This is a genomic window from Nonomuraea salmonea (assembly GCF_042428605.1).
In the GTDB taxonomy this organism is placed as follows: Bacteria; Actinomycetota; Actinomycetes; order Streptosporangiales; family Streptosporangiaceae; genus Nonomuraea; species Nonomuraea salmonea.
The window spans coordinates 57,672-114,646 of the sequence record NZ_JBHMCF010000014.1 but is presented as its reverse complement, the minus strand read 5'-3'; the positions used below and the strand labels follow the sequence as shown (position 1 = coordinate 114,646).

Annotated in this window: 50 protein-coding genes (2 of these 50 cut by a window edge); 25 read left to right on the top strand and 25 right to left on the bottom strand. The window is 71.5% G+C overall.

Annotation, left to right across the window (positions count from 1 at the left end; all coding sequences use genetic code 11):
- The 5 genes from ACFFR3_RS19535 to ACFFR3_RS19515 all read right to left on the bottom strand — a co-directional run.
- On the bottom strand, positions 1–1,106 hold the 5' portion of the coding sequence (locus tag ACFFR3_RS19535; RefSeq protein WP_379483580.1) for a Kelch repeat-containing protein. It extends 64 nt beyond the left edge of the window; only the first 1,106 of its 1,170 coding nucleotides appear in the window; the start codon lies at positions 1,104–1,106; its stop codon lies off the left edge, out of view.
- A 29-nt stretch (positions 1,107–1,135) separates the two neighbouring features.
- Positions 1,136–5,701 carry a DUF6603 domain-containing protein gene (locus ACFFR3_RS19530; RefSeq protein WP_345408696.1) on the bottom strand — a complete coding sequence of 1,522 codons (4,566 nt, stop codon included), beginning with the start codon at positions 5,699–5,701 and terminating at the stop codon, positions 1,136–1,138.
- On the bottom strand, positions 5,698–7,200 hold the full coding sequence (locus ACFFR3_RS19525) for a hypothetical protein (protein WP_364382299.1): 1,503 nt from the start codon (positions 7,198–7,200) through the stop codon (positions 5,698–5,700). The genes ACFFR3_RS19530 and ACFFR3_RS19525 overlap by 4 nt, the downstream gene beginning before the upstream one ends.
- Entirely contained in the window at positions 7,197–9,275 is a 2,079-nt protein-coding gene (locus ACFFR3_RS19520) for a chymotrypsin family serine protease (protein ID WP_379483579.1), read from the bottom strand. Before ACFFR3_RS19520 ends, ACFFR3_RS19525 begins: the two co-directional genes overlap by 4 nt.
- Positions 9,276–9,704: 429 nt before the next feature.
- A complete protein-coding gene (locus ACFFR3_RS19515) occupies positions 9,705–10,112 on the bottom strand; it encodes a VOC family protein (RefSeq protein WP_379483578.1) in 408 nt (135 codons plus the stop codon).
- Positions 10,113–10,307: 195 nt separating this feature from the next.
- Between ACFFR3_RS19515 and ACFFR3_RS19510 the strand changes: the two genes are divergently transcribed.
- Positions 10,308–11,738 carry a M20/M25/M40 family metallo-hydrolase gene (locus tag ACFFR3_RS19510; protein WP_379483577.1) on the top strand — a complete coding sequence of 477 codons (1,431 nt, stop codon included), beginning with the start codon at positions 10,308–10,310 and terminating at the stop codon, positions 11,736–11,738.
- A gap of 140 nt (positions 11,739–11,878) precedes the next feature.
- Here the strand turns inward: ACFFR3_RS19510 and ACFFR3_RS19505 are convergent, their stop codons facing one another.
- Together ACFFR3_RS19505 and ACFFR3_RS19500 are read right to left on the bottom strand one after the other, a co-directional pair.
- The gene (locus ACFFR3_RS19505; RefSeq protein WP_379483576.1) at positions 11,879–12,751 is read right to left on the bottom strand and encodes a VOC family protein; all 873 of its coding nucleotides are present in this window, start codon (positions 12,749–12,751) and stop codon (positions 11,879–11,881) included.
- A gap of 27 nt (positions 12,752–12,778) precedes the next feature.
- Positions 12,779–13,219, bottom strand: a complete 441-nt coding sequence (locus ACFFR3_RS19500; RefSeq protein ID WP_345408682.1) for a DoxX family protein — start codon at positions 13,217–13,219, stop codon at positions 12,779–12,781.
- Between the two features lie 93 nt (positions 13,220–13,312).
- On the opposite strand from ACFFR3_RS19500, the gene ACFFR3_RS19495 reads away from it, so the two are divergent.
- From ACFFR3_RS19495 to ACFFR3_RS19460, 8 genes are all read left to right on the top strand, one after another.
- On the top strand, positions 13,313–13,876 hold the full coding sequence (locus tag ACFFR3_RS19495; RefSeq protein WP_364382284.1) for a TetR/AcrR family transcriptional regulator: 564 nt from the start codon (positions 13,313–13,315) through the stop codon (positions 13,874–13,876).
- A gap of 217 nt (positions 13,877–14,093) precedes the next feature.
- Positions 14,094–14,321 (top strand): hypothetical protein, encoded by a 228-nt coding sequence (locus ACFFR3_RS19490; protein WP_345408676.1) that lies wholly within the window; start codon positions 14,094–14,096, stop codon positions 14,319–14,321.
- Between the two features lie 220 nt (positions 14,322–14,541).
- On the top strand, positions 14,542–15,696 hold the full coding sequence (locus tag ACFFR3_RS19485) for an ABC transporter ATP-binding protein/permease (protein WP_379483575.1): 1,155 nt from the start codon (positions 14,542–14,544) through the stop codon (positions 15,694–15,696).
- Positions 15,693–17,351 carry an ABC transporter ATP-binding protein gene (locus tag ACFFR3_RS19480; protein ID WP_379483574.1) on the top strand — a complete coding sequence of 553 codons (1,659 nt, stop codon included), beginning with the start codon at positions 15,693–15,695 and terminating at the stop codon, positions 17,349–17,351. The genes ACFFR3_RS19485 and ACFFR3_RS19480 overlap by 4 nt, the downstream gene beginning before the upstream one ends.
- A gap of 471 nt (positions 17,352–17,822) precedes the next feature.
- Positions 17,823–18,938, top strand: a complete 1,116-nt coding sequence (locus tag ACFFR3_RS19475; protein ID WP_379483594.1) for a FecCD family ABC transporter permease — start codon at positions 17,823–17,825, stop codon at positions 18,936–18,938.
- Positions 18,938–19,735, top strand: a complete 798-nt coding sequence (locus tag ACFFR3_RS19470) for an ABC transporter ATP-binding protein (protein ID WP_364382272.1) — start codon at positions 18,938–18,940, stop codon at positions 19,733–19,735. The genes ACFFR3_RS19475 and ACFFR3_RS19470 overlap by 1 nt, the downstream gene beginning before the upstream one ends.
- Positions 19,732–20,727: an ABC transporter substrate-binding protein gene (locus tag ACFFR3_RS19465; RefSeq protein WP_364382269.1), complete on the top strand. Its 996-nt coding sequence runs from the start codon at positions 19,732–19,734 to the stop codon at positions 20,725–20,727. The genes ACFFR3_RS19470 and ACFFR3_RS19465 overlap by 4 nt, the downstream gene beginning before the upstream one ends.
- 72 nt (positions 20,728–20,799) lie before the next feature.
- Positions 20,800–22,041 (top strand): MFS transporter, encoded by a 1,242-nt coding sequence (locus ACFFR3_RS19460; protein WP_379483573.1) that lies wholly within the window; start codon positions 20,800–20,802, stop codon positions 22,039–22,041.
- Positions 22,042–22,104: 63 nt separating this feature from the next.
- Here the strand turns inward: ACFFR3_RS19460 and ACFFR3_RS19455 are convergent, their stop codons facing one another.
- From ACFFR3_RS19455 to ACFFR3_RS19445, 3 genes are read right to left on the bottom strand one after another with little or no spacing between them, the layout of a single operon-like run.
- Positions 22,105–22,524 (bottom strand): SRPBCC family protein, encoded by a 420-nt coding sequence (locus tag ACFFR3_RS19455; RefSeq protein ID WP_345408668.1) that lies wholly within the window; start codon positions 22,522–22,524, stop codon positions 22,105–22,107.
- Positions 22,521–22,994 (bottom strand): MarR family winged helix-turn-helix transcriptional regulator, encoded by a 474-nt coding sequence (locus ACFFR3_RS19450; RefSeq protein WP_345408666.1) that lies wholly within the window; start codon positions 22,992–22,994, stop codon positions 22,521–22,523. Before ACFFR3_RS19450 ends, ACFFR3_RS19455 begins: the two co-directional genes overlap by 4 nt.
- On the bottom strand, positions 22,981–23,871 hold the full coding sequence (locus tag ACFFR3_RS19445; RefSeq protein ID WP_345408664.1) for an N-acyl homoserine lactonase family protein: 891 nt from the start codon (positions 23,869–23,871) through the stop codon (positions 22,981–22,983). Before ACFFR3_RS19445 ends, ACFFR3_RS19450 begins: the two co-directional genes overlap by 14 nt.
- Before the next feature lie 179 nt (positions 23,872–24,050).
- On the opposite strand from ACFFR3_RS19445, the gene ACFFR3_RS19440 reads away from it, so the two are divergent.
- Complete coding sequence (locus ACFFR3_RS19440; RefSeq protein ID WP_345408662.1) at positions 24,051–24,302, top strand: hypothetical protein; 252 nt, start codon at positions 24,051–24,053, stop codon at positions 24,300–24,302.
- A 35-nt stretch (positions 24,303–24,337) separates the two neighbouring features.
- Here the strand turns inward: ACFFR3_RS19440 and ACFFR3_RS19435 are convergent, their stop codons facing one another.
- From ACFFR3_RS19435 to ACFFR3_RS19410, 6 genes are all read right to left on the bottom strand, one after another.
- Entirely contained in the window at positions 24,338–25,294 is a 957-nt protein-coding gene (locus ACFFR3_RS19435; RefSeq protein ID WP_364382264.1) for an ABC transporter substrate-binding protein, read from the bottom strand.
- 50 nt (positions 25,295–25,344) lie between these two features.
- Entirely contained in the window at positions 25,345–26,163 is an 819-nt protein-coding gene (locus ACFFR3_RS19430; protein ID WP_345408656.1) for an ABC transporter ATP-binding protein, read from the bottom strand.
- Positions 26,160–27,179: a FecCD family ABC transporter permease gene (locus tag ACFFR3_RS19425; protein ID WP_364382260.1), complete on the bottom strand. Its 1,020-nt coding sequence runs from the start codon at positions 27,177–27,179 to the stop codon at positions 26,160–26,162. Before ACFFR3_RS19425 ends, ACFFR3_RS19430 begins: the two co-directional genes overlap by 4 nt.
- A 237-nt stretch (positions 27,180–27,416) precedes the next feature.
- Positions 27,417–28,154 (bottom strand): class I SAM-dependent methyltransferase, encoded by a 738-nt coding sequence (locus ACFFR3_RS19420; protein WP_364382257.1) that lies wholly within the window; start codon positions 28,152–28,154, stop codon positions 27,417–27,419.
- Positions 28,151–29,170, bottom strand: coding sequence for a GTP-binding protein (locus ACFFR3_RS19415; RefSeq protein ID WP_364382254.1), 1,020 nt, complete (start codon positions 29,168–29,170; stop codon positions 28,151–28,153). The genes ACFFR3_RS19420 and ACFFR3_RS19415 overlap by 4 nt, the downstream gene beginning before the upstream one ends.
- 16 nt (positions 29,171–29,186) lie before the next feature.
- Entirely contained in the window at positions 29,187–29,453 is a 267-nt protein-coding gene (locus tag ACFFR3_RS19410; RefSeq protein ID WP_379483593.1) for a hypothetical protein, read from the bottom strand.
- Here ACFFR3_RS19410 and rpmG point away from each other — a divergent pair.
- The 5 genes from rpmG to rpmF are packed head-to-tail and all read left to right on the top strand — an operon-like array spanning position 29,442 to position 30,553.
- Positions 29,442–29,606 (top strand): 50S ribosomal protein L33, encoded by a 165-nt coding sequence (gene rpmG, locus ACFFR3_RS19405; protein ID WP_364382251.1) that lies wholly within the window; start codon positions 29,442–29,444, stop codon positions 29,604–29,606. The two genes, ACFFR3_RS19410 and rpmG, sit on opposite strands and share 12 nt — an antisense overlap.
- Complete coding sequence (locus ACFFR3_RS19400) at positions 29,603–29,848, top strand: type B 50S ribosomal protein L31 (protein WP_364382248.1); 246 nt, start codon at positions 29,603–29,605, stop codon at positions 29,846–29,848. Before rpmG ends, ACFFR3_RS19400 begins: the two co-directional genes overlap by 4 nt.
- Positions 29,848–30,084, top strand: coding sequence for a 50S ribosomal protein L28 (gene rpmB / locus ACFFR3_RS19395; RefSeq protein WP_132611730.1), 237 nt, complete (start codon positions 29,848–29,850; stop codon positions 30,082–30,084). The genes ACFFR3_RS19400 and rpmB overlap by 1 nt, the downstream gene beginning before the upstream one ends.
- On the top strand, positions 30,084–30,383 hold the full coding sequence (gene rpsN / locus ACFFR3_RS19390) for a 30S ribosomal protein S14 (protein ID WP_345408646.1): 300 nt from the start codon (positions 30,084–30,086) through the stop codon (positions 30,381–30,383). Before rpmB ends, rpsN begins: the two co-directional genes overlap by 1 nt.
- Before the next feature lie 2 nt (positions 30,384–30,385).
- Positions 30,386–30,553 carry a 50S ribosomal protein L32 gene (gene rpmF / locus ACFFR3_RS19385; protein WP_345408644.1) on the top strand — a complete coding sequence of 56 codons (168 nt, stop codon included), beginning with the start codon at positions 30,386–30,388 and terminating at the stop codon, positions 30,551–30,553.
- A 258-nt stretch (positions 30,554–30,811) separates the two neighbouring features.
- Here rpmF and ACFFR3_RS19380 read toward each other — a convergent pair whose 3' ends face one another.
- Genes ACFFR3_RS19380 through ACFFR3_RS19360 form a run of 5 tightly spaced genes read right to left on the bottom strand, consistent with a single transcriptional unit; the run spans position 30,812 to position 36,618 of the window.
- Complete coding sequence (locus tag ACFFR3_RS19380; RefSeq protein ID WP_345408640.1) at positions 30,812–31,627, bottom strand: carbohydrate ABC transporter permease; 816 nt, start codon at positions 31,625–31,627, stop codon at positions 30,812–30,814.
- Positions 31,620–32,498 carry a carbohydrate ABC transporter permease gene (locus ACFFR3_RS19375; RefSeq protein ID WP_379483572.1) on the bottom strand — a complete coding sequence of 293 codons (879 nt, stop codon included), beginning with the start codon at positions 32,496–32,498 and terminating at the stop codon, positions 31,620–31,622. Before ACFFR3_RS19375 ends, ACFFR3_RS19380 begins: the two co-directional genes overlap by 8 nt.
- A gap of 4 nt (positions 32,499–32,502) precedes the next feature.
- Complete coding sequence (locus tag ACFFR3_RS19370) at positions 32,503–33,747, bottom strand: ABC transporter substrate-binding protein (RefSeq protein WP_364382215.1); 1,245 nt, start codon at positions 33,745–33,747, stop codon at positions 32,503–32,505.
- 25 nt (positions 33,748–33,772) lie between these two features.
- A complete protein-coding gene (locus ACFFR3_RS19365) occupies positions 33,773–35,377 on the bottom strand; it encodes a beta-N-acetylhexosaminidase (protein ID WP_379483571.1) in 1,605 nt (534 codons plus the stop codon).
- On the bottom strand, positions 35,374–36,618 hold the full coding sequence (locus ACFFR3_RS19360) for a Gfo/Idh/MocA family protein (protein ID WP_345408633.1): 1,245 nt from the start codon (positions 36,616–36,618) through the stop codon (positions 35,374–35,376). The genes ACFFR3_RS19365 and ACFFR3_RS19360 overlap by 4 nt, the downstream gene beginning before the upstream one ends.
- A 158-nt stretch (positions 36,619–36,776) precedes the next feature.
- Here ACFFR3_RS19360 and ACFFR3_RS19355 point away from each other — a divergent pair, with 158 nt between their 5' ends.
- Together ACFFR3_RS19355 and ACFFR3_RS19350 are read left to right on the top strand one after the other, a co-directional pair.
- Positions 36,777–37,943, top strand: coding sequence for an ROK family protein (locus tag ACFFR3_RS19355; RefSeq protein ID WP_345408631.1), 1,167 nt, complete (start codon positions 36,777–36,779; stop codon positions 37,941–37,943).
- Positions 37,944–37,992: 49 nt separating this feature from the next.
- Positions 37,993–39,777: an endonuclease/exonuclease/phosphatase family protein gene (locus ACFFR3_RS19350; protein ID WP_364382206.1), complete on the top strand. Its 1,785-nt coding sequence runs from the start codon at positions 37,993–37,995 to the stop codon at positions 39,775–39,777.
- 164 nt (positions 39,778–39,941) lie between these two features.
- Here the strand turns inward: ACFFR3_RS19350 and ACFFR3_RS19345 are convergent, their stop codons facing one another.
- Both ACFFR3_RS19345 and ACFFR3_RS19340 read right to left on the bottom strand, forming a co-directional pair.
- Entirely contained in the window at positions 39,942–40,382 is a 441-nt protein-coding gene (locus ACFFR3_RS19345; RefSeq protein ID WP_345408625.1) for an acyl-CoA thioesterase, read from the bottom strand.
- 2 nt (positions 40,383–40,384) lie between these two features.
- Positions 40,385–41,017 (bottom strand): TetR/AcrR family transcriptional regulator, encoded by a 633-nt coding sequence (locus ACFFR3_RS19340; protein WP_379483570.1) that lies wholly within the window; start codon positions 41,015–41,017, stop codon positions 40,385–40,387.
- Positions 41,018–41,183: 166 nt separating this feature from the next.
- Between ACFFR3_RS19340 and ACFFR3_RS19335 the strand changes: the two genes are divergently transcribed.
- The 5 genes from ACFFR3_RS19335 to ACFFR3_RS19315 all read left to right on the top strand — a co-directional run bounded on the left by ACFFR3_RS19335 (position 41,184) and on the right by ACFFR3_RS19315 (position 47,371).
- On the top strand, positions 41,184–42,608 hold the full coding sequence (locus ACFFR3_RS19335) for a serine hydrolase domain-containing protein (protein ID WP_379483569.1): 1,425 nt from the start codon (positions 41,184–41,186) through the stop codon (positions 42,606–42,608).
- A gap of 42 nt (positions 42,609–42,650) precedes the next feature.
- A complete protein-coding gene (locus ACFFR3_RS19330) occupies positions 42,651–43,388 on the top strand; it encodes a MerR family transcriptional regulator (protein ID WP_345408615.1) in 738 nt (245 codons plus the stop codon).
- Positions 43,389–43,680: 292 nt separating this feature from the next.
- Positions 43,681–46,392: a helix-turn-helix transcriptional regulator gene (locus ACFFR3_RS19325; RefSeq protein ID WP_379483568.1), complete on the top strand. Its 2,712-nt coding sequence runs from the start codon at positions 43,681–43,683 to the stop codon at positions 46,390–46,392.
- 161 nt (positions 46,393–46,553) lie between these two features.
- Positions 46,554–47,093, top strand: coding sequence for a hypothetical protein (locus ACFFR3_RS19320; RefSeq protein ID WP_364385335.1), 540 nt, complete (start codon positions 46,554–46,556; stop codon positions 47,091–47,093).
- Between the two features lie 5 nt (positions 47,094–47,098).
- The gene (locus ACFFR3_RS19315) at positions 47,099–47,371 is read left to right on the top strand and encodes a hypothetical protein (protein WP_379483567.1); all 273 of its coding nucleotides are present in this window, start codon (positions 47,099–47,101) and stop codon (positions 47,369–47,371) included.
- A 199-nt stretch (positions 47,372–47,570) separates the two neighbouring features.
- Here ACFFR3_RS19315 and ACFFR3_RS19310 read toward each other — a convergent pair whose 3' ends face one another.
- On the bottom strand, positions 47,571–54,416 hold the full coding sequence (locus ACFFR3_RS19310) for a DUF2341 domain-containing protein (RefSeq protein WP_379483566.1): 6,846 nt from the start codon (positions 54,414–54,416) through the stop codon (positions 47,571–47,573).
- A 144-nt stretch (positions 54,417–54,560) separates the two neighbouring features.
- Between ACFFR3_RS19310 and ACFFR3_RS19305 the strand changes: the two genes are divergently transcribed.
- Complete coding sequence (locus ACFFR3_RS19305) at positions 54,561–54,968, top strand: helix-turn-helix domain-containing protein (RefSeq protein ID WP_364385343.1); 408 nt, start codon at positions 54,561–54,563, stop codon at positions 54,966–54,968.
- 286 nt (positions 54,969–55,254) lie between these two features.
- Positions 55,255–55,548, top strand: a complete 294-nt coding sequence (locus ACFFR3_RS19300) for an aldehyde dehydrogenase family protein (protein WP_364385388.1) — start codon at positions 55,255–55,257, stop codon at positions 55,546–55,548.
- On the opposite strand, the gene ACFFR3_RS19295 is transcribed toward ACFFR3_RS19300, so the two are convergent.
- Positions 55,470–56,036 carry a TetR/AcrR family transcriptional regulator gene (locus ACFFR3_RS19295; protein ID WP_364385346.1) on the bottom strand — a complete coding sequence of 189 codons (567 nt, stop codon included), beginning with the start codon at positions 56,034–56,036 and terminating at the stop codon, positions 55,470–55,472. The two genes, ACFFR3_RS19300 and ACFFR3_RS19295, sit on opposite strands and share 79 nt — an antisense overlap.
- 192 nt (positions 56,037–56,228) lie before the next feature.
- Here ACFFR3_RS19295 and ACFFR3_RS19290 point away from each other — a divergent pair, with 192 nt between their 5' ends.
- Positions 56,229–56,975, top strand: partial view of an MFS transporter gene (locus tag ACFFR3_RS19290; RefSeq protein ID WP_345408601.1) — the 5' portion only. It continues 426 nt past the right edge of the window; only the first 747 of its 1,173 coding nucleotides appear in the window; its start codon is at positions 56,229–56,231; its stop codon lies beyond the right edge, outside the window.

The following is a 56,975-nucleotide window of genomic DNA, read 5'->3' as shown; positions in this document are numbered from 1 at the left end:
GCGGCGGCGATCCCGGACCGGACGACTCCGCCGGCCACCAGCACGAGCGTGCCGGACAGCGGTGCCGCCGCGAACGCCCACCGGCCCGTCGCCAGCCCGCCCGCCGGCGACCAGCTGCGGGTGGCGGCGTCGTAGACGGCGGCGCTGGCGAAGCCGACGTCGTTCTGGGCGTTGTCGCCGCCGCCGACCACCAGCACCTTGCCCGAGCCGAGCGGGACCGCGCGGTGCAGCGCGCGCCCGCCCGGCAGGTCCTGCACGGGGGTCCATGTCCCGGTGTCCTGGACGTACAGCTCGGCGCCCGCCCGGCTGAACGGGTCGAACGTGCCGTCGCCCGGCCCGCCCGGCGCGCGCCCGCCGGTGACCAGCACGCTCGCGCCGCCGGACAGCGCCGTGGCCTGGTGCCAGGCGCGGGGCGCGAGCAGCGCGCCGGTCGGCGTCCAGGTCTCGTCGGCCGGGTTGTAGAGCTCGCAGTAGGACAGGGCGGCGTCCTCGTCGCGGGCGATCGGCACGGTGCCCCCGGCGATCAGGACCCGGCCGTTCGCGAGGACCACCGCCGGGTGCCCGCTGCGGGCGTCGGTCATGTCGGTGGTCTCGGTCCAGGTTCCCTCGTCCGGGTCGTACAGCTCGGCCGTGCGCAGCGCCCTCACCGACTGCCCAGAACGGAGCGTCGTGCCGCCGGCGACCAGGACCTTGCCGTCGACCAGGACGGCGCTGTGGCCCCATCGGGCGCCCTTCATCGCTCCGGTGCTGGTCCACTCCCCGGACTCCGGGTCGTAGATCTCCGCTGCGGCCAGGCCGGGCGCGGGGAACTGCGCCGACCCGCTGATGCCTCCGGCGACCAGCACCTTGCCGTCGGGCAGCTGGGTCGTGGTGTGCAGCCGCCGGGGTGTGCGCAGGGATCCGGTGGCCGACCAGGTGCCGTCCTCGGGGTCGTAGAGCGCGGCCTGCCCGAGGGCGGCGGACGCGCCGTCCGCGCCGCCCGCGACGAGGACCTTGCCGGTGCCGAGCACGATCGCGCCGTCGTGCTGGCCGTACCATGCGGCGGCGGCCGGCAGCGCGCCGGTGTCGCGCCATTTCCCGGTGGCCGCCAAGATTGTGCTGGTCATGGCTGGCAGACCCTTCGTCGTCGGTGCGTTCATGGGGTGAAGATCTCGGCCGTGGGCGTCAGGACGTCCTGGCCTTCCGGTGCCGCCGCGCCCGCCCGTACGCGGCCGCCCGCGGCGAGGACGCGCCCGTCGGTGAGGAGCAGCGCGGCGAAGTCCCAGCGGCCTGCGGCCAGGGCGCCGGTGCCCGTCCAGGTGTCGGTGGCGGGGTCGTAGGTGGCGGCGTTGCGGAAACCGGCGGCGAAGCGCGGGCCGCTCGTGCCGCCGAGGACCAGCACCTTGCCGGTCGGCAGCAGGACCGCGCGGTGGCGGCTGCGCCCGCCCGGCATGGGCGCGACCGGTGTCCACCTGTCGGTGGCGGGGTTGTAGAGCTCCGCGCTGTCCAGGCTGCCCGCCCTGTACGTGGTCCCGTGCCGTCCTGCGAGGCTGTCGCCGCCGGTGACGAGGACCGTGCCGTTCGGCAGCAGGGTCGCCTGGTGGCCGGCGCGCGGGGTGGCGAGGCTGCCGGCCGGTGTCCAGGTGCCGGTGGCCGGGGCGTAGATCTCGCAGTAGGCGAGCGCGGCGCGGCCGGAGCCGGTGAGCAGCGCGCCGCCGATGACGAGGATCCGGCCGTCGCGCAGCCGGACGGCCTGATGCCCGGTACGGGCGTCGGTCATCGGCGCGGTGTCCTGCCAGGTGCCCGTGGCGGGGTCGAACAGGTGGGCGGAGTCCAGGACGGCAGGTTCGCCGTCACGGCGTCCCGTGCCTCCGGTGACCAGGACCTTCTGTGCGGCCAGCAGGGTGGCGGTGTGCCCGTGGCGGGCGATCGGCGTGAACGTCCCCGCCGGGACGGTCGTCCAGCGTTCGGCGATCGGGTCGTACACCTCGGCGGCGGCCAGGGCGGAGCCGTCCTCTGCCGTTCCGCCGAAGGCCAGCACTCGCCCGTCGGAGAGCCGGGTCAGGGAGTGCAGGTGGCGGGCGGTCGTGAGTAGGCCGGTCGGCGTCCACGTACCGGCCACGGGATCGAAGACCGTACTGGTGGTGAGCGGTGTTCCTGTCGCGTCCGCGCCGCCCGCGAGCAGCACGCGGCCGCCGGACAGCAGGACCTCGGTGTCCGTGGCGGCGGCGGCCGGCAGCGCCGCGCCGTCGCTCCAGCCGCCGGGGACGGGCGCGGTGCCCGCGGCCTCCGACGAAGGGATCACGTGCAGGGCGCCGGCCAGGCTCGGTTCGGCCTCCACCCACGCGGCGAGTGCCTCGGCCGCCGTGGTCCTGCTGCGGAAGCTCGACGCGCCGGCGGCGATCGGCGGGAACGCCTGCTGGTTGTTGCGTTTGTGGGCGACGACGTAGCGCTGCCCGGTTACTTGGAGGGTGTCCTCGGCGGCATAAGGCTGGCGGAGTGCCGCCTCGTGCCGGGACAGCGGGGAGCGGCTGGTGCTGGCGCCGTCGAGCAGCGGCTGGAACACCGCGGGGCTGACGCTGTAGAGCCGCTTCGTGCGGGTTGGCGCGGTGTCCGGCAGCGGCGCCGTACGCGCGGCCCGCAGCTCGGTCGCGCCGCGAGCCTTGCTGTCGATCACCATGAGCTCGTAGCGGGCGCTGCGGCGCACCGCGCGCGCCGAGGCGAGCGTCCCTTGCAGGGCGGTGAGTTCGAGGCCGGCGTCCTGGTCCTCGTACGGGGCCATGGTCAGCTTGGCGGCGTCGTCCACGTCCTGGAACTGCGCCATGGCGAACTTGTCGTCCTGGACCGACACCTGCACCAGGCCGCTGTCGGGCGCCGGCGCGATGCTGAACCGCTTGCCGTCGCGCGGCCGCTGCGCGCCGACCCGGTCGATGCGCACGTTGAGCGGGATCAGCCGCTGGTGGACGAAGAGCGTGCCGAGCGGGTGCAGCACGAGCTGATCGGTCTCCGGCAGCGTGCGCAGGTTGACCAGCGCCTGGGTGGCGCCGTTCGGCAGCCTGGTCGCCCAGCCCTCCACCTTGCCGATCTCGTCGCAGAGCAGCGGCAGGACGTCGATCGGCGGCAGCGTCGGATTGTCGCTCTCGCCCCAGGTCAGCTCGAAGTCCGCGGAGATCTCGAAGAACAGCAGCGAGATCGACCCGCGCCCGCGCGCCCGCCACGGGGCCGGGCCCTCCAGCTGGAACCTGAGGTGGATGCTGAACAAGCCGACGCCGAAGGCCTTGAGCGACACGTGCGCCGCGATGTCGATGACGAACGCGAAGGGCGAGAACCGGAACAGCGCGTCGAAGCTGAGGTGGCCCTGCAGGCCGAAGTCCTCGAAGCCCAGCACCAGCTCGGCGCTCGCCCCGAACTGCACGGTGTTGCTGGTGACGGCGAAGTAGCCGGACACGCGGATGCGGGCGAACGGCTGGTTGATGATGTCCACCGAGATGCGCGGCGGCACCGGGAACGGCAGCGGCGGCGGTTTGAACGAGGGATGGAAGCCGCCCACCGACAGCACGAGGTCGCCCTCGCCCCAGCCGACGAGCAGGCCCATGCCGCCCTCGATCGTCATGAACAGGATGCGCGACTCGAACAGCTGGGCGTAGAACCACAGCCGCTGCTTGTCGAACTCCAGCGCGCCGATGAAGGCGACCTGCAGCACCAGCAGCGGCAGCTCCTTGGCGGGCAGGACGCAGCGCAGGACGCCGATGATCGCGATGTTGCCCGGGATCTCGACGATGACGCCGACCGAGACACTGATCAGGGTCGGGGTGCCCCAGCCGAGCTTCACCATGGGGCCGACCAGGAAGGTGTCCTGCTCGGGCGGGAAGAAGGCCCGCAGGTCGCTGAGGATGCGCGGCGCGTTGGCGACCACGTCCTTGGGGAACATGACCGACTCGACGCCGCCGGTGCGCACCCCTTCGGCCAGCGCCCCGAGGTTCATGCCGCGGTTGAGTCCGAGCAGGCCGCCGACGGCGAGCAGGGTGAACCCGTACCCCAGTTGCAGGCCGATCCCGCCGAACTCGGCCGTCAGGATGATCAGCAGTGAGAAGCCCTGCGTGCCGTCCGGCATGCGGGTGGAGATCAGCCCGATCGCCTTCACGTCGATGAACCCGGCCAGCCGGAAGGCCAGGGCGCCCGCGTACTCGCCGCGGTCGGGGTCGAAGAAGAGGAACCCGCCGCCGCTGACGATGCCGAGGTCCATGGACAGCCCGACACCCGTCGGCGGTTTCGGGCGGGGCCGCACGTCGACCGGCCCGAGGCTGCCCTTGCCGTCAGGCGTCAAGGCGAACGGGATCTCGATGCCCAGCCCCTGGACGGCGCCCGTGATCGGCCCGAGAGCGGCCTTCAGATCCGTGGTGAGGCCGAGGGTGAACGCGCCGTCCTTGATGCCCACCCGCAGCGTGAGCGCCGACAGGTCGACGGGGCCGAGGGCGGCGTGGGAGGCGAGCCGCACCTCCAGGCCGCCGCTGCCGTCGAAGCGCAGGCCGTCGGCCAGGCCGAAGCGGGCGCCCAGCTCGAAGCCGCTCTCGATCCGTACGTCACTGAGCAGCTTCGCGATGAACCCGTCACCGCCGCCCAGGGTGATGAGGACCTTGCCGCGTTGCAGCAGCGCCCCCAGCTGCACCTCCAGCCGCCCGTCCGGCTCGGCGCGCAGCCGCAGCGTCACGTCCACCTGCTCCACCGAGATGCGGCTGCCGCCGGGCAGCGACAGCAGGACCACCGGGTCGGCGGTATCGCGGCGGTAGCTGTGGGTCACCTCGGCCGTTCCCGCGACGGTGGTGCCGGGCGGCGGCTCGACCTTGGCTCCGCCGGGCTGGAACACCAGTGCCGTGTCCACCGGGATGTCGGCGTCCAGGCGCAGCGTGAAGGTCCATGCCTCGCCCCTGCGCTCGACCGATCCCGTGCTCAGCCCTTGCGGCAGCTCCAGCGCGATGCCCGGCGGGTCGAGGTCGGCGCGCGGGACGAACGAGGCGAAGATCAGGTCCAGGGTGGGCGGTGTGGCGCTCTGGTCGAAGAGCGACGGCAGTCCCGCGTACGCGGCGATCCGGTCGAGCACGGAGAGGAGCTTGGTGCCGTCGAAGCCCGGCGCGTTCCAGTCGTACAGGGCGGCCAGTTGGGCGTTCGGCTCGCGCAGCCAGCCGCCGATGCGGTCGAAGTGGAAGTCGTTCTCGGTGTGGAACGGCTTCTGCGGGTCGAACAGGCCGACGTTGCGGTCCGTACGCACCAGGACGCCCAGAAACTCCAGCAGCTCGTTGACGCCCTGCTGCCGGCCCAGGTAGTCGGCGAGCAGCAGGTTGAACACCCGCTGCGGGAACGTCGCCAGGATCGGCTCCGCGCCGGGCAGGTTCAGGCCCGCCAGCGCGGTCTTCAGGCCGTCGAAGCCGGAGATGACCGCGCTGACCTGGCCGCCGGCGCGCGCGATCCGGCGCAGGACCTCGTCCCACTGCTCGGCCTCTGCCGCTTCCTCGATCTCGCGCAGCAACTCGAGGAGGAAGCCGACGGATCCGGTGGTGGCGTTGAGCGCCGGCGCGATGGTGGTGGCCTGCGCGTCCGTCAGCGGCAGCCCGACGCCGGCGAAGAACTCGCGCGCCCCGGCCGGGGAGAGGCCGGTCAGCGGGGACAGCAGCGTGGACAGCTGGCCGAGCAGCCCGTCGAGGCTGCCCCGCTCACCGGTCACGACCGCGCTCGCGGGCGGGCGAGCGCGGCGGGGACGTCCTGCATCGTCTCGACCGGCAGCAGCGCGTCGATGAGTTTCTGCCCGTAGCGTTCGAGGTCGCGGCGGAGCGCGGGCCCGGCGTGCTGGAGCAGCAGGGAGAGCATGGTGCCGGCCAGCCGGGCGCGGCTCACGCCGTTGATCACCGTCGGGATCGGGTGCCCGGGAGTGCGGACGCCCCGCACGCAGTGATGGTAGAAGGCCGCCCCCTGCAGGGCCTGCCAGGCGGCGGCGATGTGGCGTTCCGACCTGAGCAACTCCCGCACCTCCCTCCGGTGCTGTCCGATCTTGCCCAGCAGCAGCCGCCCGAGCAGGCTGGTACGCAGCTGGTCACGGAGCTCCGCCACCCCGCGCCGCCGGGCCAGCTCGGCCGCGGACGGAGGCCGGCCCACGACGAGGTGCACCGCGGCGCCCGCGCTGGGAGCGGCGCCCGACCAGCCGTCCTCGACGGCGGGGATCTCCACCTGGAGCCGCTCCAGGACCTTGCCGATGGGCGTTGCGACGCCGAGATTGCCGACGTTCGCGAACTCGGGCGCGGACCGGTCGAGCTTGAAGAACTTGTCGATCGGGCTCGCTCGGATGATGATCGCTATGACGCGGTTCTCGTGATTGATCACCACGCTGCCCGAGTCGCCGCCTTCGAAGGTCAGCTCCTCACCGTTGCGGTAGCTGTCCTCCAGCGACTGCCCGGGGATCGGGCTGGGCCTCGGCAGGATCATGAACTGATTGACGTTGGTCATGGACCCGGCCTTATGGTCACTGGGATCGGACATCCCCACCCGCATGATGATGCGGTCGGGATCGGAGACGTCGGGCTCGGTGAGCGTGTTGCTCAGCATGGTGCCGTACTTCAGCCGCCCGTTGACGGCGTTGTAGACCCGCACATACTGCTCGTGGCTCGGCAACGTTCCCAGGACCGGGCCCTTGCCGATGCCGAGACCGTCGGTGACCGCCCCCTTGATCGGGATCGTGGTCACCGTGCCACCGAGGTCGACCTGCCAGACGTTGCGGAACATGACACCGGGGTCGAGCCGGGCCATCGCGCAGTCGGTCTCGCTGGCGTGGCCGTTCACCACCGTTCCCAGCACCCGGACCTTGGCCGGGATCCAGTTGAAGCCGCCCGTCCACTGCCCTTCGCGGTAGCCGCCCACCCACTCGCCGCCCTCGATGGGCTGGGCCTTCTGGTTCGGGTCGTAGACGGGACGGCCGATCCGTACGCCGCCCGAGCAGCAGGAGCTGTAGTCGGGGGAGTGGACGGCCATGTCGCCGATGACCTTGAACCCGGGGAACAGGACGTGGGAACAGCTCAGCAGAACGGGATGGCCGCTGCTGTCGCGGGCGAAACAGCCCAGCGAACCGGGCCCTTTGCCGTGATTGGTCTCGATGCTCGCGCCGGCCGAGACGAACGGCGGAGCGGCCGCCGCCATCGGGAGTGGCGCCCCGAGATTCTCCACCGTGCTCATGGCGACTCCTCCCGGCCCGCTCCCACGGGTTCGGCCGATCCGACCGGTGTCACACCGAGGCGGTCCAGCACCGGTGCGATGGGGCAGGCGACGCCGTCGCCGCCCGCGGTGGCTCCCCAGAGCAGCCCGACGAGGCGGCGCCGCTCGTCCAGCAGCGCCGCGCCCGAGTCGCCCGACGTCGAGAAGGCCCGCCCTGGATCGCGCGGCCCGACCAGCAGCTGCCCCGGCGCGCGGAACTCGCGGCCGTCGATGAACGGCCGGTCGAAGTAGGCGACGTCGAGGAGGACGCCGTCGGTGCGGCCGGTGCCCGGCCCGTGCTTGCACACCAGCGCCTTCGGCTCGGGGCGGGCGACCTCCACCGGCCACGGACCGGCGAGCGCGAGCCGCAGCCAGCCGGGCAGGTGCCGCACGTCGTCGAGCCTGACGAGCGCGGCGTCGACGAAGTACTCCTCGCCGTCATGCTTGACGGTGCCGAGGTGGCCGAGCCCGGCCTGCCCCAGCCGGACGGGCTCGTCGCCGTCGGACGGCAGCGCCCAGACGACGTCCCCGGCCTGAGCACCGGATCCGTGGAGCACGTGGTGGCCGGTCAGCAGGTGCGGGGCGCCTCCTGCGTCGCGTACGAGGACGGAGGCGACGCCCGGCACACCGCGGGCGTTGACGATCCGCACCGCCGGCGGCCCCATGAGGCCTGGCAGGCTCAGCGTCCCGTCGGGCGAGGTCGCCCGTCGCACCAGGTCCAGGATGTACTCGCCGTGGGCGGCGAGGTCGGCGCGCAGCCCCTCGCTGCCCTCCCTCATCAGCACGTCGCGCATCGCGGTCAGCGTGTCCACCGGGCTCACCCCGTCGATCTCCGCCGGGAGCGGCCGGTCCGGCCGCTCGGCGCCGCGCAGGACGGCGTTGACGTACGCCGGCCCTTTGCGGCGGTGCCAGGTGACCATGACGCGCCGGTTGTGATGCACCAGCTCACGGACCTCGGCCACGTGCCGGCGGATCACCTTGCCCAGTCGTTCGCCCAGCTCGCTGCGTTCCAGGGAGGTCCATGCGGCGTGGACCGCCGACCAGTCCAGCGGGCGCCCGCCGCGCCGGATGGCCATTCCGGGAACGGCGACCGCGTTGCCGGCCGTGGTCACGCCGGGGGGAGCCAGCTCGACGTTCAGGTGCTGGAACGCGGCCCCGACGAAGATGCCTTGGGAGCGTCCGGTGAGGATCTCGACGGGGGCGCTCATCCCCGTGACGAGAATGGTCTGTTGGAGGCCCTGGGCGAGGATGCCCACCACCTTGCGGTCGTCGTCGACGATGGGGGTGCCGGAGTCTCCGGGCTCCGAGAAGTGCTTGCCTCTGACGATCAGCGTCGGCACGGCGGCGGTGCCGCCGACCGTAACGGTCAGACCGGACTGGTCGAAGTGCGCCTTGATCTTCTGCGGGGTGCTCGTCGGGTCCGCGGTGAGATACCGCTCCATGTCCAGCCGGTACTCGGTGACCGGCTCCTGGCCGGGAGGAGGCACGACCTCGACCTCGAACACCCACGCCTGTCCCTCGCCGCCGGCCTCTTTGATCGGCACCCGTTTCAGCGCGACGATCTTGCCGCGGGAGAACTGGGTCTTCGCGCCGTACTTCTGCACCGGGATGTGGCGTTCGACGGGCAGCGACAGCGCGCCGTCGGGCGACGGCTCGGACGCCGAGAGCGTCCATTCCGCGATGAGGTCACGGACCCCCGCGATCATGCCGATCTTCGGCAGCTCGTTGGACGCGTCCGTCTTGGCGGCGAGCTCGACGAGCGCGGCGTCCACCGCGAAATCGACCTGGCCGATCCTGACCTTGGCCTGGATGGACTTGTCCATCAGCTGATCAAGGGTCTCCCGTACCACGGTGCCGATCGGATTGTTGCACTCGATCTCGCAGCACTTGCTCAGCTCCGGTGAGTACACCACCTTGGTGTCCTCGGCCGCGTCCGCGGACGGCGCCAGGCCGAGGACGTGCGCGCACGTCAGCATGTAGCGGCCCGGCACGCCCGGCTTCCTGACGATCAGTCCGGCTGTGCCCTGGTCGAAATGGCCGAGCTTGCCGCGTGTCACTCCCTTTCCCGCATGCACGCTGGGCGTGCTGGAGTGCGGGACGGCGCGCGGTTCGAGAAGCTCGTGGAGGGAAAGTCGCCCTTCACCACCGACGGGATCGTCACTCATCTCGTCTGCCCGCGAGAACGGGCTGAAGTGGTGCCCTTCATGGGAGATGCCACGCGCATCACCTCATTCGGTCGGGATGGCTGCGCATCTCGGCTCGCAGGTTACGAGTTCATTGGACCCGCGAAATGAGGCGGCGGCAAGTATTTCGAAGAAATGAGTTGACCCACTTAAAAGTCGGCAGATATGTAAGAAAAGATCTTCGTCTAAAATGCTCGGGCATTCAAGGTGACATTTCGGGATTTGTCCGGTTGTGGTATTTGTGCCGCGTACGGGAATGGCGCCGCCCAGCGGCGATCCACCTGGATCAGGTCTTCACGTCAACTAGCCCCCGTGCTGCAGGCCGGAGCCCCCGTGATCGCCGTCGACGACGCAGAAGTCGTTGCCCTCCGGATCCCGCATCCAGGCATGGGACTCGAACCGCTCCTTGACGGTCGCGCCCAGGCCGGCCAGGCGGTCGATCTCCGCCAGCCAGTCCGCGGACACGATGTCGAAATGCACGGGCGTCTTCGACCGCGGCTCGAGCTGGACCTTCTGAAAGCAGATCTCGAGGTGGGGTCCGTCGAGGATGACGCTCGGATCGGTCTCCGGCGTGTAGCCGAGCGAGGCGAGGCGGTCGATCTCCGCCTCGTCGTAGGGCCGGATGTCGAACTCGTCCAGCGCGGCTGCCCAGAACCGGGCCAGCGCGGACGGAGTCTCGCAATCGACGACGACCTGCTGAAGACGTGCCATACCGGGCTCCTATCGTGTGGGCGGTCTCTGAACCGTCAAGGGATCAGTCTTGCTCAGCCCGCGCCGAGTGCAGGGCTGGATCGTGGTGGTTCGTCGGTCTTCCGGCCTGACGACGGCCAGAGCCGGGCGCACCTGCGTCCTTTCTCCAGGGCCCGAGGTGCGTGAGTGGTGTGGGGCTTGCGACAGTATGGCGGGATGGACTCTGAGAAACTTCGCGAATCGATCGGCAAGGCCTGGACGACGGACGTGCTGCCCAGTCTCTCCGGGCTGGTCGAGATCCCCGCCGTGTCACCCGCCTACGACGCCGCCTGGCAGGAGAACGGGCAGCTGCGTGCCGCCGTCGAGCACGTACGGGATTGGGTGGCGGCGCGGGGCCTGCCCGGCGCGCGCTGCGAGGTCGTGCAGCTGGACGGACGCGCCCCGCTGCTGCTCGTGGACGTGCCCGCGACGCCGGGCGCGACGGCGGCCGGGACCGTGCTGCTGTACGGGCACCTCGACAAGCAGCAGCCGCTCGGTGACTGGTCGGAGGGCTTGGGTCCGTGGCAGGCGGTGATCCGCGACGACCGGCTCTACGGCCGGGGTGCCGCCGACGACGGCTACTCGGGCTATGCGGCCACGACCGCGCTGGAGGCCGTGCACGAGGCGGGCGGCGAGCACGCCAGGGCCGTCATGGTGCTGGAGACGGGGGAGGAGTCCGGCAGCCCGGACCTGCCCGCTTACCTGGAGCATCTGGCCGACCGGCTCGGCGAGGTGTCGCTGGTGGTCTGCCTGGACGGCGGCGGCGGTGACTATGAGCGGTTGTGGCTGACGTCCAGCCTGCGCGGCGCGGTGCAGGCGACCGTGACGGTGCGCGTCCTGGAGGCGAGCGTGCACTCCGGGCTCGGGAGCGGCATCGTGCCGAGCTCGTTCCGCGTCATGCGCCTGCTGCTCGACCGGCTGGAGGACCCGGAGACCGGCGAGGTCAAGGTGCCCGAGATGGTGGTGCCCATCCCGGAGGAGCGGCGCGCGGAGGCGGCGGAGCTCGTCGCCCGGCATCCGGACGTCGCCGTGCCCCGGCTTCCGGTGCTGCCTGGCATGCGTCGCGTCTCCGACGACGAGGTCGAGCTCGTCCTGAACAACACCTGGCGGCCGACGCTGTCCATCACCGGCGCCGCCGGCCTGCCCGACCCGGCGGTGGCGGGCGCCGTGCTGCGCGACCGGACGTCCCTGCGGCTGAGCTTCCGCCTGCCGCCTTCGGCCGACGCCGAGGCGGCGCGGGCCGCGCTGGAGCGGATCCTCACGACCGACGTGCCGTACGGGGCGCAGGTCGAGGTCGGCGAGTACATGGTGATGAACGGCTGGCACGCCCCTGAGACGACCCCCTGGCTGGCGTCGGCGTTGCGGCAGGTCGGCGATGGCGTGTTCGGCAAGCCGTGCCAGAACCTGGGCATCGGAGGCGGGATCCCGTTCATGGAGATGCTCGGCCGGCGGTACCCGCGGGCGCAGTTCGTCGTCACGGGGGCACTGGGTGCGGACTCGAACGCGCACGTACCGGACGAATGGCTGAACATCCCGTTCGCCGTCCAGGTGACGGAAGCCGTCGCCCACCTCCTCGACGCCCACGCCCGCGCCGCCGACCCGGCCTGAACCCCTGTGACGAAGGCCCCGGCCACCCGGGGCCTGGCGTGATCCGCGTCGATGTTCAGTACACGGTTGGCGGCGGCCATCCTGGTGACCGCGTCAGCCCCCCGGCGCCGACGCCGCTCGCACCGCACGCGAGAGGATCGTCAGTTCTGGGTGAAGGCGAGTGGTACGCCGCAGGCGTCCTCGGCGGTGACGTAGAAGCCGTCGGGGGTGGTGCGGGTGTCGATCATGTTGTGCTCGATGAGGCCGCGTGCGGCGGTCAGGTCGCGTACGGCGACGGTGTGGGCGGCCAGCAGGGGCAGGGCAGGCGCCGTGTGGCCAGGGAGGACGTCGCCGAGCGCGGACTGCGCAATGATCTCCACTCGGCCGTGTCGCAGCATGAGCACGTGTTTGGGGCCGTCGATCCACACGTCGGCGTCCAGGAGGCGGGCGTAGCGCTCCTCGTGCTCGTCGATTTCGTCGTCGGGCACGACCACCAGCACGCCGTGCAGGCCGACGGCGCCGTTGGGGTGGTCGAGGTAGCGGGGCTGATGGACGTACTGCGGGGTGTGGTGCTGGGTGGCCTGGAGCGCTCCTTCGGGGGTGTGTCCCGCGTCGATGCGGACGCTGTCGGCGCGTACCGTGCGGGCGCCCTCGGGGGTGGCGACCTCGCGTTCCAGCGCGCGGATGCCGGTGGAGGCCAGGCGGGCGGCGTGCAGCCGGTCGGCGGTGGTCTGGATGTCGCGTGAGCCGAGCGTCATCAGCAGGCCGCGGTAGGTCCGGCGCAACTGGTGAACGCCCCAGGGGTCAGGGGCGGCGGGGTCGACGATGCCGAGCAGTTCGATGAACGACTGCCCGAAGTAGGCGCACCGGTTGGCGGTGCAGGTGGGCACGAGCGGGCCGCCGGGTCGTTCGGCCAGGTGGTGAGGTGAGACGGGGCTGAGCGTGAAGCCGAGAGCCTCGAAGCGGGCGGCGGCCGCGGCGAGGTCGGTGGTGATGAGCACCGTGTGGTCGATGGAGTCGATGTCGGCGGTCATGTGGATCGTCCTCAAGAGTTCGGTGGGTCAGGCGGCCGCTGCGACGGCGGCGGCGATGAACAGCACTTGCAGGGCCGTACGGGTGGGCAGGGGCGTCACCGGCTTGCCGGCCAGGGTGAGACCGCGGCGGGCGGCCGAGACGTTGGCAGGGAACATGGCGAGCATGAGCAGGGCCAGCCCGATCGCGGCGTAGGGCGCGAGCGGCGGGTACAGCAGCCCGGCGGCGCCGGCCAGCTCCAGCACGCCGGTGAGCGTGACCATGAGCTCCTTGTGCGGGATCGCCGGCGGGATCATGGCGACGAAGTCGCGCCGCCATGAGGGCAGGAAGTGCGGCACGCCGGTGAAGACGAACATCAGGGCGAGCGCGCCGCGCAGGGCCGGCTGCCAGGCGTCCAGGATGTCGACACCGGCCAGGCCGATGAGACGCAGAACGACGAAGCCCCCGGTGAGGGCGATGAACGGAACCATCCCGTCCTCCAATCTTGTCGTTGGCAAGATTGGAGGAGGATGCGCATCTTGTCAATGTCAAGATAAGGTGAGGTCGCCGCACCGGACCCGGAGGTGAGAGAGATCCATCAGTACCACCACGGCAACCTGAAACGCGTCATCATCGACGCCGCGCTGCAGGCCATCGGCGAGTCGGGCCCGGCGGGCTGGAGCCTGCGTGAGCTGGCCCGCCGCGCGGGCGTCTCCCACGCCGCGCCCGCCCACCACTTCGGCGACAAGCAAGGCCTGCTGACCGCCGTGGCCGTCGAGGGTTTCGCGCTGTTCGGCGACGCGCTCGAGCGCGCGGCCGATGACGTGTGGGAGGTCGGCGTCGCCTACGTCCGCTTCGCCATCGACCATCGGCCCTACTTCGAGGTGATGTTCCGGCCCGAGCTCTACCGCGCCGACGATCCGGCCGTCCAGGCCGCGCACGAACGCGCCGCGAACGTGCTCATCACCAGCGCCCGCGCCCTGTCGCCTGGTCCCGAGCACGACCGGATGACCACGATCGCCGCCTGGTCGCTGGCGCACGGCTTCACCAGCCTGTGGCTCAGCGGCGCGCTGCCCGAGAGCGCTTACGAAGACCCGGAGGCACTGGCCCGCTCCATGATCCGCCTCGTCCTCGGCGCCCTGCGATGAGCGATCGGGCGCTCGGCCGGCGTGAGCACGGCGTGAGCACGACGTGAGCACGGCGGTCGGCCAAGAGCGGGAGCCGGGTGCGGGAGTCAGGTGCGGGCAGCATTCCCCGGTGGAGGGCGGGCAGGAGTCCGGCTCGTGACAGGGAGGTCGTGCCCGCTCCTGAGGGGGCGACGACGATCGGCGAACCGCGCGTCCGTCAGGCCGGGTGGTCGAGGGCGTGGAGGGACTCGACCCGTACTTCAGCCGCTACCTGCCGCAGGTCGTCGTCACCTGCTGCGTGCCGGTGGCACTGGTCGGCTGGCTGTTCACGGTCAACCCGCCGGCCGCGGCGATCCTGGCCGTGGCCGTGGCCAGGGTCCTGGTCATCAGATACCTCCGAGGAAACTCCCGCCTTCAGGCGGGAGGAATCGGACCCCTGCGGAGCAGGACAGGGGCAGCCGGTTAGCCGTCAGGCGAACCGGCGTCAAAACGCCGTGCGGCACCGCAGGGTTCGGTAGTGTGTTCGGCGGTGGCGATGACCAAGCCACCGGACGAACGATCGGAAACATCCTCGCCGCCGGGCCGGCGGAGAGGTGAAACGCCTGTGGAGCTGGTGTAAGACCTCAACGAGAGTTCCTTTCTCGGGCGGGCGACCGGCGGTGAAGCAGGAAGCCTCACGGGCGACCGTGGGAATCCCCCTCGTTCACGAGGTGGAGGAGGTCAATCCCCGGTTCTGGGACGCGACCCTGCTGCGGAGGGGACGCGGCCGGTGGGCCGCGTTCGCCGCGCTCGCCTCCGACTACCTGGAGGCGACGCAGGGCATGGCGACGCTGCGCGCGTTCGGTGCCGACGGCACGCTGGGCGCGCGGCTGGCCGGACGAGCTCACGGCCTCTACCTGACGACGATGCGCCAGCTCAGGATCTCGCTGGTGGAGACCGGGATCAGCACGTTCTTCGTCCAGGCGGGCGCCGCCGCGGCCATCCTCGCGGCCGCGACCGTGGGCAGCGCGTGGGAAGTGTTCGTGGTCCTGGTGATCGCCGTGGAGTGCTTCCGCCCGGTGAAGGGCCTCTCCGACGCCTGGCACGCCGGATATCTCGGAATCACGGCCGTCGACGGCATCGAGGCCCTGCTGGCGGCGTCCCCGGCCGTCGAGGACCGGGGCACGCGACGCGACTTCCCCGACGCGCCCGCCGTCACGTTCGAGCATGTCACCTTCACCTACCCGGGCGCCCCGCGGCCCGCCGTCCGCGACGTCTCCTTCACCGTCGAGCCGGGCCGCACCGTCGCCCTGACCGGCCCGTCCGGCGCGGGCAAGAGCACGCTCGCCGCCCTCCTGCACCGCCACCACGACCCCGACCAGGGGAGGATCACCATCGGCGGGATCGACGTGCGCGACCTCACGCTCGACGCGCTGCGCGGCGATGTCGCCGTGGTGGCGCAGGACACCTACCTCTTCCACGGCACGGTGGCCGAGAACCTGCGCCTGGCCCGGCCGGACGCCACCGACGAGGACCTGATGGCCGCCGCCCGGCTGGCCGCCGCCCACGACTTCATCGCCGAGCTGCCCGGCGGGTACGACACGCCCCTGGGAGAGCGCGGGGCGACGCTGTCGGGCGGGCAGCGCCAGCGGCTGGCCATCGCGCGGGCACTGCTGGCTGACGCCCCCGTCCTGGTGCTCGACGAGGCCACCTCGCACGTGGACGCGCGCACCGAGCAGGCCCTGTCCGAGGTGCGGCGCGGACGTACCTGCCTGATGATCGCCCACCGGCCCGACACCATCCGCCAGGCCGACCACGTGGTGACCCTGGAGAACGGCACCCCTCTGGAGACCGTGGCATGAACCCGTCCATCCGCTGGGTCGCGGGCGCCGTCGGCGCGCACCGCCGCGCCTTCATCTCCACCCTCGTCTCCAACCTGCTCGGGCAACTCGCCGCGCTCGGCGCGACCGTGACCGGCGCCTGGCTCGTCGGCCGCGCCATCAGCGGGCAGAGCGCCCCGCTCGACCTGGCCGGCGCCGTGCTCGGCGGGCTGGTCGCCGTCGCCACCCTGGCCGCCTGGTGGGAGACCTACGTCGCGCACGACCTGGCCTACCTGGTGCTGGCCAGGCTCAGAGGCCAGGTGTACGACGCGATCGCCAGGATCACCCCGGCCCGCCTGCTCGGCCGCCGCAGCGGCGACCTGTCGGCGGTCGCGCTGTCGGACATCGAGACCCTGGAGTGGCTGTTCGCCCACACGCTGGCGCAGCTCATCACGGCCGGCACTGTGCTCGTCGCGGGCAGCGTGGCCGCGGCGACGATCGATCCGCTGCTGCTGACGGTGTCGCTGCCGCTGGCCGCATTCGTGGTGGCCGTGCCGCTGTGGTTCCGTAACACCTCGCGCAGGCAGGGCGACGAACTGAGGGCCGCCACCGCTGAGCTGACCTCCGACGTCATCGACACCGTCCAGGGCATGCCCGAGCTCACCGCCTTCAGGGCGCTCGAACGCCGCAGAGACCTGCTGGCGCGCAGGACCCGCCGGCTGGCCCGCGCCCAGGCGGCCGACGCGGCGCGCGGCGGGCTGGAGGCCGCCCTCACCGACCTGCTCCTCGCCGTCGCGGCGGCCGGGACGCTGCTCCTGGTCGCGACAGTGATCCCGAACCCGGCCGCCGCGCCGGTGGCCATGGTGCTGGCCGCCGGCGCGCTCGGCCCCGCGGCGCAGGTGGCGCTGCTGCTCAAGGAGTACGGCGCGTTGCGCGCGGTGGCCGGCCGCGTGCACACCCTGGTCACCGCGCCCGCCAACGTGCCGCCGCCGCGCGAGCCCCTCCAGGTGGCAGAACGGCCGGACGTGGTCTTCGAGGACGTGCGCTTCCGGTACACACCCGATGGGCCCGACGTGCTGCGCGGCGTGTCCTTCCGCATCCCGTACGGCCAGACGGTCGCCCTGGTCGGGGCGTCGGGGGCGGGCAAGTCCACCTGCGTGTCGCTCCTGCTGCGCTACTGGGACCCGGACGGCGGGCGCATCCTGGTCGGCGGCGTGCCGCTGCCGCGGATCGCCGATCTGCACCGGCACGTCACGGTCGTGCCGCAGGACGTGCGCCTGTTCGCCGGCACGATCGAGGAGAACGTGCGGCTCGGCGCCCCCGGCGCCGACGCGGCGGCCGCCCTGCGCACCGCCCAGCTCACCCTCGATCCGGAGCTGCCGGTCGGCGAGCGGGGCGCCACCCTGTCCGGCGGCCAGCGCGCCAGGGTGGCCGTCGCCCGGGCGCTCGCCACGAGCGCGCCGGTGCTCGTCCTGGACGAGGCGGTGGCCAACCTCGACCCCGACAACGAGGCCCGCCTCACCGAGGCGCTCCGGCAAGCCGCCGCGGGACATGCCACGCTCGTCATCGCCCACCGCCTGTCCACCATCCGCCAGGCCGACCACATCGTGCTGCTGGAAGAGGGACGCGTCGCCGCCGAAGGCTCCTACGACGAGCTCGGCGAGCGGCTGTCCCACCTGTTCGCCCACCGCCCGTGAGGCAGCCGGTGATCACGCCGGCCGACGGCATGGTTCACGCACGGGCCGATCACACCGCTGACCGACACCGCCATGCTCGACGGCGGGTTCCGCCAGGCCGGTGAGCATGCCGCGGAAGCCGCTGGGGCGCCCAGGTCCGCACCGCCGGATGCGTCAGGTGGGGGGCGAGCAGGAAGCGCCCCGCCATCAGCAGGGCCACCAGCAGGGCCACCAGCAGGGCCACCAGGACCATGAACGCCCACGGAACCCGGCCGAGCCCCCTCGCGCCCGGGACTCCGGCGGCCGGCCACCGTCCGGGAGCGGCCGGTCCGCCGTACTCGGCCGCGCCATCACCCTCCCGCCCGCACTCAGGTACGCGGCAGCAGACCAGCGCGGCTGTCTCACCGCTTACGCCCGATAGCGGCGGAAGCCCGGCGTGGTGATACGGTCTGCCGGAAATGATTCTCATTTTCGGGAGTGTCCTTGAGATCGTTGCGCGAGTCAGGTTCCTCGGACTCCGGCGTGGCATCGTCGCCGGCGGTCCCGGGAGCTGAAGATCCACCCACCGGTAGAGCGGCGCCGGCCATGCCGCTGATCGTCGTTCCGCTGGCCGGTGTCCTCGCGGTGTCGATGCTGCTGGCGATAGGTCTCGGCGCCGCGGCCGTGCCGCCGGGGGAGACGCTGCGCTACCTGTGGGCGGCGGTGACCGGCGGCTCGATCACGGCCGAGGAGGTCACCGCGTACCAGATCATCTGGCAGGTACGGACCCCGCGCGTGCTGCTGGCGGTGCTGGTGGGCGCCGGACTCAGCGTGGTCGGCGTGGCCATCCAGGCGATGGTGCGCAACGCACTGGCCGACCCGTTCGTGCTCGGCGTGTCGTCCGGGGCGTCGGCCGGAGCGGTTCTGGTCAGCGCCAGCGGCGCGCTCACCGCCCTGGGGATCTACGCGGTGTCGGCCGGCGCGTTCCTCGGCGCGCTGCTCGTCTCCGCCCTGGTCTACCTGGCCTCGCGCGGCACCGGTGGGCTGTCGCCGTTGCGGCTGGTGCTCACCGGGGTGGCGATGGCGTTCGGCTTCCAGGCCGTGATGAGCCTGATCGTGTACTTCGTCCCGGATGGCGAGTCGACCAGCACGGTGCTGTTCTGGTCGATGGGCGGCTTCGGCGCGGCGACCTGGGGAGCGCTCCCGGTCGTGGCGGTCGTCACCGTGGTCACGGTCGTGGTGCTGCGCCGCTCCGGGCGGAGCCTGGACGTGCTCGCCCTGGGCGACGAGACCTCCGTGAGCCTGGGCGTGGACACCGTCAGGCTCCGCAAGGGCCTGTTCGTGCTGACCTCGCTGGCCACGGGCGCGATGGTCGCGGTCAGCGGCGCGATCGGCTTCGTCGGGCTGGTCATGCCGCACCTGGTGCGGCTGTGGGTCGGCGCGGCACACGTACGCGTGCTCACCATCGCGCCGCTGGTCGGGGCGATCTTCATGGTCTGGGCCGACCTGGTGGCCAGGACCCTGGTGGCGCCACGCGAGCTGCCATTGGGCGTGATCACCGCGCTGGTCGGCGTGCCGGTCTTCGTCGTCCTGCTGCGCCGCCGAGGCTACCTGTTCGGAGGCCGCTGATGACCCGCCTGCTGCTGGACGATCTCTCGGTGTCCATCGACGGCGTCCCCATCGTCAAGGAGCTGGCGCTCGCCGTCGGCGACGGGGAGGTGGTGGGGCTGGTCGGGCCCAACGGCTCGGGCAAGACGACGGCGCTGCGCTGCGTGTACCGCGCGCTGCGGCCCAGCGGCGGCGCGGTCCTGATCGACGGCAGGGACCTGTCGCAGCTGCCGCTGCGCGACAGCGCCCGGGTCATCGCCGCCCTCACCCAGGAGGGGCGGGCGGACCTGGACTTCACGGTCGAGGAGGTCGTCGCCCTCGGCCGTGCCCCTCACCTGCGCGGCAACCAGGCGCTCAGCGCCCGCGAACGTGAGCTGTGCCGCCAGGCGATGGCGCGGATGGAGGTGCTGCACCTGGCCGGCCGTGGCGTGCTGTCGTTGTCCGGCGGGGAACGCCAGCGCGTCCTGGTCGCCCGGGCGCTCGTCCAGGAACCCCGGCTGATCGTGCTCGACGAGCCGACCAACCATCTCGACCTGCACCACCAGATCCGGCTGCTGTCGATGCTCAGGGGCGCCGCGCTGAGCGTGCTGGTCACCCTGCACGACCTCAACCTGGCCGCCTCCGCCTGCGACCGGCTCGCCGTGCTCTCCCACGGCGTCCTCGTCGCGTGCGGCCCGCCCGCCGAGGTGCTCACCGAGGAGCTCCTGCGCGAGGCGTTCGGCGTCGAGGCGAGCGTCGTCCCCCATCCGCTCACCGGGGTCCCCCAGGTGCTCTACGACCTGGGCACGGCCACGACCATGAAAGGAAACCCGAAGTGAACAGACGCACCCCCGCCGTGCTCCTGACCGCCGTGCTCCTGGCCGGCGCGCTCCTGCTCGCCGGATGCGGCGCGCAGGTGGAGGGCGGCGCGACCGCCGCGCGCACGGTGACGGTCAAGAGGTGCGGCGAGGACGTCCAGTACACCACGCCCCGCCGGGCCGTCGTCTACGAGGGCGGCAGCGCCGACAAGCTGTTCGCGCTCGGCCTGACCCAGCACGTGCACGGCTACGTGATGCCACCCGCCAACCCGCCGGTCACCGAGTCGCCCTGGGCGGCCGAGTACGCCAAGGTGAAGTTCCTCAGCGACGACCTGCTCAACCGGGAGCTCGTCGTGGACGCCAAAGCCGACTTCGTGGTCGCCGGCTGGCGCTCCGGCTTCAGCGACCAGCGCGGCATCACCCCCGCGATCCTCGACGGGCTGAACATCCAGAGCTTCATGCACACCGAGTCGTGCTTTAACTATCCCGGCCACCCCGAGCGGGTGGCGCCGTTCGAGGCCCTCTACACCGACCTCGAACGCCTCGGCAAGATCTTCGGCGTCGAGGCCAGGGCCCAGGAACTGATCGCCGGCTACCGCAAGCGCGTCGAAGCGGTCCAAGCGCAGGCGCCCAAGGGTGACCCGACCCCTGTCTTCCTGTACGACTCGGGCACGGACAAGCCGTTCACCGCGGGCAGCCAGGTGCCGCCCACCGACATCATCCGCTTCGCCGGCGGCCGCAACATCTTCGGCGACCTGGACGCGCGGTGGGGCGAGGTCACCTGGGAGGCCGTGGTCGAGGCCAAGCCGGAAGTCATCGTCATCCTGGACTACGGGGACAAGCCCGCCACGGAGAAGATCAAGTTCTTGAAGGAGTTCCCCACCACCAGCAAGCTGCCCGCCGTGGTCAACGATCGCTTCTACGTCCTGGACTACAACGAGGGCATCAGCGGGCCGCGCAACATCGACGGCCTGGAAGGGTTCGCGAAATACCTGAGCGAGCTCCAGACGTGACCGGATGAGTACCGGAGCATGTTGTAGATCACGAGTCTCGTTCGTCCCCCGTCCCCTCGGAGGCATCCACTTGTGAGCGCACCGATGACCACCGGCTCGGAGACGTCGCCGTCCGCGGCACGGTCCATCCTGCGCGAGAGGCGGTTTCTTCGGCTGTGGTGCGGCACCACCGCCTCGGGGCTGGCGACCTGGGCGCTGCCGTTCGTGCTGGGGCTCGCCGTGCTGGAGCGCGAGCTCACCGCCGCCGGTCTCGGGATCGTGCTGGCCACCCGGACCGTCGGCTTCCTCGCCGCGGCGCCGATCAGCGGGGTCCTGGCCGATCGGTACTCGCGCCGCGCCGTCGTGTGGTGGGCCGGACTGGCCGCCGCGCTCGCCACTCCGTTCATCGCGCTCGGGCTCGGATGGTCGATCCCGCTCATGGCCGTGGCGGCGGCGGTCGTCGGCGCGGGCCAGGGGGCGTGTCGGCCCGCGTTCCAGGCGCTCACGGCCGAGGTCGTGGACGCCGGCCGCCGGCGGCAGGCCAACGCCGCCATGACCCTGGCCGTGCGCGTCACCACCCTCGTCGCGCCGGCGGGCACGGCGTTGCTGGCCGCCGTCCTGAACACCTGGTGGCTGCTGATCGGCACCGGGCTGCTGTGGCTGGCCGCCGCCGTGCTGCCGCCCAGGGGCCTGCCCGCCCCGGCCCGCGAGGCGGACGGCGTGCGGTTCTTCGCGGAGTTCGGCGAAGGCGTGCGCGAGGCGCGCCGGCACCCGTGGTTCCTCGCCGGGCTTGGCGCGCTGGCCGCCGTCATCTTCACCGGTTACTCGGCCACCGGCGTGGCGCTCCCGCTGGTCAGCCGCGACCGCTACGGCACGGAGGCGGTCCTGGCGGCGGCGCTCACCGCCTACACCCTCGGCGCCCTCGCCGGCGCGCTGCTCGTGGCCCGCTGGACTCCGCGTGCCCAGGGCCGGGCCGCGCTCGCCGGCCTGGCCCTGTACGGCTTCGCGCCGCTCAGCCTGCTGCTCCCGGTGCACCCGGCGGTGGTATTCGCCGCGTACGCGCTGGCCGGGCTGGGCATCGAGGTGTTCAACGTGCCCTGGTTCACCGCCACGCAGCGCGAGGTCGAGCCGCGCCTGCTGGCCCGGGTCTCCTCACTCGACTTCCTCGTCTCCTACGGTCTGGCCCCCGTCGGTCTCGCCTTCCTCGCCCCGGCCATCGACGCCTTCGGCTGGCAGCCGGTCCTGGCCGGATGCGCGCTGGTGTGCTTCCTCGCCCCGGCCGCCGCGGCCCTGGTCCCCAGCAGCCGCGGCTTCTCCCGACCGAAGAGGTGCTGAAGATGCCTTTCGGTATCCGGCGCCGGGGCGGCCTTCCCGCCTGCGGCGCGTCCAGGAGGCGACCTACCCCATCGGCGCCGCTTTCGCGGCGACCGTCCGCGCGAGTCGCTCCAGCCGTAGTCCGGCGACTCCGCGATAGGCCCGGCTCAGCAGGGCCGCGAGAGGACCCGTGTGCGTGAAGTCGTGCCGGACGATCGTCTGCGCGCCGTGCCGGCGCAGGAGCCAGTTGCCCTCCTCGGAGAACCCGGGGACCTGCCATGCGGTGACGATCAGGTCCGGCCGGATGTCCTTGTAGACGAAATGACCCGGCAGCCCAGGCCGGACGGTGATCCGGTACTCATGGCCGACGGCGGCCTCCGGCGGCCCGTCGATGCTGTGGAACGCGGGATTCCATCCGGGCAGTGCGAGCGGGTCCAGCAGGAGGCCGCGCACCCGCTCAGGCGAGGCGTCGACGGTCAGGACGGCCTCTTCTACGGTGTTCATGGGGTCGCCTTCCGGTTCGTGGTGGCGCGGCGCGCCACGGCCTGTCCGGCGGGGAACGCGTCGGCGAAGGTGCGGAGCAACGCGAGGGTCTCCTGGACGGGCGCGCCTTCGATGAGTTCGTCGATCGTCTGGTACAGCCGCTGTTCGACGCCTGCGATCTCGGCGGCGAGGCGTTCCCCCTCCTCGGTGAGGACGAGGGTGACCTGCCGCCGATCGGCCGGGTCGGTCTCGCGGCCGATGAGCCCCGCGAGGACGAGCCGGTCCACCAGGCGGCTGGGGCTGCCGCCGGTCTCGCAGACGAGCAGTTGTCCCAAGCCGAGCAGCGTCAGCGGCTGGTGATCGGCCAGCACGCGGATGACCTCGGCCTGGGAGGGGGTCACGCCGAGCGGCCGCAGGTCGGTCGCGAGGAGGCGGTTGCCTTCACGCTGGATCGCCAGGATGAGGTAGCGCAGTTCTTCAGCCGGCCGCATGTGCCACGGCCCCGGTCGCGAGCGCGGCGGCCAGGCGGTCGGCCGCCGCCGGGTCATGAGCCGCCAGGACGGCCAGGTCCGGCATCTTCTGGCGCAAGGCGTTGACCTTGGCCACGGCGTCGCGCATCTGCTTCTTGTCTCCCACGCCCGGCAGTTCGCCGGCGAACAGCAGGTCGGCGTCGTAGGTGAGGTCGCCGACCATCAGCAGCGGCGCATGGCCGGGCCGCCGGACCAGCATCGACAGCGATCCGGGGGTGTGGCCGGCGGTGGGCAGGAGCACCAGGCTTCCGTCGCCGAACAGATCGTGGCCGTCGGTGAAGGGCGCCAGCGTCGGATCGGCCAGCGGCTCGGGGACGACCCGCTTCCAGTTCAGCCCGGGAAGCTCGATGTGCGAGCGCATCAAACCGCGCATCTCCGGGAGGGGCGCGCTCAGCGAGTTCCATTCGTCACGGCTGACCACGATGTCGGCGTGCCCGAGCAGCGGAAGCCCGCCGATGTGGTCCTGGTGGAGGTGGGAGATCACCGCCGTGTTCACGTCCTGGACGCGGTAGCCCAGCTCGGACAGGCCCGCGGCGAGCGTCTCGGCCGGGCCGATCTCGAACTTCGCCAGGCGTGAGTAGACCAGCCCGTTGAGCCCTCCGGGGAAGTAGGCCGGGTCGGTGACCGACGCGCGGTCCTGCCCGGTGTCGAAGAGGACCACACCATCGCGGTGTTCGATCACGTACACGTTGATCGGCCGTGCGGCGGTCCACCGCGTGGAGGTGAAGAGCCACACGTAGGTGTTCTTCCATGTCGGCCCCACGTGCTCGGGACGGATGGCCACCGAGCCGGTGCTGATCACCGAGATGGTCTTGATCGGGTCCGTTGAGAAGGTCATCACGCGCTCCCTGCCAGATTGAATGTCGTGTCATTAGATTACACGACATTCAATCGCCAGGACCGCCAGGTCCGGTGAGCGCAGGCCCGGCCCAGGGGCTGCTCGGTTCGCTGATCGCCCCAGAGACCTGATGTGACGCCGACCGCATCCAGGACCAGATCGGCCGGTTCCACGAGGCCGTGCGGGAGGTGGAACCGGCGCTGCCCAGGTCCGCCCTGGACGAGGGCGAGATCCTGGTGCTGCACAATTACCGCTGCCGGCACGGCCGCGACGGGCACCGCGGCTACTTGATCGCGCTGAACCCCTTGAAGGCGAGATATCTCACCGGAACGCACGACGACCTCGCCGCCCGGGTCGGGTTGTCCGCCGGCTTCGTCCGCGCGTGGCACGCAGGCGAGGGCTGGACCCTGCGCCCGCGCGCCGGAGCATGACGCCGTGCGTTCCGGGCCGGTGCGCGGATCACGGCTCAGAACGCGTCGGGGTAGAGCCGCTCCGCGATCTGCCGCACGATCGAGACGTTGCCCAGCGTTCCGGGGAACACGTCGGCGCTGGAGACCGCGATCAGCCGGTCATCGAGCACCGCCGGCATGTCCGGGAAGGTTGTGGTGAGGTACTTGCGGGTCGCGGCCTCGTGCTTGTCGTCGTACACCGAGAACACCAGCGCGTCGGGCCGCTCGGCCGCGAGGGACTCGGGCGTGATCGTCGCGGCGAAGAACTTCGCGAACGCCGGCTGCTCGGGAGTGTAGACGTTGTCCGCCCCCGCCAGGCGAAGGATGTCGTACTCGACGCCGGCGCCGATGGCCTGCAGGGTAGTGCCGTCGACGTACACCTGCGCGACGCGCAGCCTTTTCACGCCGGCGAGCGCCTTGGCGACCTTGTCGAGCTCGGCCCGGCTCTTCGCGATGAGGCCGGCGGCGGCGTCGTCCACGCCGAAGATCTTCCCGATGTTCTCCAGATCGGTGAACAGATCCGTGACCTCGCCGGTCATGCGCCGGTCCTTGCACCCGCCGTTGGCGACGTAGACGGAGACTCCGGCCTGCTCGAGCTGCTCGATGCTGGCGAAGCCCTGCTCGGCGGTGAACTCGTAGGTGGTGGGCGAGTAGACGAAGTCCGGCTTGACGGCCAGCAGGTCCTCACGGCTGGGCGGGGTGACCCCGCCGATCACCGGAATGTTCGCGGCAAGCGGCGCCACGTCCTCCGGCAGTGCCTGCGCCTTGGCCTGCGCCTGCCCGGCGATGCGGCCGGCCAGGCCCAGACGCAGCAGCAGCTCTGTCTGCGCCGGGTGCATGCCGACGGCCGCCTTCGGAGCGTCGCTGACGACGGCCTTGCGGCCGCAGTTCTCCAGCGTCACCGCGGCGGCCGCGCCGGCTCCCGGGGAAGCCGGGGCCACGGAGGTGCCGCAGCCGGTGAGAAGCAACGCCACGGCTGCGCTCGCGATGACGGCGGAACGTGCGGGAGGGCGAGAGGGGCGCGTCATGTGGGTGTGCTGCTTTCTGTTCGGGTGGAGGCCACGTCGATGGGGTCGCCGCTCGCATCGAGGCGGCGGAAGGCGAAGACAGGTTCATCGGGGTCGCCGAGGACGCGGACGTCCACGCCGAAGGTGGTGCGGATCAGCTCAGGGCTGAACACCTGCGCCGGCGGCCCGGCGGCGACGATGCGACCAGCGGCGAGCACGACGACACGGTCGCAGTACTGGGTCGCGAGGTTCAGGTCATGGAGAGCGGCGATCACGGTGCGTCCCAGACTGCGCACCGTGATCATCAACTCGTGCTGGTGGCTGATGTCGAGATGGTTGCTCGGTTCGTCCAGCACCAGCACTGGGCTCTCCTGCGCGAGAGCGCGGGCGAGCATGACACGCTGCCGCTGACCTCCGGAGAGGGTGGCGACCATGCGGTCGCCGAGGTCGGTGATCTCGGCGCGGCGCATCGCCTCGTCCACGATGCGCATATCGCCGGGGGTGTCCCGGCCGAAGGAGGCGTGGTGCGGGGCGCGGCCGAGCAGCACCGTCTCCTGGACGCTGAGGTCGAAGTCGGTCGCCGGGTCCTGGAGCATGACCGCCACCGCTCGCGCCGACTGCCTGCCGCTCAGGCGCTGCACGTCCTGCCCGTCGAGACGCACCGTGCCCTGCCGAGGCTTCAGCGCACGGTAGAGCGTACGCAGCAGCGAGGACTTCCCGCTGCCGTTCGGCCCTACCAGGCCCACCACCGTGCCCGATTCAACGCTCAGCGACGCCCGCCGCACCACGTCCCGGCCACCGAGGGCGACGGTGACGTCGTCGAACTCCACCCTCATCGGCCGAACCCCGCACGCTCGGCCCCGTTCCGCCGCATCAGCCACAGGAAGAACGGAGCACCGACGAATGCGGTGAGGATGCCCAACGGGATCTCCGTCGGCGCCGCGACCGTACGCGCCAGCAGGTCTGCGATCATCAGGAACACAGCCCCGCCCAGCACCGTCACCGGCAGCATCCGCCGATGGTCCGCACCCACCGCGATCCGCGCGATGTGCGGGATGACCAGCCCGACGAACCCGATCCCGCCGGCGACCGAGACCACGGTGCCGGTCAGCAGCGACGCCACCACCAGCAGCAGCCCGCGCAACCGGGAGGCGTTCACCCCCAGCGAGAGCGCCGACTCGTCCCCGGTCAACAGCGCGTTCAGCGACCGCGCCAGCAGCGCCGCGATCACCCCGGCCACCGCGAGCGCGACGGCCGGGCCGACCAGGCTCGGCATCGACGCCGCCGACACGCTCCCCAGCAGGAAGAACAGCACGCTGACGACGTTCTGCGCGTCCGTGGAGATCGTCAGATAGCTCGTCACCGCGCTCAGCAGGGTTCCCAACGCGACACCGGCCAGAATCATCCGCATCGGCGACAACGCTCCATCCTTCCGCGCCAACGCCCCGACGCCGGCACAGGCCGCCAAGGCGCCCGCGAACGCGGCCACGTTCAACGACAACCCGCCCAAGGCGGCCGAGCCGAACACGATCACGAGCACCGCCCCGACGCTCGCCCCTGAGGACACGCCCAAAATGTAGGGTTCGGCGAGCGGATTGCGGACTGTGACCTGCATCAATGCGCCCGCCAGCGCCAACCCGGCACCGGCCAGCGCCGCCAGCAGCGTTCGCGGCAGCCGGAACTGCCACACCGCCTGATCCTGCAACGGCGTCAACGTCCCGTCCGACATCCACGACATCCCCGGAACCAGATGCCCGATCACGATCTGAGCCGCCTCCGCCAGGCTCACCGGCACCGATCCCACCGCACCGGACAGCACGATCAGAACCCATACCGTGACCGCAAGCGCCACGCAGAGCAGCCCTGTGCGTCGTGCCAGGCGACGCCGTGCGCGACCAGGCCGCTTTGTCTGATCGTCAGAGGGGGAGGAGCGCTGAGAGGGACCTAAGTACACGACGCGGCATGCTATCGAGAATGACTATCATTATCAATTTCGCCGACGCCCTCCGGGATCAGGAGAGTCGGGGTCTCAGCTTGGCGATCGAGGCGAGAGCGCGAGGTCCACAGGGTTGCCGTCTCGTGCCACGCCTCACCCGGGTGATCCCGTGATGCACCACAATCCCCGCTCGGTCGGGCCGGTGGGCGTGGCATGCAGGCCGTGCCCGGCGAGTTCGGCCTTGAGCCGGTCCGGGCCGAGGAGCCACCAGGCGTACTCGACCTCCACCTCCTCGGCCGGTTCCCCGTCCTGGAAGGCGCGGTAAGTCATGTGCCAGGTGATCTGGTCGGGCCCGGAGGGTTCTGCGCGGCCCCAGCCCTCGTACCGTCGCCGCCCGATGCGCAGCTCGGAGAACCGGGTCTGCGGCACGGCGACGGGTTCGGCCGGAGGCTGGAGGTTGAGCACGGCCCGGCCGCCGGGCAGCAGGCGTTCGGCCAGCAGCCGCCAGATCGTACGGCGGCCGCCGGGGTCGAAGTGGCCGATGACGTTCATGGCGACCAGCGTGCCCAGGCGGGGCGGGAGCGTGGCCTGGAGCAGGCCGCCCGGCAGCACGGTCACGCGGTCGCGCAGGCCGGGGTCGTCGTTGACCCTGGCGAGCAGGACCGCGCGCAGCCCTGGCGACGGCTCCACGGCATGGATCTCCGCCGCCGGCAGTGTCCGCGCGATCACGCGGGTGCCGTGGCCGCCTCCGGCGCCCACGTCCACGACGGGCCCGGGGGCTCCGCGCAGCGCCTCGGCCAGCGTGGGGGCCAGCACCGTCCAGGGCGCGGCGAGCATGACGTCCACGAACTCCGCGGAACGCTCGTACTCGTCGCTCACATGAGGCTTCACGTGCTCTCCTCCAGGTTCAGTACGGGGGCGAAGGGGTCGTCGTAACGGGCCCACGCCGCGGCGCCCGGCAGCAGGTCCCCGTGATCGGTGAGGCAGGAGTCGAGCAGGCCGCAGATGCGGTCGCGGTCGACGTCAGGGCCGGTGAAGACCAGGTGCTGGACGCGGTCGCCGATGATCGGGTTCCAGTCCAGGGCGGCGGCGGCCCGGCGGGCCGGGGAGACCAGCTCCCAGGCGGCCTCGGGCAGTGCCGCCAGCCATGGGCCGGCGTCCCGCACGGAGACCACTCCCGCCACGGCGTCCCACGCCAGCATGCGTTCGTGCCGGTTGGCCAGCCAGAACCGGCCGCGAGAGCGGACCGTGGTGGTGACGAGCTCGTCCATGACGTCGAACAGGCGGCCGGGGTGGAGCGGGCGCAGCCGGTGCCAGACGACCGTGGTGACCTCGCCGGCCCGCCCGTCCGCGGGGAACTGGGCGGTGGCCGGATCGACGCGTTCGGCGAGTTCGCGGACGTCCAGTGTGGGGCCCGTGGGGTCGGGGACGGTGACGATCGGCGTGTGCGGGGCCAGGTGGCCGAGCACGGCGGCCGACAGCTCGGCGTCCTCGGCGTCGCCACCGTGCAGCGACAGGCTGGTGGCGTACTCGATCTGGCGGGCCAGCACCTCGGCCAGGTGCCGCTGATCGCCGGCCGTCGCGGTCCGGCAGGTGTCGGCCAGGCGGTCGCCCCGGCAGATGTCCACGGGCAGGTGCCCGGCGTCCAGCGCCGTGTGCACGCAGGACAGGCGGAGATGGCCGGCACGGGCCACGGCTTCGGCCGCCGGGCGCGGCTCGACCGAGTCCCCGAGGTCGATGATCAGCAGCGGCGCGCCGGGGGAGTCGCGGGCCACCCGCTCGGCCTGGCCCGCGGTGATGCCGTGACCGATGGTGATGGCTCCTGGGTGGCGGCGCAGCAGGCGATCGACCGCCTCGGTCCGGGCGCAGCCGTACAGGCCCCCGACGAGGGCGACGGGAATGGGCACAGTGCCTCCAACAAGTTCAGGTGCCGGTGCGCGAGGCGTAGGGGGGGAGGACCACCTCGCGCGCGTTCTTGACGGCCTTGGCGATCAGTGGCTGCTGCTGGGCGGTGACGCCGGTGGCTCGGCCGGGCGCAGCCGCTCGATCGTGGCGGTACGCGCCGTGGCGTGCATGCCCGCGACGAGGATCATGAGGGCCGGCATGAAGCCTCCAGGTGCAATAATGAAAATCGTTGTCGTTATCATGGCATGAGTTCGCCCATGGGAAGGAACCGTTTTGGCTAGAAATGAGGTGCGGCCGGTGATCAAACTCCGATCCACGGCCGGCACCGGCTACACGTACGTGACGAGGAAGAGCCGCAGGAACACCCCCGACAGGCTCACCTTGCGCAAGTACGACCCGACCATCCGTCGGCACGTCCTCTTCCGGGAGGAACGATGAAGAAGGGCATCCACCCGGAGTACCGGCCGGTCGTCTTCCGCGACCCCGGCGCGGACTTCGCGTTCCTCACCCGCTCCACGATCAGCAGCGACAAGACGATCGAGTGGACCGACGGCAACACGTACCCGGTGGTGGACGTCGACGTGTCGTCGGCGAGTCACCCGTTCTACACCGGCCGCAGCCGCGTCCTCGACACCGCCGGGCGCGTCGAGCGGTTCAACCAGCGCTACGGGAAGGCATGATGTCCGCGCACTGCCAGCTCACCGGCGTCAAGCCGGTGTTCGGCAACAACGTCTCCCACTCCCACCGCCGCACCCGGCGCCGCTGGAACCCCAACATCCAGCAGCGCCGCTACTGGCTGCCCAGCGAGGACCGCTACGTCCGGCTCACCGTCAGCGCCCGCGCGATCAAGACCATCGACAAGATCGGTGTCGAGGCGGCCGTCGCGCGGATCCGCGCCAGGGGAGAGAAGATCTGATGGCGAAGAAGAGCAAGATCGCCGCCAATGAGCGGCGCAAGGCCGTCGTCCTGCGTTACGCCGAACGCCGCGCGCGGCTGAAGGAGGTCATCCGCACCGGCACGCCGCAGGAGCGGGCGGACGCCGTACGCGAGCTGTCCCGGCAGCCGCGCGACGCCAGCGCCACCCGCGTGCGCAACCGCGACTCCGTCGACGGCCGCCCTCGCGGGCACCTGACCAAGTTCGGGCTCTCCCGGGTGCGGTTCCGCGAGATGGCCCATCGCGGCGAGCTGCCCGGCATCACGAAGGCGAGCTGGTAGCCATGGCAGTCCCCAAGCGCAAGACCTCGCGCAGCAACACCCGGCACCGCCGCAGCCAGTGGAAGGCCACGGCGCCCGACCTCGTCCCGATCACCGTGAACGGGCGGGAGCTCCTCGTGCCCCGGCGCCTCGTCCGCGCCTACCAGCGGGGCCTGATCACCGTCCAGTGAGATGACTCGGCCACCGGGCCGTCCGCCGTGCGTCAGTAAGCCGGGCGCGGTGGCACGGCAGGATGCCCGGTGGCCGTCACCGAGCCGGATCGGCGGGCGCCGGTGCCCATCCGGTGAGCGCGGTGGCGTTCGCGTCCTCGTCGGCGGGGAAGCAGGCGGCACGTGTCCCCGGGGGTGCCGGCGTGCCGGACGAACAGCACGCCGGTCCCACTGTCATCTTCGCTGCGTCCCGACAGGTGACTCGATCTCGCCGATCGGCTAACCCTTCGATCCGGTGAACGCGATGCCCGCGATCAAGTGCCGTTGCATGACCACGAAGAGGACGATCACCGGCAGGGAGGCCACGACGGCGCCGGCGAACAGGATCGGGAAGTTGGTCTGGAACTGGCCGCGCAGCGAGGCGAGCCCCGCCGATAGCGTCATCATCTCCGGGTCGGTGTTGACCACCAGCGGCCACAGCAGGCTGCTCCACGACCACATGACGGTCAGCAGTCCCAGGGCGAGCAGGCCCGGCCTGACCAGCGGCAGCATGATGTGCCAGTACACCTGCAACGGGTTGGCCCCGTCCAGGCGGGCGGCCTCGTCGAGCTCCCTGGGCAGGGTGAGGAAGAACTGTCTCAGCAGGAACGTCCCGAAGGCGCCGAAGACGCCCGGCGCGATCAGCGCCTGCAGGGTGTTGAGCCAGCCGAGCCCCTGCATGATCTCGTAACGCGGAATGATGAACAACTCGCCGGGAACCATGAGGACGGCCAGGAAGAGCAGGAAGATGGCGCCGCGGCCGGGGAAGCGCAGCCGGGCGAAGGCGTAGGCGGCCAGCGAGCACAGCAGCAGCTGCCCGGCGGTGACGGCCGCGGTGACCACGACGGTGTTGAGGAACTGCCGGGCCAGCGGCACGGTACGGAAGACGTCGGCGAAGTTCGACCACTGCCAGGAGGGCGTGAACCGTGGAGGCACCCGCAGCGAGTCGGGCAGGGTCTGCAGCGAGACCACGAGCTGCAGGGCGAAAGGCGCCAGCATCACCAGGGCGCCCGCGGCCAGCAGCACGTGGGCCGGCCAGGTCCTCGGCCTATTCATAGTGCACCCACTTCTTCTGCAGCCGGAACTGGATCGCGGTCAGCACGAGGATCAGCCCGAGCAGCACCACGGCGATGGCCGCGGCGAGCCCCCGCTGGTTCTGCACGAACCCTTTCTCGAAGAAGAGGTAGACGATCGTGCGGCTGCCGCTCAGCGCCGGGCTCTTGAGGTCGATCATGAGAAAGACCAGGTCGAAGACCTGCAAGGCGTTGATCATGGTGATCACGAGGACGAAGAACGTGGTGGGGGTGAGCAGCGGGAGGGTGATGCGGAAGAACTGCCGCACCCTTCCCGCCCCATCGATCGAGGCGGCCTCGTAGTACGGGCGCGGGATGCCCTGCAGCCCGGCCAGGAACAGCACGGCGTTGTAGCCGATCGTGCTCCAGACCCCGACGATCGCGATCGCGTAGAGGGCGAAGTCGGGATCGCCCACCCAGTACGGCCCGTCGACGCCGATCGCGCCCAGCAGGTGGTTGATCGCGCCGAAGTCGCCGTTGAACAGGTAGCGCCAGGTCAGGCCGACCGCGGCGGGCATGGTGACGACGGGCAGGAAGTACAGGGTCCGGTAGACGCTCAGGCCACGCAGCCCCGGCACGTTGAGCAGGGCCGCGACGACGATGGACAGCGGTACGCCGGCCAGCACGAGCACGGCGTAGAGAAGGGTGTTGCGAAGCGCGCCGAGCATCTCCTCGTCGCCGAGCAGGGTGGCGAAGTTGGCCGTCCCCACCCAGGTCTGCCCGCCGAACACGCCTGACTCGGTGAAGCTGAGGTACACGGTCTGGGCGATGGGCCACAGGTAGAAGACGGCCAGGCCCAGCGCCATGGGGGCGATGAGGAGGTATCCCCACGCCCACTCGCGCCTGGAGTGCATCCGCCTACTCCTTGGCCAGGATCTCGTTCATCTGCGCCGCGATCTCCCTGGCCACGTCGGCGACCGGCCGCTTGCCGGACCAGGCGTCGGCGAGCTTCTTGTTCTGCACGTCCTGCCACTGCGCGGTGTTCAGCGTCGCCGGGTACGGCACGCCGTGCGGCATCGAGGCCTCATAGGTCTCCTTGAGGTGGAAGGAGGGGAAGGCCGTGAACCAGCCGTCCTGGGTGCCGGGACGGACCGACAGGGCGCCGCCGCCGCTGTCACTGATGATCTTCTGCGCTTGCTCGGAGGAGACGAACGCGGCGAAGGCCGCAGACTCCTCGGGGTGCTCGCTCTTGGCCGAGACGGCGTTGGCCAGGCCGAGCAGGATGACGGCCTCCCGCGCGGGCCCCTTGGGCAGGGGAGCCACGTCGATCCGCTCGCGGATCTCGGGATTGGCCCAGTAGGTGGAGGCGAACCAGACGCCGCCGTAGTACATGCCGTACTTGCCCGACTGGAAGAGCTGGATGGGGTCGGTGTCGGTGTACACCTCCGCGACGGGCGCGACCTTGTCCTTGATGAGGCCGGTCCAGAACTCGAGGCCCTGGATGGAGGCGGGGTCGTCGAAGCCGCTCTTCTTGCCGTCGGGCGAGAGCACGTGCCCGCCGGCCTGGATCATGGTGTTGTAGAAGCCGCCCTGGTCCCACATCGGGGCGAGGATGCCGAACTGCTGCTTGGCCGGGTCGGTCAGCTTCTTGGCGGCGGACGTGACGTCGTCCCAGGTCCAGTCGGCGGTGGGGTACTCCAGGCCGGCCGCGTCGAAGATCTTCTTGTCGTACCAGAGCGCGGGGATGCTCACGTTGTGCGGCAGGCCGTAGAGCTTGCCCTCGTAGCGGTAGCCCTCCACGACCGCCTCGGGCAGGCCCGCCGCCCCGGACTCCGCGATCGGGGCGATGACGCCGCCCTTGGCGTACATGCGGACGTTGAGGCTGTTCATCCAGAAGACGTCGGGGGCCGCGCCGCCGGACGCGGCCGTCTGGAGCTTGGTCCAGTACTGCTCCCAGGGGGTGATCTCCAGCTTGACGGTGACGTTCGGGTGGGCCTGCTGGAAGGCGGCGATGATCTTCTCCGAGCCGGCCTGGTCGTTCTTGTCCCAGATGGCGTAGCTGATCGTGACCTTGCCGTTGGCGTCGGGTTCGGCGGAAGAGCCGCAGCCCGCGGTGAGGACGGCCAGGCTGACCAGCCCGGCCAGGGGGAGACGAAGACGCACGGGTTTCTCCAGGTTGGGGGGTGAGTTAGAACCGCAGGTTCGCGGTCCAGGCGGCGAGCTCGCCGTCGATCTCCGCCCGGGTCCGGGGATGGCCGGGGGCGTCGGGGCGTCGCTGCCAGGGGTGCGGGCCGGCGGCCGGGCGATATTCCACGCCCAGCGCGTCGAGCCGCTTCTCGTGCACGGCGAGCCGGACGAGGAAGTCCTCGAGGTCGCGCTCGCTGCTCCACACCGCCTCGGCGAAGGCGGCCAGGCGGGGGAAGGCCATGTAGTCGAGCAGCCGGGGCGAGTCGATGTGCTCGGTCCACAGCGCCGCCTGGGCGCCGAGGATCCGGTCCCGTTCCGCCTCGGTGAGGGCGGCGGGAACGGGGTCGAAGGCGTACACCGCCTCCAGGCAGGTCACGCTGCCGATGGGCACCGGCTCCTGCTCGCCCTCGGCCTGGCGGAAGTCCAGGTAGGTCTCGGCGAAGGACGAGACGACCACGTCATGGCCGGCCCGGGCGGCCATGGTCGTGCACCTGTCGCCGCGCCAGGAGGCCACGGTGACGCCCGGCGGCAGGCCGCCTTCCAGGAGCTCGTCCCAGCCGAGCGGTCTGCGCCCCCGGGCGAGCAGGAAGTCGGTGAAGTGCCGCATGAACCAGGTCTGCAGTTCCGCGGCGTCGCGCAGGCCGAGCTCGCGAATGCGCTCCTTGGCGGCGAGGCTGTCGTTCCACTGGGTCTTGGGGACCTCGTCGCCGCCGACGCAGACGTATGGGCCGGGGAAGAGCTCCAGGACCTCCTCCAGTACGTCGAGGAAGAAGGCGATGGTGGCATCGGCGACGTTGAGCACGTTCTCGCTGACGCCCCATTCCGTGGCCACCTCCGGCGGGGTGGCGAGGTTGCCGAGCTGCGGGTAGGAGGCGATGGCGGCCTGCGTGTGGCCGGGCAGGTCGATCTCCGGGACGACGGTGATGAACCGGTCGGCGGCGTAGGCGACGATCTCCCTGATGTCGTCCTGGCTGTAGAAGCCGCCGTGCGGCCGGCCGTCGAAGCGGCGGTGCCGCCGGGCGCCCAGCGGCGACTCGCGCCGCCAGGCGCCGGTCTCGGTCAGCTTCGGGTACTTCCTGATCTGCAACCGCCAGCCCTGGTCGTCGGTCAGGTGCAGGTGCAGGACGTTGAGCTTGTGCATGGCCAGCAGGTCGATGTACCGCAGCAGGTCGTTCTTGGGCAGGAAGTGGCGGGCCACGTCGATGAGGCAGCCACGCCAGCCGTACCGGGGGGCGTCGGCGATCGAGACGGCGGGGACGCTCCACGTCCTGCCGGCGATGCGGCCCCTGCGGAACGCGGCCGGGTGGAGGAGCTGGCGCAGCGTCTGCGCTCCGTAGAAGGCGCCGGCCGGGCTCGCCGCCTCGATCAGCACCGACTTCTGCGTGACCGTGAGCCGGTACTCCTCCGGCCCGAGCCCGCCGGCCAGACGGAACTCGACGCCGCCGGGCCCCTCGGGCAGGGGCAGGCCGGTGGCCGGCAGGAGGCTCGCGCGCAGCCACGCCGCCGCCCTGGCCAGCACCGGGTCGGCGGCCAGCGCGGTGGCGACGGTGAAGGTGAAGCACCCCTCGCCGGGGGACAGGCGGGCGGGCGCCGGGATCGTCGTCACAGGGCCTGCACCGTCCGGGACGTGCGGGCGCGCTCGGCGGCCCAGACGACCAGGTGCCCGGCCAGGGCCTCGGCCGGAGCTGCGCCGAGCGGCGCCTGGTCGCCCGCCTCCACGGCGTCGATGAACGCCTTGATCAGCCCGGCGTCGCCGCCGCCGTGGCCGTCGGCCAGCGAGGCGCCCGCGCGCGTCGCGGTGTCGATCCTCTCCTCCGTGCCGGTCGTGAAGTCGACGATCCTGATGCTCCGGCCGTCGCCCTCGGCGAAGCCGTGGGTGCCGAAGACTCTCGTCTTGCGGTGTTCGAGCGGGGTGAAGGCGGTCATCGTGAAGGACGCCGTCGTGCCTCCGGCGAACTCCAGCATCACCACCTGCTGGTCCACCACGTCGTTGTCGCAGGCGTAGACGCAGCGGCCGTACGGGCCCTCCTCCAGCGCCCGCATGACACCGGCCGTCGTGGCGTCGGAGGTGACGGGGCCGAGCGGCCAGAACTCCCGCTCCGGATCGCCCAGGCACCCCAGATACAGGCGCTTGGCGGAATAGGGGCAGGCGGGTTCGACCGCGCAGCTCACGCAGCGGCTGCCCGCCCCCGGCGGCCGGCTCTCCGGCCGGAAGTGCGTCAGCGACCCGAAGGAGGCCACACCGATCGGCTCGTCGCCGAGGAGGTGCAGCAGCCAGTCGAGGTCGTGGCAGGACTTGGTCAGCAACATCGGCCCGGACTGGGCGGTGTTGCGCCAGTTGCCCCGGACGAAGGAGTGGGCCATGTGCCACCAGCCCACCGGTTCCAGGTGCTGGACGCTGGAGATCGCGCCCAGCCGGCCACCGTCCACCAGCTGCTTGAACGCCCGGGTGTAGGCGGTGTAGCGCATGACATGGGCGAGCGCGAAGACGACCCCGGCCCGCTCGACGGCCTCGACGATCCTGCGTGCCTCGGGTTCCGTCGGCGCCATGGGTTTCTCCAGCAGGACGGCGTAGCCCAGCCCGGCGAAGGCCACCGCCGGCCCGGCGTGCAGCCTGTCCTGGGTGGCGATCACCACCGCGTCGGCCAGCCTCGGCACGGCGGCCAGCTCCTCCCAGCCGGTGAAGCGGGCCTGTTCCGGCAGGCCGTGCTCGCGGGCCAGCGCGTCCCGCCGGGCGGGGTCGGGATCCGCCACGGCGACGATCCGCGATCGGCCATCGGCGGCTGCCGCCCTGGCGTAGATCTGGCCCCGGGCTCCCGCCCCGATGACGGCCAACTTCACGGTCATGTGCCGACCCCCGATTTATTGCGGAGTTCATAGATATTCACGATCGAGGTCTTGCCGTCAAGCCCCTCCGCATCAGATGATCCAGGTGGCACACGCCCGGCGGAGGGCGTGCCAGAGCTGATTAATCCGGAGACCGCAATTAACGGGAGGTAGAACCTGTGCAGGTCGGTGGTGGTGACCTTCAGCGGCTGCGCCAGCTGAACTCGCTCAGCAGCATTCGGGTCCTGCGTGCGGCGCCGGGGCCGCTGACCCTCACCGAGCTGGCCACGCTGACGGGGCTGTCACGCAACTCCGTCATCGAGGTTGTCGGCGATCTGCACGAACTCGGCTGGATCACCGACGTCGAGCCCGCTCCGGGGAGTCTGGGCCGGCCCGCCAAGCGATACCGCTTCCGGACCGACGCCGGCCATGTGCTCGGCGTCGACGTCGGCGTGCACAAGGTCCTCGCCGTGATCACTGATCTGGCCGGCCGTACCGTCTCCAGCGGCCGGGTCGCGGTGGACGCGCGCACCACGCGCGACGAGCGGCTGGAGGCCGTGTGGCGGGCCGTCGAGGCCGCACTCGTCGCCTCCGGACTGAGCGCCCGCGACCTGTGGGGCGTCACCGTCGGCAGCATCGGCGTCGTCAACAGGGAAGGTGTGGTCACCCGGGTCGAGTCCCTGCCCGACTGGGCGGGGGTCGATCTCATCGGCCATCTCGGGCAGCGGCTGTCCTGCCCGATCACCGTCGAGAACGACAGCAAGCTCGCCGCCCTCGCCGAACAACGGCTCGGTATCGCGTCGGGCGTCCGCGACCTCGTCTACCTGCACGCGGGCCGCCGGCCAGGCGCCGCCCTCATCCTCAGCGGACGCCTGCACCACGGCTTCAGCGGAGCCAGCGGCGAGGTCGGGCTCATGGAGATGACCGGCTGGCGCACCATGGCCGCCCACCTCGAGCGATCGCCCGCGGCACGGGGCGCCACGCCCGAGGACGCCGCCGGTCTGGTCTTCACCGCCGCCCGGGCCGGCGATCCCGAGGCCCTTGAGGCCGTGAACGCCTACGCGCACCAGCTCGCGCTCGGCACCGCGGCCATGGTTTTGACCCTCGACCCCGAACTGGTCGTGCTGGGGGGCGGATTCTCCCGCTCGGCCGACGTCCTGCTGCCCGCCCTGCGCCGGGCGCTCGAACCCCACTGCCTGCGCGTGCCCGAGATCCGGCCCTCGACACTCGGCGAGGAATGCGTCGCGCTCGGCGCGGCCTGCCTGGCGCTGGAGCACGTGGACGACCATTTCTTCTCCTCCGACGGCTCGATCTCCCGCCCCGCGGCGCCCCAGCGGCTCGCCTGACACCCCGTTCCCGCGGAGAACGCACACCCCCCTCCAGGAGGACACGCCCATGCGTAGATCCATCCCGCCTCTCGCCGCCGCCCTGGCCTTGACCGGGCTGCTCACCACGGCACCGGCGGCGGCCGGCGCCGCGGCCACGCCCGTGATGTACCGGCTGGAATGTGACGGGCTGCTCGCCGGCAGCACCTGCACGGCGGTCGCCACCGCCCGGCCGCGCCCGCACCACGTGCAGGAATTCACCCTCACCGTCACCAGGGGCGACCAGGTATGGGCGCGGGAGACCCTCTACAGCCGGACCGGGACCGTACGCAGCCGGCCGTTCGTGCTGCCCGCGCGCAGGCAGAGCGTGAAGCTCGACGTCTCCGTCACCACCCTGCCCGAGCAGCAGGTCGGCACCCCCGTACGGCTGATGTCCTGGAACCTGTTCGTCGGAGGCACGATCAACGGCCAGGAGAAGACGGGCGAGAATCTCCGGCAGATGATCGACTACATCAACGAGGTCGACCCCGATGTCCTGTTCGTGATCGAGGGGTACGGATCGGGGCAGAAGATCCTCGACGGGCTGAACGCCGGGCGGCCGGCGGATGAGCGGTTCACCGGCGTGCGGCTCACCACGCCGGAGGACTACAGCGCCAACGGCGACAACCTGTGGCTGTACACCAAGCTCAAGGTGGAGAAGGTCTACCCGCGCTACGCGGACGCCGACATCACCTCGTTCAACCTCGGCGGCGCCCGGCTCGGCCTGCCCGACGGCAGGCACGTCCACGCCTTCAGCATGTGGACCTGGCACGAGATCTCCGCCAACTGGGACGTCCACGAGGCGGCCGTGCAGAACCTCTACGGCCGGCCACGGACGAAGACCGACGCGCAACTCCTCGACGACGACCGCTTCCGCCGCGTCGCCATGGGCAGGGCCATCCTGGACAAGGCGCTGCCGTCCTTCATCGGTGACGACGACGCCCCCGTGCTCATGGGCGGCGACCTCAACGCCTGGCCGTACCTGGACTGGACCGAGCAGTTCGCCGGCGCGCGCGGGCACGCGGGCCTGGTGCTGCCCTGGCCGTTGACCAAGATGTTCGCCGACTCCGGCTTCGTCGACACCTTCCGCCACGCCAACCCCGACGCCGGGCGCCACCCCGGCCGCACCTGGAGCCCGCAGAGCGGCTATCGCTCCGCGCCCGCCCGCATCGACTACATCTTCACCCGCGGCAAGGACGTCCGCGTCCTCGGCTCCCGCATCGACGACCGCCGCCTGCCCCGCCATCAGGGCAGCGCCCTCGACCAGACCTACCCGTTCTACTCCGACCACAGCGCCGTGGTCACCGACGTGGTGATCCGCGGCAGGGGAACGGGCCCCGACCGGCCCGCCGTGGCCGACGAGCCCGAGGACGCCCCCGGCGGCTGGCCCTCTCCTCCGGAGGGCACCCCGGTGCCTCCGGCCGAGCTCAGCGCGACGGCCACCGTCACCAAACCCGGCACCGGCGACCCGGCCAGGGCGATCGACGGCGACCCCTTCACCGACTACCGCTCCGGCGTCGCGCCGCAGCCGCACACCATCACGGTGGACCTCGGACGGGTGCGGAACCTGTCCGCGGTCAGGTTCCAGCCCACGCTGGCGTACGACATGAGCGGCACCATCGAGCGGGGCGCCGTGCAGGTGAGCGAGGACGGCACGACGTTCAGGGACGTCGAGCGGGTCGAGTGGCCGCGCATGTCGGCTCCCCACGACGTCGACCTGAAGGGGGTCTCGGCCAGATACCTGCGGTTGCGCGTGGACTACGGCATGGGCGGGGCCTCCACGCTCGCCGAGATCATCCCGTACGAGATCTCCTGACGGCGGAACGCTCCCGCCCCCTGTCACGGGAGCACCAGGCTCCACCCGCACCAGGGCCGGCGCACGTGCGGTGGCGACCTACGAACGCCTGGAGATCGTCTGCCGCACGCCACACCGGCAGCGACCCGGCCCGGCGTCCGCCGGGCCGGCGGTCCAGCGGGACCTCAGCATGCCGCCGCCGTTCGGCGGAGCAGGGGTTCGGCGGCGGCCCGCAGCTCGTCGCTGAACGGCGCGGGCCGCAAGGTGGCCGGGTCCAGGTTGACGTTGACGCGATAGCCCTCGGCGTGCGCCACCGCGCGATCGGCCGACAGCACGCGGAAGCCGTAGACGCCGCTGGTGCGGCCCATGCGCTCCATCCAGAAGTGCACCAGCGGCTCGCCCGTGCCCGCGATGGGCACGTGGTAGGTCACCTTGAACTCGCGTACGGCCAGGAAAACGTCCTTGAACGCCGACCTGGCCGGATCCGGCGCCCAGCCCAGGCGCTGCCAGTAGGTGCTGATCGCCCGCTCGACCAGCAAGGCGTACCGGGAGTTGTGCAACAGGCCCATCGCATCGATATCGTCGAAATGCACCTGGACCGGTTCGTACACGCCGTCGTCAGTCATGATCAATCCTCCGGGAGAAGCGTCGGGTCGGGGCAGAGCGCTCGCAGGCGTTGCAGCACGGCGCGGCGGGCGTGAAGGAGGGAGGCCGCCCCGTCGTGCAGGCGTGAGTGGATGATCACCATCTCTCCGAGGGCGTCGATCTCGTACGCGAGTTGCGCCACATCCACGCTTTCCGCCAGCTCGCCCGCCGTGATGGCCTGCGTCACCAGCCGCCGGATGAACTCCTGCCACTCGCGCATGGCGCGCGCGACCCGATCGCGCACCGCGCCGGGGCGGTCGTCGAACTCGGCCTGGACGGTGAAGAAGAAGCACCCGCCGGGAAGCACGCCCTCGCCGTAGAACGTCAGCCGCGCCTCGTGCAACGCGAACAGCCGCCGCACTCCGGCCGGAGCCCGCATGGCGGGCGCCACGACCTGCTCAGCCCATTGGCGGGCGGCCCAGTCCACGGCATCGAGCTGTAGTTGCTCCTTGCCGCGCCAATGAGCAAAGAATCCGGACTTGCTGGTGCCGGTTGCCGTCGCCAGCCGCCCCAGCGAGAGGCCGTCCAACCCCTCGACTGAGGCCAGGCCAACCGCCTGTTCCAGGATCGCCTCGCGGCTGCGCGACCCGCGCAGCCGCCGGCCGTCTTGTGTCATGCGCCCAAACTACATTAACGACCGATCGTTTGTATAGTTGGTTCGCGCTGAGGGCGGACACCAGGGTGACGGCGCGGGCCGCGTCGAGAGCCGGGGGCACGACGACCAAAGAGCTTCTGTTCCGGGCTTGACCTTGCCCCAAGGGCAAGGTTCGACGATGCTCCGCATGAACGACAACGCACTGCACACCGTCGAGGCCCGGATCCGCCAGCAGGCCGCCGCCTTCTGCGAGTCCGGCAACGTGCCCGGGTTCGTCGCCGGCGTCCACCACGCCGGCGAGCAGACCGTCGTCGCCCACGGCACCGCGAACGTCGCCACCGGCGCGCCGATGCGCGAAGACACCGGGTTCCTGCTCGGCTCCGTCACCAAGGTCCTGACCACCACCCTGGTCCTGCGGCAGGTCGACCGTGGGCTGCTGGACCTCGACACGCCGGTGGTGACGTACCTTCCCGAGTTCGCTCTGACCGTCCCAGGTGCGGCGGACAAGATCCTGGTCCGGCACCTGATCTCGCACACCAACGGCATCGACGCGGACCTGTTCTTCCCCCACGACAAGGGGCGCGACGCGCTGAAGAGCTACGTCAACGGGCTCGCGAGCAGCTGCGGCAGCCTGTTCGAACCCGGCGAGCAGCTCAGCTACTCCAACGGCGGCATGATCGTCGCAGGCCGCCTGCTGGAAGTGGTGACCGGCACGCCGTTCCACGACCTGCTCGCACGCGAGATCTACGCACCCGTCGGCATGAAGGACTCCAGCACCTCAGCCGAGCAGGCCATCCTGCGCAGCACGGCCATCGGCCACTTCCCGGACCCCGAGACCATGGCGGCCAAGCCCACCGGCATGTTCATGCTGCCCGACACCTGGGGGCCGGCCGGCAGCACACCGATCGGCACGATCGCCGACCTGCTCGCCTTCGGACGTACTCACCTGGCGGGCGGAGTGTCCCCTTCCGGCACGCGCGTCCTGTCGGCAGCGTCGACCGCGCTGATGCAGCAGGTGTCGCACGACATGCAGACCCCGAACGTCCCCCCGATGGGCCTGGGCTGGGTGCGCTACCCGTTCGGCGACACCGCCGTCCTGGCCATGTCCGGCGCGTCGCCCGGCGGCGTGTCCATCCTGTGCGTCGTACCCGAACACGACCTGGTCTTCACCGCCTACGGCAACACCCCAGGGGCGATCATGCTGCAGGACCAGATCCTGCAATGGCTGCTGAGCGAGCACCTCGGCGTCCAGATCCCCACGCTGGTCACCGCGGCCGGGCAGGACGTCGACCTCACCCCCTACGCCGGCACCTACCGCTCCGACCAGCTCCGCATCGACGTCAGCATCGTCGACGGCCAGCTCGAGGAGCGGACGACCTACGAACCGGCGGACGCATCGCAGGAGCGGATCTTCACCGAGTTCGCCGGCGGCACGACCTCCGCCCCGCCGCAGCGCTACGTGCCGATCCGGCCCGGCCTCTTCGCGCCCGCCGGATACCCGCCGGAGAGCTTCGACGGATACCTGCGGCTGCTGCTCGTCTCCTACCACGACATCCGCGACGGCCAGGCACGCTTCCGCAACGGCGGCGGCCGCCTGGCCCGACGAGCCTGACCGTCGCGAACGAACTGACCGCCAAGTGGAAGGATGTCCAGCATGCTCACGATCGGGCAGCTCGCGGACTACGCCGGAGTGACCACCAAAGCCATCCGCCACTATCACGAGCGCGGCCTGCTCGCCGAGCCCGGCCGCGACTCCTCCGGCTACCGGCGCTACACCGCGAAAGATGCCATCGACCTCGTCAAGATCAGGACCCTGGCCGATGCGGGCGTGCCATTGACCCGTATCAGAGACCTTCTTGACGCCGACCAGGACACGCTCACGGCAGCCATCGCCGAGATCGACCACGACCTCCAGGACCGCATCGCCCAGCTGGGGCGAACCCGCGATCACCTCGCCCAGCTGCGCGGCGGCGACCGGCTTTTCGTCGCCCCGGAGGTCGCCGACCATCTCGACGACCTGCGACGGCTCGGCGTCAGCGAACGCCAGATCAACCTGGAACGCGACGGCTGGATCCTCATGCGAACCGCCTCACCCGAGGACGCCTCCCTATGGATCGCCGAAAAGCGCGAACTCATGGCCGATCCCGAGTTCCGCGCCCTCTACCTCGAACACGACGCCGCCTACGACTGGCCGCCGGACGACCCGCGCCTCCCCGCCCTCGCGGACCGTACCCGGAACTGGTTCACCGACCACCACAGCCGATCCGAGACCCGCCCCGTCGCCAACCCGGCCATCGCCCGGCTGGCCGCGCAATCCCAACCCGGAGCCTCATCGCCGGCATGGGACCGTCTCGCCCGGCTCATGGAAGGCCAGCCGCTCGAACGTCACTGAAGACCTTGCTCGGACCGCTGCTCCCACGCGCTTGAGGCGGTGGTGAGGATCACCCGATCGCCCGGCCGGAGGCGGTTAGCCTCGACCTGCACGAGGAAGACCTTGCTCCGCCCCACCCAGCGGACCGGCTGGACACCCGGCCCCATCGCCGGCCGCGTCAACGCCGCGCCGCCCCTTCTCGCTCACGCCCGCGCCGTCTTGCTCGCGCTGTCACAGCCGACCGAGGCTGGAAAGCAGGGCTTCTCGCGTTACCGGTGCAAGGGAATCCCTCCTGCGTTTTTGCGACACTGTGATGGTGCGGGAGCGGAAGGTGGCGGCCGACGCCATTCATGAGCGGCTCGCGGAGGCCCAGGCGGGACGTGGCGGGGCGGTGTTCGTCCACGGGGACGCCGGGATGGGGAAGAGCTGGCTGCTCGGCGGAATCGCCGACGCCGGGTTCCACGTCGGACGCGCCCACGGCTCGCCCATCGCGTCGGGGATCCCCTTCGAGGTGATGACCCAGGCCCTGGCGGCTCTCGGCGTCGGCGACCAGCCGACCGACACCCTGGCGGGCCGGTGCCACCGCATGTGGCAGGCCCTGGAGTCGTGGTCGGGCGATCCTGTGGTGCTGGTCGTCGACGATCTCCACTGGGCCGACGCCGACTCGCTCACGCTGCTGGCGTTCCTGTGCCGCCGCCTGGCCGCCTCCCGGGTAGCGGTCGTGGCGGCCCTGCGGGCGTGGCCGCCCGCCGCTCTGGACCTCGCGCGGGACCTGGAGGAGAGCGGGTGCGCGCGTACGGTTGAGCTCGAACCCCTGGGTGAGCGGTCCTCCGCCGCCTTCCTCGCCCTGCGGACCGGCCACGAGCTGCCGGCCCGGACGGCTCGCACAGTATGGGCGATGTGCGCGGGCAACCCGCTGCTGCTCGACCACGCCGCGCGGCTGCTCGCCGACGGCGCGGACCTGGGCTCGCTGGAGACGCGATCGCCCGATCTCGCGGGCCGTGAGCTGCTGGTCCGGCGGTTCGTCGGGGCGACGACCGAGGCGATGCGCTGCGCGCGGGCGGGCAGCGTCCTGGGGCTGTCGTTCGATCCAGGGGCGGCGATGGAGCTGGCAGGCCTGGACACCGAGGCGGGCGACGACACCGTCGCGGGTCTCCAGCGGGAGCGCCTCCTGCGGGAGGCTCCCGGCGGGCGGGTCGAGTTCGTCCATCCGCTGTTCCAGCAGATCCTCTACGAGGAGATGCCGACCTCGACTCGCTTACGGCTGCACGCGCTGGCGTTCGCCCTGCTGATGCGGCGGGGGTCGCGGGCCGAGGCGGCCGAGCACGCGCTGCGCGGAAACCTGGCCGGCGACCGGCATGCCGTCGCCGCGCTGGAACGGGTCGGCCGCGACGCACTGGCCGCCGGAGCGACCGAGACGGCCGCGCGCTACCTGGCGGGCGCCCATCGCCTGGCCGGCGACCACGCCGACCCGGAGCTGGGGCTGGCCGCAGGCCAGGCCCTCATGGCGGTCGGCCGGGCCGCTGAGGCGGTCGCGCTGCTCGGGGCCGTCTCCCGCCATCCCGCCGCCGACGTGGAAACCGCCGCGCAGGCCGCCTGGATGGCAGGCCGCGCCGGTTTCCTCACCGGCGACCATCGACAGGCCGAACGCGACCTCGACCGGGCCGCCGAACTGGCCGCCGAGCGAGCCCCTTCGATCGCCGTCGAGGCGCTGCTCGACCACGCCAACTTCCAGCACCTGATCCACGGAAGCCGGGCGCTCCCCTTCGCCGCCCGGGCCCGGGACCACGCCCGGGAACATGCGGCCGGCGTCGGCGCGGCCCTGCGCCGGAAGGTCGCCTCCGCGCACGGCTACATCGCCTACCTCGGCGCCGACCTGGCCGGACTCGACGAGGTCGTGCGGGCGGCCCGGGAGATCGAGGACGACCCGGAGGCCCAGCTGACCGACGTGCAGGGCACCTGGGGGGCGCTGAGCAACCACGCCTTCGCCGCGAAGTGGGCCGAGCGCTTCGACGAGTGCGAGCAGGCGTTCACCCGGGTGATCGCCGCCGCCGAGCGCGCCGGGGCGATCGGCACCCTGAGCATGCTGTACGCCTCCCGCGCCGAGTTCATGGTGCGCGTCGGCCGGCTCCGCGAGGCCTTCGCGAGCGTGGAGCAGGCCCGGGCCGTCAAGGATCTGGCCCCGATCTCGGAGCGCTACGTGGCCGCCGCCCAGACCTGGCTCCTGCTGCTGTCGGGCGACTTGGAGGAGTGCGAGCGACGCTGCGCCCAGGTCGAGCGCAGCGCGTCGAACCTGAGTGACGTCGGCACCCTGATCGTCGTCTGGTACGTCCGGGGCCGCCGCGCCCTCCACGAGGGCGACCTCGCCACGGCCTGCGCGCAGTTCGACCTGCTCGACGAGACGACCCAGCGGGTCGGCATCTTCGAACCGTGCCTGGTCCCCTTCGCACGGGACGCCGCCGTGGCGTACACGAGAATCGGACGGCGCGAGTCAGCAGAGCGGCTGGTCGCGCGGCTCGAAGCGGTCTCGGAATCGCTGCCCTGCGTCTGGCCGCGGATCGCGGCCGCGACCGGGCGGGCCCTCCTGGCCGACGACCCCGCCGTGACGGAGGCCGAGTTCGCGACGGCCCTCGCCCTGCACGACACCACCGACCAGCCCTTCGAGAAGGTGGAGACCCAGCTCCTCTACGGCGCCTGGCTGCGCCGGACCGGCCGGCCCGCGCGGGCCAGGCCGATGCTCGCCGACGCAGCGGCCACGGCCGCCCAAGCCGGGGCACGGTGGCTGGCCGCACGGGCGCACGAGGAACTCCGCCGCGCCGACGGCCGGCGCCGTACCACTGACCCCCAGGCGCTGACCCCTGCCGAGACCAGGACCGCGACCCTGGCCGCCCAGGGACTCACCAACGCCGAGATCGCCGAACGGCTGTCGATCACCGTCAGAACCGTGGAGACTCACCTGAGCAGGGTGTACACGAAGCTGCGAATGTCCCGCCGCGACCTCATTCGGCGTGGTGTGGCGCCCTAAACATCCGTGGTTCCCCCGATGCCCGCATGAGCGGCCCAATCCGATCCTGGGTGTACCGAACTCACCCGTTGATCCGGCAGGCCCCTTCAGGCGCTGATCGAATTCGCGAATCCATCTCGCGCGGTACGCACCTGCGTCTGGCACCAATCTCAAGGAGAAACATGGAGAAAGACAGCAGCGGATCGATGCCCCGCCGAAGCATGATCAGAACGGGCACGGCCGCCGGGCTCGGAGCCATCGGCCTGGCCGGGGTGACCGCGAGGCCGGCCTCGGCCGATCCAGCGCCCCTCTCCAGCGGTCTGTCGCAGAAGCCTCCCCCCAACTGGAAACTCCCCGGCGAACAGATCACCTTCCAACCGGCCGACTTCGACGTTCTGGACCTGACCCTGCATGTCGTCCCCGAACTCAGGATCTGCGCCTTGGCGGTGAAGCTGGCGGAGAAGAACGGCGTCGTCTATCCCATCACGAGTCACGCGACCATCGCCCGCCTGCTGCCCGGCAAGAAGTTCAGCGCCGCCGGGCATCACATCACCGCCGCGGCGATAAGCCGATACGTCCCCCAAGAGTTCTTTCCCATCAACCACCCGGGCGAGTTGGCGGAGCGGCTCTACATGGCGCTGCTGCGGTGCCGCGCCGAAAGCTCGGCGCTGATGGCGCGGCGGTCCACGCCGGCCAGTGCGACACCGACGCCGGAGCAGTGATTCCGATGACGACCACCCAGTACGCACTCTGCGACCCATCCATATGGACGGCGCTGTACAACGGCCCGAGCTTCGGGGCCATGAACCTCACCCACCGGCCGGGCGACGGGCTCGTGACCGTCGAATGGCGCCGGTACGGCGCGGACCCGCCGTTCTATGCCAATGGCACCGTGCACAACCTCAGCGGCACGACGACCATCTGGCACGGGGTGCCGACGGCGTACGTCCGGATCGAGGTCAGACCGATCGGACGTTTCGCCTACCTCATGGTCGCGTGAACGGGACGCCCGAGTGCTCGTACCCCGGGAAACCGGGGCCGCCCACTACCGGCGCGCGCCGGTGGTCGTCCAGCTCGGCGGGACTGTGAGAACAACGGCTCTGGCTCTTATCCGGCTCTGGCTCGTAATCGGTGGTGGCGCTCCGCACGAGAATGGGCGTGACCGCCGAGACGGTCACGCCCACCTTCTCACTCCGGGGTCAGCTCAGTGGCCGCCACGGGCCGTGCGGGTTGCCCGGCTCCTGGTCGCGGGTCCACCACGTGGCCTCGTACCGCTTCCCGTCGTGCTCCGCCACCTCACCGGCGACGAAGATGCGGCTCGCGGTCCAGACGGCGGTGCCGTCGGCGGTCGTGGCGATCTCCTGCCACGGCCCGTACGGGTCGCCGGGCTTCTGGTTCCGCGTCCACCACGACGCCCGCCAGACGGCGCCGCGGTAGGTCACTTCGTGCCCCGCCGTGTAGACCGTCTCGGCGTCCCACCCGGGCGGCGACGGCGTCGCGTCCACGGTGAAGGTGCGGACGGCGCTGCGGGTCACGTGGCCCGCGGCGTCGCGCAGCTCGGCGTACCACTCGTAGGAGCCGCCGCCCTCGAGCCCGTTCAGCACCACCGAGACCTGCTCGGCGCCGACCGCGGTGCGCACGTCCCCGACCTGCCGGCGCGCGCCGGCCGCGGCGGTGAGCGCCTTGGCCGTGAGGGTCCGCTTCGTGGTGCCGCCGAGGTCGATCTCCAGGGCGAAGTTCTCCGAGTCCGCGCCGTGGAAGCCGGGGATCGCGCCCGCCGGCACGTTGTGGTGCCAGTTGCCGTCGGACGTGGCCTTGCCCAGCAGGGGCGACCAGGTGTTGAAGTAGATCAGGTCGTTCTCGGCGTCGACGCTGATGTGCTTGAGGTACTCCTGGCCGCCGTACACGCGCGACTGGTAGTCGGTCAGCACGCCGTAGACGCGGTTGCCGCCCGCCGTCTGCCGCCAGGCGACGCCGGTGCCGGCGATGTGGCCGCCGAGCACCAGCTTGACGTTCGGGTACGGATCGATCAGCGCCTGGGTGACGTTGCCGTTGGACCAGCCGTTGACGCCCTGGTTCACCGAGTTGTGGTTGGCCAGGATCACCGCGTGGTCCGGGTGGGCCTCGATGACCTTCCTGCCCCAGGCCAGCCCGGCGTCATCGGCGTTGTCGGCGGAGAAGAAGCCGACGGTGAGCAGCAGCAGCTTCGCCCCGTCGATCTCGGCCGTGTAGTAGTAGTTGTCGATGCCGTCGCTGCCGCCGAACGTCCAGGGGCTGCCTTCGAGGCTCTTCTCGAAGCGCTCCATGGGGAAGTACTTCGGCAGCATGACGCGGCCGTTGCGGGCATCGGAGTAGTCGTGGTTGCCCCACGAGATCATGTAGGGCAGTTTCGCGTCCTCCAGAGCCCGCGCCGACGGCTCGGCGTTGACCCACTGATACTCCTGCGACAGGTACTCGCGGTTGACCCAGTCACCCGACTGCAGCACCAGTTTGGTCTTGCGCGCCTTCGCGACCTCGGCGACGTACTCGAACTGGTGCGTCATGAGGTCCGGGGTCGCCTGCGCGTACAGCTGGGAGTCCGGCACGTGGTCGAACGCCCAGTCGTAGCGGTCGGCGGTGGGCATCGACTCGATGTCGTCACCCTCCTGGCCGGGCATCGCGGTCAGGCCGCGCCAGACCAGCAGGTGCAGCCGCCCGCCTGACACGACGTTCTCGCCGGCGCGGGCGGTCACGTCGAGCTGGATCTCCGCGCCGGACGGGTCGGAGCCGGTGTCCTTCAGGATCCAGCGGCCGGCCGTGTGGTCGTACACGTGGGCCGAGATCGTGCGCTCGTCGCCCGAGCCCGTCCAGGTCAGGTGGAACTCCTGCTGCGCCGCCTGCTCGGCGGTCAGGGAGATCTCGTAGATCTGGTACGGGTTCTCGTTCGTGCCCTCGGTCGTCGGCAGCAGCTGCTCGCTGACGGTGCCGCTGTCCGGCTTCAGCGCGTCGGGCACCCGGTCAGGGGTGGTCCCGGTGCGTACCACGACGTTGGAGCCGGTCAGCGGGATGGTCGGGCCGGCGTGGAACGTGGCCTCCACCCGCTCGCGGTCCTTCGTCCGCGGTGTCGCGCTCAGCGTGACGCCCGGGTTCTGCCCGGTCGCCGACTCGGCGTCGTCGCCGACCTGCGGGGAGGCGGGCGCCACGGTGTCCTTGACCGTGACCGGCACCTCGACCGGGGTGGCGACGTCGCGCCCGCCGGTGCCGGGCTTGCCCGGCTTGCCGGCGGCGGCCGTCACCGTGAGCGTCTGCTCGCCGCTCTCGTTCACCGGCACGGGGACCGTGAACGGCCCGGCGTCGACCTGCTGGGTGAGCACCTTCTTGCCGGCCACCCGCGCGGTGAGCACGGCGCGCCGGCTGACGGTGCCGGTCACCTCGACCAGCCCGGCCTCCAGCGAGCTGCCCGCCCGCGGGGTGCCGACCATCAGCGTCAGGCGCTCGTCCGCGCGCTCGACCCGCTCGCCGAAGCTCACGGCGTCGCCGAACAGGTTCGCGTACCGGAAGGACTCGAAGGCCGGCGTGAACGCCACGCCCGCGATCTGCACCTCGTCCACCAGGCCGTGGAACGGCGTCCGCAGGGTGCCGTCGTCGGTGGAGACGTCGCCGATCGTCGTCTGCACGGCCGGGTCGGAGAACGTGCTGCGGTACTCGACCATCTGGCTGTGCACCTCGCGGCCGTCCACGAACACCGAGTACGTCATGCCGTCGTAGGTCTGGGTGACCAGGTGCGGCTTGCCGTTGGCGGGGAAGTCGAAGCGGTGGCTCAGGTCGACGTCGCCGAACTCGAAGCTGTTGCCCGCCAGGCGCGTGCCGACCTGCTTGTCGGCCGGTCGCACGCCCTGCCAGAAGGTGAGCTGCCCGTCACCGGTCGCGCTCTCCTTCGCGATCACGGGAGCCGCCGCGCCCAGCGCGGCCAGGTCCTCCTCGGTGACGGAGTACACGCCGCTGATCGCGATGCGGTCGTGGCCGCCGCCGACGTCGCCCGGGTACTGCAGGCGCGAACCCGCGAACCGGGTCTGGCCGGTGCCCCGCTCGGAGGCGTCGCCGGTCAGGGCGTCGCCGACCACGAGGCCGGTCTGCCGGCCCGTGGAGTCGGTACGGCTCTCGCCGCTCGCGGTGGCGCCGGCGAAGTGCTCGACCAGCGAGTACTGCTCGCCCCACACGTCCGTGGGGTCGTTGTCCGGAGCGCCGCCGCCGAAGTAGGCCCACAGCTGGCGCGCCGACTCGGCGGGCAGGCTCGGCACCCGGACCCACACGGTCGAGGTGCCGCCCGGCTGCCAGGTCTCCACCTCGTGCGGCAGGGGCGCGCCGTCGGCGCCGAAGAAGGCCAGCTCGTCCCGCTCGACGCCGGGCGTGGACGGGATGCGCAGCTGCACCGGCGTACCGGTGAAGTCCGAGGCGGTGTCGTTGCGCACGGTGACCACCTGGCGGGCGGTCGCGCCGGCGTCGGCCCAGGCCACGGTCTTGCCGTCCGTGGAGAGGAGGCCGCCCAGCTCGCGCAGCCGCCGCTCGGCCTCCTCCAGGCGCTTCAGCCCGGTCAGGGCGCCGCGCTGCGCCTCGGTGAGGGCGTTGACGGCGGCGCGCGCGGCGGTCACCGCCTCGGCGTCCGCAAGCTTGACGTCCTGCGGCAGTTTGCCGAGCCGAGCGTCGACCGGCGCGATGGCGCGGTCGATGCCGAAGCCCTCGAACAGGCGCGGCACGCCGCGCTCGCGGATGTCGTAGACGTTCACCGTGAGGCGGTCGGCGGTGACGTTGATCGCCGTGAAGTTCTCGCCCGCCTGCTCACCGGTGCGGTCGAACAGCCGCAGGTACGGCTCCAGCTCCACCCCCTGCGGATTGGTCGCCTGCGTGTAGTGCTTGGCCCCGGCGGTGTTCGGCAGGAAGTAGATGGTGCCCTTGGGGTCCACCGCGTACTCGACGCGCTTCCCGTTCCGCACTTCGGTGATCTTGGTGGTCTCGACGGGACGGGCGCCCTGGACCCCGCCGGGGTCGGCGGCCAGCACCTTGGACCGGCTCATCACGTGGTCGTGGCCCTGCAACACCAGGTCGATGTCCAGCTCGTCGATCACCGGCACGAGCGTGCGGCGCATCGCCATGACGTCGCCGTCGTCCAGGTGGTTCGCCGTGGTGTAGGTGCCCTTGTGCATGACCAGGACCAGCCACGTGGCGCCGGCGTCGCGGGCGGCCTCGGCGTCGGCCTTCAGCCAGTCGAGCTGCTTGCCGGAGATGCCCTCGGCGCCGCCCTCGTTGGTGTTGAGCACCATGAAGTGCGCGCGGTTGTAGGTGTAGGAGTAGTACACGCCGGCGGAGCGGTCCTGGTCCTGCGGGCCCTCCAGCGTGAAGTGGTCGGCGAACGCGTTCTTGTGCGCGTCGTGGTTGCCCGGCGCCGGCGCGAACGTGGTCTTCAGCAGGCTCGGGCGGGCGGAGTCGAGCAGGTCCTTCCAGTCCTGCTCCCGGTCGCCCGCCTCGACGACGTCGCCGTTGTGCATGACGAACTCGGCGTCGGGCACGTGCTTGAGCGCCTTGGCGATGGTCTGCGCCGACAGCTCCGCCTCGGCCAGGTTCTGCGACTGCGTGTCGGTCAGGTCGATGAACGTGAAGTCCTCCTGTCCGCCCTTCGCCGTGACGAACGTGCCGGTCGCGCTCCACACCTGCTGCTCCGCGTCGCCCACGCGGTAGTAGTAGGTGGTGCCGGGCTTGAGGTCGCGGGCGACGGCGCGGAAGAAGCTCTCCCCGTCCTCGCTGTCCTCGCGCTGCGCCTCGACCGTCACCGTGGCCGAGCCCTCGGGAAACTCGCGGTCCGTGCTCAGCACGGCGGCGCCGCTGGTGTCCAGCGTCGAGTACCAGGTGAAGGCGCGCTGCGTGCCCGGGTCGCCGTAGAAGGTGGTGGCAATGCGGTTCGGGGCCTCGGCCGAGGAGACGTACTTCGGCACGGGGTGGCCGGCCTGGGCGTCCCAGCTCCACTTCTCGGCGAAGTCCCAGCCGAGCGCGGTGTAGGTGGCCTGGCGCGCGAGCGCCTCGGCCGCGGTGTCGGTCCCGTGCTGGTTCTTGGTGCCGGGGCCGGTGACCGGGTCGCCGCCGATGGTGATGGCGCCGCTGGCGAGGTTGCTCTGCGCGGTCCAGCCCGCGTAGCCCGTGTAGCCGACGATGCGGCCGGCGAAACCGTCGATCTTGCCCTGGTAGGCGATCGTGCCGGAGAGCGCGACGTTGCCCGTGTACGAGCTGCCCGAGCCGGGGTTGCCCGGGTAGGCCACGACGTGCGCGGCGTCGATGCCCCGGGTGCCGTTCGCGCCGCCGTCGGCGGCCACGGTGAGGTCCGCCTCGACGAGGTTGTCGCGGATCGACACGCCGTTGTTCGCGTACGACACGAGGCCCGCGGGCATCTTGTCCGCGCTGACCGTGGCGCGTACCCAGTTGTCGCTGACCGAGCCGCCGCGCAGCTCCGCGACCAGGCCCGCCACCTTCTCGGCACTCGTGGCCGTGAGCTTGGCGTCGAGCACGGTGTTGCCCGTCAGGGTCGCGTCCGTGGCGACGACGGCCAGGCCGGCCACGAACCCGGCGCGCGTGCCGCCGTCGGCCGTGACGCCCGCCAGGGTGAGGCCGCGGATGGTGCCGCCGTCGAGCCGGCGCACCAGGCCGAGCCGGTCGGCCTCGCCGCCGGCGCTCTCCTGCGGGCCGTACACCAGGCCGCTGATCGTGTGCCCGGCGCCGTCCAGCACGCCCTCGAAGCGGTTGATGCCGCCGAACGGCTGACGCCCGGCGAAGTCGAGGTCGGCGGTCAGCACGAAGTGCTTGTCGCCGGTGTAGCGGGCGTTGCCCGCGTTGAGCTGGGCGGTGAGATGCTCCAGGTCCTCGGGGGAGCCGATCTCGTAGGGCTGCTCCGCGGTGCCGCTGCCGAACAGCGCTTGGGTGTACTGCGGCACCGGGTGGCCCGCAGCGTCGTCCCAGCGCCAGGCGTTGGTGAAGTCCCAGCCCAGGCCCTCGTACGTGGTCCGCTGCGCCAGCTGCTCGGCCGTGGCGTCCGTGCCGTGCTGGTTCTTGGCGCCGGGGCCGGTGACCGGCTGCCCGGCGATGGTGATCGCGGCGTTGGCCAGGTTGTTCTCGGCCGTCCAGCCGTCGTAGCCGGTGTAGCCGATGACGCGGCCCACGAACCCGTCGGCCCTGCCCTGGTAGGCGATCGAGCCGGACAGCGCGACGTTGCCGGTGAAGGCGGAGCCGTTGGGCGTGCCCGGGTAGCCGACGATGAGGCCCGCGTCGATGCCGCGCGTGCCGCCGTCACCGCCCGGGGCGGCCACCGTCAGGTCGGCCGCCGCCAGGTTGTGCCGGACCTGGGAGTTCTGGTTGACGTACGCGGCGATGCCGGCGGGCATCTTGGCCGCGCTCAGGGAGCCGGTGACGAGGTTGTCGTCGATGGTCCCGTTGTGCAGCTCGGCGGCGATACCGCCGACCTTCTCGGCGCTGGTCGCCGTGAGCTGCGCGTTCTTCACGGAGGTGCCCGTGATGGTGGCGTTGGTGGCGATGACGGCGACGGTGCCGATCCAGCCGTTGGTGCTCGTGCCCGCGTCGGCGCGCACGCCGTCGAGGGTGAGGTCGCGGATCGTGCCGCCGTCGAGCCGGCGCACCAGGCCCAGGCGGTCGGCCTCGCCGCCCGCCGACTCCTCCCGTACGAGGGTCAGATCGCTGATCGTGTGACCCGCGCCCTCGAACGTTCCGGTGAAGGTGTTGATGCCCCCGAACGTGCCTCCGCCGAAGGTGATGTCGGCGGTCAGCCGGTAGGCCGCGCCGCCGTAGCCGCCCGGGTCCCCGTTGATCGCGCCGGCGACCGTGCGCAGGTCTTCGGCCGTGTCGATCTGGTACGGGTCGCGGGGGGTGCCGCCGCCGTCGATTCCGGGCAGCGGGTCCGCCGCGTGGGCCACTGCCGGTAATCCGGCCCCGATGGTGAGGACGGCGCCGAGCACGGCGGTGACCCGGGCGAGGGCGCGGGTGCGTGACAGGACATGGGATTGCATGCGGGGAGTTCATCGATCATCGATGAATGCGTTCCGGATCGTCGGTGACGCCAGAATGAACATCGCAATCCACTACAAATCTGGTCCTTGGTGGTGTTTCGTACAGGGTGGATTTGCTTGGCCGCCGCTCGAGGAGGATCGGAGATGCCCGCGGCATCGGCACGGAGGGACGGCGGCCGACGGCAGCAGCCACTCGACGGCTCCACCGAAGCCGGGCGCTTCGCTCTGCGATTACGCGAGCTGCGGGCCGGGCGGGGGTTCACCATCCGGCGGCTGGCCGACAAGGCCGGCTACGCGCCCGGCACCCTGTCCAAGGCGGCGTCGGGGGATCAGCTGCCGTCGTGGGCGGTGACGGAGGCGTTCGTCCAGGCGTGCGGGGAGGATCCGGCCGGCTGGCGATCCGACTGGCTGGCCGCCAACGCCGCCTCTCTGAAGGACAGCGAACCCACCGCCCCCGCGGACGAGCCCCCGAGCCGGTGTCCCGCTTGCGGCCGGGGTCGTGCTGCGCGTACGCCGCCGACGCGGTCAGGAGCAGGCCGGCGACCAGCGTGACGGCCGTCTACTGCGGCCTCCTTGGATTCGACAGAGCCGATCTCAAGCGCCGCGACCGCGTGCTGCCAGGCCGGGTCGGCCGTTCCCGCGCATAGGCGATCATCACCGATGCGGGCGTGGCGCGGGCCGGAGGAAGGTGATGACCGCTGGGCGGCCTCGCCCGGCGCCCCCAAAGGAAGGAGCCGGTGCCATGACCACGAACGCTCAGCCCGCCACCCCGTCGATCGCCCACGGGGCCCGGCGCGCCGTCCCCGAGTTCGTCCGCCCGGGTCACCGCCTCATGTGAATCGGCGGCCGGCGCGGGCCCGGATCTTCCGACGAGACATCGACGAACGTCGGCCCGACCACCGAGGCGGAACTCGCGAGCATCCAGCGCGGCACCGCCGAGGACGTCGACGCGGCCCTCCAGGCAGCGCGGCGGGCGTTCACCGACCCGTGCTGGTCCAGCGTCGGCCCCGACCGCCGCGGCCGGAACCTCCCCCAGATCGCCGACATGGGGGGTTATTCCGGCAGCAGGTGTGACACGAGGGTACGCGCCCATTCGGGGGAAAGGGCCTGGTCGGTGAAGACGGCCCGATAGTAGAGGGGGGCGAGCAGGGCCTCTATGGCGCGTTCGACGGTCGGAACCTGGTTGCCCCGCGCCTGTTCCCGTTCGATGATGGCTTCGAGCTGTCGCTGGCGCTCCATGCGGCATACGCCGGCGCCTTCCCCGCCCGTGCCGACGATGGCGCGTACCAGCGCGAGAGTGTCCGGGTCGCTGAGGTCCTTGGCGAGGTCGTAGGCATAGCGTTCCAGGTCCTCGCGGAGGCTTCCGGTGTCGGGGACCACGATATCGCCGGAGAAGCGGCTGGTCGCGACGTCGGCGAGCAACTCGGCGACGGAGCCCCAGCGGCGATAGACGGTTGTTGCGTGCACGCCCGCGCGCGCGGCGATGACGGGGATCGTCATCGCATCGCCGGCCTCGTCGGTGAGTAGGTCCTTGACCGCCTGGTGGACGGCTGCCCGGACCCGGGCCGAGCGGCCTCCGGGCCGACCGTCCGTGCGCGGCGGGGAGCTCTGAGCTGGCATGCCGCCATTATTGCATCGATCGCTGCTTTTAATTCGCAGTCATCACTGCTTTTGTGGTACGTTCGCAGCCACTAACGCAACGATCGCTGCGAGGAAGTCATGTCTGTTGACAGTTCCGGTGCCGTGTCCTCCGGCGCCGCACCGCCCGTCGTTGGTCCGCACCGCCGGCCGTGGAGGGGTGCCTTCTCGTCCGTGGCCGCCATCCTGGTGCTCTTCCTGGCCGCTTCCAGCGCGCCGTCGCCGATCTATGTGATCTACCAGCAGCAGTGGCGGTTCACGGCATGGGTGCTGACCGTGGTCTTCGCTCTCTACGTGTTCGGCCTGCTCGCCTCGTTGCTCGTCGTGGGAGCGCTGTCGGATCATCTCGGCCGTCGGCCGGTGCTCGCCGCGGCGATCGGGCTGGAGGCGGTCGCGCTGGTGTTGTTCCTGGTAGCGAAGGACGTGTTGGTGCTGTCGGCAGCCCGGGTGCTGCAGGGCGTCGCGACCGGGGCGGCGACGACCGCGCTGAGCGCCACCCTGGTCGATCTCGAACCGCGGCAGGCTCGCGTCCGAGCGGGCGTGGTCACGTCGGTGGCGCCTTTGACCGGGCTGGCTCTGGGCGCCGTCGGCAGTGGTGTGCTGGTGGAGTTCGGTCCGGCACCGACCCGGCTGGTCTACGCGCTGCTGCTCGCAGGCATGGCGCTGGCGGCGGTCATCGTCGCCCTCCTGCCGGAGACGTCGCTGCGCCGGCCGGGAGCGCTGGCCTCCCTTCGCCCGCGGGTGGCGATGCCCGCACACCTGCGCGCGGACATCGTCCCGCTGGTGCCGGCGATGATCGCCACCTGGGCGCTGGCCGGCATGTACCTCTCCCTCGGCCCGTCGGTCGCTGTGGAACTGCTGGGGCTGCGCAGCCATCTCATCGGCGGTGTCGTCGTGACGTTGCTGGCGGGCACCGGAGCG

What these genes read in the sequence shown, in the direction of transcription:
- ACFFR3_RS19340 (WP_379483570.1), bottom strand. Translation starts at nt 41,017, where the DNA reads ATGACACAAGACGGCCGGCGGCTGCGCGGGTCGCGCAGCCGCGAGGCG.
- ACFFR3_RS19345 (WP_345408625.1), bottom strand. Translation starts at nt 40,382, where the DNA reads ATGACTGACGACGGCGTGTACGAACCGGTCCAGGTGCATTTCGACGAT.
- rpmB (WP_132611730.1), top strand. Translation starts at nt 29,848, where the DNA reads ATGTCCGCGCACTGCCAGCTCACCGGCGTCAAGCCGGTGTTCGGCAAC.
- ACFFR3_RS19350 (WP_364382206.1), top strand. Translation starts at nt 37,993, where the DNA reads ATGCGTAGATCCATCCCGCCTCTCGCCGCCGCCCTGGCCTTGACCGGG.
- ACFFR3_RS19315 (WP_379483567.1), top strand. Translation starts at nt 47,099, where the DNA reads ATGACGACCACCCAGTACGCACTCTGCGACCCATCCATATGGACGGCG.
- ACFFR3_RS19450 (WP_345408666.1), bottom strand. Translation starts at nt 22,994, where the DNA reads ATGCGGCCGGCTGAAGAACTGCGCTACCTCATCCTGGCGATCCAGCGT.
- ACFFR3_RS19320 (WP_364385335.1), top strand. Translation starts at nt 46,554, where the DNA reads ATGGAGAAAGACAGCAGCGGATCGATGCCCCGCCGAAGCATGATCAGA.
- ACFFR3_RS19325 (WP_379483568.1), top strand. Translation starts at nt 43,681, where the DNA reads ATGGTGCGGGAGCGGAAGGTGGCGGCCGACGCCATTCATGAGCGGCTC.
- ACFFR3_RS19455 (WP_345408668.1), bottom strand. Translation starts at nt 22,524, where the DNA reads ATGAACACCGTAGAAGAGGCCGTCCTGACCGTCGACGCCTCGCCTGAG.
- ACFFR3_RS19335 (WP_379483569.1), top strand. Translation starts at nt 41,184, where the DNA reads ATGAACGACAACGCACTGCACACCGTCGAGGCCCGGATCCGCCAGCAG.
- ACFFR3_RS19400 (WP_364382248.1), top strand. Translation starts at nt 29,603, where the DNA reads ATGAAGAAGGGCATCCACCCGGAGTACCGGCCGGTCGTCTTCCGCGAC.
- ACFFR3_RS19330 (WP_345408615.1), top strand. Translation starts at nt 42,651, where the DNA reads ATGCTCACGATCGGGCAGCTCGCGGACTACGCCGGAGTGACCACCAAA.
- ACFFR3_RS19515 (WP_379483578.1), bottom strand. Translation starts at nt 10,112, where the DNA reads ATGGCACGTCTTCAGCAGGTCGTCGTCGATTGCGAGACTCCGTCCGCG.
- ACFFR3_RS19375 (WP_379483572.1), bottom strand. Translation starts at nt 32,498, where the DNA reads ATGCACTCCAGGCGCGAGTGGGCGTGGGGATACCTCCTCATCGCCCCC.
- ACFFR3_RS19445 (WP_345408664.1), bottom strand. Translation starts at nt 23,871, where the DNA reads ATGACCTTCTCAACGGACCCGATCAAGACCATCTCGGTGATCAGCACC.
- ACFFR3_RS19500 (WP_345408682.1), bottom strand. Translation starts at nt 13,219, where the DNA reads ATGGTTCCGTTCATCGCCCTCACCGGGGGCTTCGTCGTTCTGCGTCTC.
- ACFFR3_RS19525 (WP_364382299.1), bottom strand. Translation starts at nt 7,200, where the DNA reads ATGAGCACGGTGGAGAATCTCGGGGCGCCACTCCCGATGGCGGCGGCC.
- ACFFR3_RS19310 (WP_379483566.1), bottom strand. Translation starts at nt 54,416, where the DNA reads ATGCAATCCCATGTCCTGTCACGCACCCGCGCCCTCGCCCGGGTCACC.
- ACFFR3_RS19295 (WP_364385346.1), bottom strand. Translation starts at nt 56,036, where the DNA reads ATGCCAGCTCAGAGCTCCCCGCCGCGCACGGACGGTCGGCCCGGAGGC.
- ACFFR3_RS19510 (WP_379483577.1), top strand. Translation starts at nt 10,308, where the DNA reads ATGGACTCTGAGAAACTTCGCGAATCGATCGGCAAGGCCTGGACGACG.
- ACFFR3_RS19380 (WP_345408640.1), bottom strand. Translation starts at nt 31,627, where the DNA reads ATGAATAGGCCGAGGACCTGGCCGGCCCACGTGCTGCTGGCCGCGGGC.
- ACFFR3_RS19430 (WP_345408656.1), bottom strand. Translation starts at nt 26,163, where the DNA reads ATGAGGGTGGAGTTCGACGACGTCACCGTCGCCCTCGGTGGCCGGGAC.
- ACFFR3_RS19470 (WP_364382272.1), top strand. Translation starts at nt 18,938, where the DNA reads ATGACCCGCCTGCTGCTGGACGATCTCTCGGTGTCCATCGACGGCGTC.
- ACFFR3_RS19305 (WP_364385343.1), top strand. Translation starts at nt 54,561, where the DNA reads ATGCCCGCGGCATCGGCACGGAGGGACGGCGGCCGACGGCAGCAGCCA.
- ACFFR3_RS19360 (WP_345408633.1), bottom strand. Translation starts at nt 36,618, where the DNA reads ATGACCGTGAAGTTGGCCGTCATCGGGGCGGGAGCCCGGGGCCAGATC.
- ACFFR3_RS19480 (WP_379483574.1), top strand. Translation starts at nt 15,693, where the DNA reads ATGAACCCGTCCATCCGCTGGGTCGCGGGCGCCGTCGGCGCGCACCGC.
- rpsN (WP_345408646.1), top strand. Translation starts at nt 30,084, where the DNA reads ATGGCGAAGAAGAGCAAGATCGCCGCCAATGAGCGGCGCAAGGCCGTC.
- rpmF (WP_345408644.1), top strand. Translation starts at nt 30,386, where the DNA reads ATGGCAGTCCCCAAGCGCAAGACCTCGCGCAGCAACACCCGGCACCGC.
- ACFFR3_RS19505 (WP_379483576.1), bottom strand. Translation starts at nt 12,751, where the DNA reads ATGACCGCCGACATCGACTCCATCGACCACACGGTGCTCATCACCACC.